This window comes from Actinomadura syzygii (assembly GCF_008085905.1).
GTDB classification, from domain to species: domain Bacteria; phylum Actinomycetota; class Actinomycetes; order Streptosporangiales; family Streptosporangiaceae; genus Spirillospora; species Spirillospora syzygii.
In genome coordinates this window covers 168,178-224,830 of record NZ_VSFF01000013.1, presented here as the reverse complement: position 1 = coordinate 224,830, position 56,653 = coordinate 168,178, and the positions used below count along the sequence as shown (strand labels likewise).

The 56,653-nt window shown below is 71.2% G+C and carries 53 protein-coding genes (2 of these 53 running past the window's edge); 25 read left to right on the top strand and 28 right to left on the bottom strand.

Annotated features, from left to right (window positions below; all coding sequences use genetic code 11):
* The 6 genes from FXF65_RS33000 to FXF65_RS32975 form a co-directional block, all read right to left on the bottom strand.
* A protein-coding gene (locus tag FXF65_RS33000) for a sensor histidine kinase (RefSeq protein ID WP_148353981.1) crosses the window boundary here: on the bottom strand, positions 1–459 show its 5' portion. 846 nt of this gene lie to the left of the window's left edge; only the first 459 of its 1,305 coding nucleotides appear in the window; the start codon lies at positions 457–459; the stop codon falls past the left edge of the window.
* A gap of 58 nt (positions 460–517) precedes the next feature.
* The gene (locus FXF65_RS32995) at positions 518–1,528 is read right to left on the bottom strand and encodes an alpha/beta hydrolase (RefSeq protein ID WP_148353980.1); all 1,011 of its coding nucleotides are present in this window, start codon (positions 1,526–1,528) and stop codon (positions 518–520) included.
* Positions 1,529–1,538: 10 nt separating this feature from the next.
* On the bottom strand, positions 1,539–2,684 hold the full coding sequence (locus tag FXF65_RS32990) for an alpha/beta hydrolase (protein WP_148353979.1): 1,146 nt from the start codon (positions 2,682–2,684) through the stop codon (positions 1,539–1,541).
* 33 nt (positions 2,685–2,717) lie between these two features.
* Entirely contained in the window at positions 2,718–3,671 is a 954-nt protein-coding gene (locus FXF65_RS32985) for a cytochrome P450 (RefSeq protein WP_148353978.1), read from the bottom strand.
* Between the two features lie 88 nt (positions 3,672–3,759).
* Positions 3,760–4,407 (bottom strand): response regulator transcription factor, encoded by a 648-nt coding sequence (locus FXF65_RS32980; RefSeq protein ID WP_148353977.1) that lies wholly within the window; start codon positions 4,405–4,407, stop codon positions 3,760–3,762.
* Positions 4,404–5,291, bottom strand: coding sequence for a sensor histidine kinase (locus FXF65_RS32975; RefSeq protein WP_187412626.1), 888 nt, complete (start codon positions 5,289–5,291; stop codon positions 4,404–4,406). Before FXF65_RS32975 ends, FXF65_RS32980 begins: the two co-directional genes overlap by 4 nt.
* Positions 5,292–5,554: 263 nt before the next feature.
* Between FXF65_RS32975 and FXF65_RS32970 the strand changes: the two genes are divergently transcribed.
* Complete coding sequence (locus tag FXF65_RS32970) at positions 5,555–7,120, top strand: Rieske 2Fe-2S domain-containing protein (protein WP_222868855.1); 1,566 nt, start codon at positions 5,555–5,557, stop codon at positions 7,118–7,120.
* 137 nt (positions 7,121–7,257) lie between these two features.
* A complete protein-coding gene (locus tag FXF65_RS44075) occupies positions 7,258–7,407 on the top strand; it encodes a hypothetical protein (protein WP_187412625.1) in 150 nt (49 codons plus the stop codon).
* A gap of 9 nt (positions 7,408–7,416) precedes the next feature.
* On the opposite strand, the gene FXF65_RS32965 is transcribed toward FXF65_RS44075, so the two are convergent.
* From FXF65_RS32965 to FXF65_RS32930, 8 genes are all read right to left on the bottom strand, one after another.
* Positions 7,417–8,334, bottom strand: coding sequence for a hypothetical protein (locus FXF65_RS32965; protein ID WP_148353975.1), 918 nt, complete (start codon positions 8,332–8,334; stop codon positions 7,417–7,419).
* A 22-nt stretch (positions 8,335–8,356) separates the two neighbouring features.
* Positions 8,357–9,112, bottom strand: a complete 756-nt coding sequence (locus tag FXF65_RS32960) for a sugar transferase (protein ID WP_148353974.1) — start codon at positions 9,110–9,112, stop codon at positions 8,357–8,359.
* Between the two features lie 4 nt (positions 9,113–9,116).
* A complete protein-coding gene (locus FXF65_RS32955) occupies positions 9,117–11,867 on the bottom strand; it encodes a lipopolysaccharide biosynthesis protein (protein WP_148353973.1) in 2,751 nt (916 codons plus the stop codon).
* Positions 11,864–13,120 (bottom strand): glycosyltransferase, encoded by a 1,257-nt coding sequence (locus FXF65_RS32950; RefSeq protein ID WP_148353972.1) that lies wholly within the window; start codon positions 13,118–13,120, stop codon positions 11,864–11,866. The genes FXF65_RS32955 and FXF65_RS32950 overlap by 4 nt, the downstream gene beginning before the upstream one ends.
* Positions 13,121–13,127: 7 nt before the next feature.
* The gene (locus FXF65_RS32945) at positions 13,128–14,321 is read right to left on the bottom strand and encodes a polysaccharide biosynthesis protein (RefSeq protein WP_148353971.1); all 1,194 of its coding nucleotides are present in this window, start codon (positions 14,319–14,321) and stop codon (positions 13,128–13,130) included.
* 10 nt (positions 14,322–14,331) lie between these two features.
* A complete protein-coding gene (locus FXF65_RS32940) occupies positions 14,332–15,477 on the bottom strand; it encodes a DegT/DnrJ/EryC1/StrS family aminotransferase (RefSeq protein WP_148353970.1) in 1,146 nt (381 codons plus the stop codon).
* 83 nt (positions 15,478–15,560) lie between these two features.
* Positions 15,561–16,958 (bottom strand): YveK family protein, encoded by a 1,398-nt coding sequence (locus FXF65_RS32935; RefSeq protein WP_148353969.1) that lies wholly within the window; start codon positions 16,956–16,958, stop codon positions 15,561–15,563.
* Between the two features lie 126 nt (positions 16,959–17,084).
* Positions 17,085–17,747, bottom strand: coding sequence for a response regulator (locus tag FXF65_RS32930; RefSeq protein WP_148353968.1), 663 nt, complete (start codon positions 17,745–17,747; stop codon positions 17,085–17,087).
* A gap of 283 nt (positions 17,748–18,030) precedes the next feature.
* On the opposite strand from FXF65_RS32930, the gene galE reads away from it, so the two are divergent.
* The gene (galE, locus tag FXF65_RS32925; protein ID WP_148353967.1) at positions 18,031–19,035 is read left to right on the top strand and encodes a UDP-glucose 4-epimerase GalE; all 1,005 of its coding nucleotides are present in this window, start codon (positions 18,031–18,033) and stop codon (positions 19,033–19,035) included.
* A gap of 636 nt (positions 19,036–19,671) precedes the next feature.
* Here galE and FXF65_RS32920 read toward each other — a convergent pair.
* Positions 19,672–20,070, bottom strand: a complete 399-nt coding sequence (locus FXF65_RS32920; RefSeq protein ID WP_148353966.1) for an ATP-binding protein — start codon at positions 20,068–20,070, stop codon at positions 19,672–19,674.
* Between the two features lie 203 nt (positions 20,071–20,273).
* On the opposite strand from FXF65_RS32920, the gene FXF65_RS32915 reads away from it, so the two are divergent.
* From FXF65_RS32915 to FXF65_RS32895, 4 genes are all read left to right on the top strand, one after another.
* Entirely contained in the window at positions 20,274–21,077 is an 804-nt protein-coding gene (locus FXF65_RS32915; RefSeq protein ID WP_148353965.1) for a helix-turn-helix domain-containing protein, read from the top strand.
* Positions 21,068–21,253 (top strand): DUF397 domain-containing protein, encoded by a 186-nt coding sequence (locus tag FXF65_RS32910; RefSeq protein ID WP_148353964.1) that lies wholly within the window; start codon positions 21,068–21,070, stop codon positions 21,251–21,253. Before FXF65_RS32915 ends, FXF65_RS32910 begins: the two co-directional genes overlap by 10 nt.
* A gap of 247 nt (positions 21,254–21,500) precedes the next feature.
* On the top strand, positions 21,501–22,133 hold the full coding sequence (locus FXF65_RS32900) for a histidine phosphatase family protein (RefSeq protein WP_222868854.1): 633 nt from the start codon (positions 21,501–21,503) through the stop codon (positions 22,131–22,133).
* A gap of 46 nt (positions 22,134–22,179) precedes the next feature.
* Positions 22,180–23,037 (top strand): SDR family oxidoreductase, encoded by an 858-nt coding sequence (locus FXF65_RS32895; protein WP_148354134.1) that lies wholly within the window; start codon positions 22,180–22,182, stop codon positions 23,035–23,037.
* A 14-nt stretch (positions 23,038–23,051) separates the two neighbouring features.
* On the opposite strand, the gene FXF65_RS32890 is transcribed toward FXF65_RS32895, so the two are convergent.
* Complete coding sequence (locus tag FXF65_RS32890) at positions 23,052–23,792, bottom strand: TetR/AcrR family transcriptional regulator (protein ID WP_148353963.1); 741 nt, start codon at positions 23,790–23,792, stop codon at positions 23,052–23,054.
* Positions 23,793–23,916: 124 nt separating this feature from the next.
* Between FXF65_RS32890 and FXF65_RS32885 the strand changes: the two genes are divergently transcribed.
* From FXF65_RS32885 to FXF65_RS32875, 3 genes are all read left to right on the top strand, one after another.
* Positions 23,917–25,596 (top strand): carboxylesterase/lipase family protein, encoded by a 1,680-nt coding sequence (locus FXF65_RS32885; RefSeq protein ID WP_148353962.1) that lies wholly within the window; start codon positions 23,917–23,919, stop codon positions 25,594–25,596.
* Between the two features lie 178 nt (positions 25,597–25,774).
* Complete coding sequence (locus FXF65_RS32880) at positions 25,775–26,233, top strand: hypothetical protein (protein ID WP_148353961.1); 459 nt, start codon at positions 25,775–25,777, stop codon at positions 26,231–26,233.
* A gap of 483 nt (positions 26,234–26,716) precedes the next feature.
* A complete protein-coding gene (locus FXF65_RS32875; RefSeq protein WP_148353960.1) occupies positions 26,717–27,367 on the top strand; it encodes a DUF4360 domain-containing protein in 651 nt (216 codons plus the stop codon).
* A 172-nt stretch (positions 27,368–27,539) separates the two neighbouring features.
* Here the strand turns inward: FXF65_RS32875 and FXF65_RS32870 are convergent, their stop codons facing one another.
* Entirely contained in the window at positions 27,540–28,607 is a 1,068-nt protein-coding gene (locus FXF65_RS32870) for an LLM class flavin-dependent oxidoreductase (protein ID WP_148353959.1), read from the bottom strand.
* Positions 28,608–28,780: 173 nt separating this feature from the next.
* Positions 28,781–29,521, bottom strand: coding sequence for a GNAT family N-acetyltransferase (locus tag FXF65_RS32865; RefSeq protein ID WP_148353958.1), 741 nt, complete (start codon positions 29,519–29,521; stop codon positions 28,781–28,783).
* A 170-nt stretch (positions 29,522–29,691) separates the two neighbouring features.
* Here FXF65_RS32865 and FXF65_RS32860 point away from each other — a divergent pair, with 170 nt between their 5' ends.
* The 3 genes from FXF65_RS32860 (at position 29,692) to FXF65_RS32850 (ending at position 34,819) form a co-directional block, all read left to right on the top strand.
* Positions 29,692–30,069 carry a PAS domain-containing protein gene (locus tag FXF65_RS32860; RefSeq protein ID WP_187412623.1) on the top strand — a complete coding sequence of 126 codons (378 nt, stop codon included), beginning with the start codon at positions 29,692–29,694 and terminating at the stop codon, positions 30,067–30,069.
* A 119-nt stretch (positions 30,070–30,188) separates the two neighbouring features.
* Positions 30,189–30,512: a CU044_2847 family protein gene (locus tag FXF65_RS32855; RefSeq protein ID WP_148353956.1), complete on the top strand. Its 324-nt coding sequence runs from the start codon at positions 30,189–30,191 to the stop codon at positions 30,510–30,512.
* Positions 30,509–34,819, top strand: coding sequence for a trypsin-like peptidase domain-containing protein (locus FXF65_RS32850; RefSeq protein ID WP_148353955.1), 4,311 nt, complete (start codon positions 30,509–30,511; stop codon positions 34,817–34,819). Before FXF65_RS32855 ends, FXF65_RS32850 begins: the two co-directional genes overlap by 4 nt.
* Here the strand turns inward: FXF65_RS32850 and FXF65_RS32845 are convergent.
* Positions 34,800–37,355, bottom strand: coding sequence for a P-loop NTPase family protein (locus FXF65_RS32845; protein WP_148353954.1), 2,556 nt, complete (start codon positions 37,353–37,355; stop codon positions 34,800–34,802). The two genes, FXF65_RS32850 and FXF65_RS32845, sit on opposite strands and share 20 nt — an antisense overlap.
* 553 nt (positions 37,356–37,908) lie before the next feature.
* Here FXF65_RS32845 and FXF65_RS32840 point away from each other — a divergent pair.
* Both FXF65_RS32840 and FXF65_RS32835 read left to right on the top strand, forming a co-directional pair.
* Positions 37,909–38,445 (top strand): peptidoglycan-binding domain-containing protein, encoded by a 537-nt coding sequence (locus FXF65_RS32840; protein ID WP_148353953.1) that lies wholly within the window; start codon positions 37,909–37,911, stop codon positions 38,443–38,445.
* 175 nt (positions 38,446–38,620) lie between these two features.
* A complete protein-coding gene (locus tag FXF65_RS32835) occupies positions 38,621–39,238 on the top strand; it encodes a TetR/AcrR family transcriptional regulator (protein WP_246199282.1) in 618 nt (205 codons plus the stop codon).
* 4 nt (positions 39,239–39,242) lie between these two features.
* Here the strand turns inward: FXF65_RS32835 and FXF65_RS32830 are convergent, their stop codons facing one another.
* On the bottom strand, positions 39,243–39,950 hold the full coding sequence (locus FXF65_RS32830) for an MBL fold metallo-hydrolase (protein WP_148353952.1): 708 nt from the start codon (positions 39,948–39,950) through the stop codon (positions 39,243–39,245).
* 97 nt (positions 39,951–40,047) lie between these two features.
* Between FXF65_RS32830 and FXF65_RS32825 the strand changes: the two genes are divergently transcribed.
* The 5 genes from FXF65_RS32825 (at position 40,048) to FXF65_RS32805 (ending at position 44,718) form a co-directional block, all read left to right on the top strand.
* Positions 40,048–40,584 carry a TetR/AcrR family transcriptional regulator gene (locus FXF65_RS32825; RefSeq protein ID WP_148353951.1) on the top strand — a complete coding sequence of 179 codons (537 nt, stop codon included), beginning with the start codon at positions 40,048–40,050 and terminating at the stop codon, positions 40,582–40,584.
* Between the two features lie 68 nt (positions 40,585–40,652).
* A complete protein-coding gene (locus tag FXF65_RS32820) occupies positions 40,653–41,282 on the top strand; it encodes a LysE family translocator (RefSeq protein WP_148353950.1) in 630 nt (209 codons plus the stop codon).
* A 52-nt stretch (positions 41,283–41,334) separates the two neighbouring features.
* Positions 41,335–41,943, top strand: a complete 609-nt coding sequence (locus FXF65_RS32815; protein ID WP_148353949.1) for a TetR/AcrR family transcriptional regulator — start codon at positions 41,335–41,337, stop codon at positions 41,941–41,943.
* Positions 41,940–43,304: an MFS transporter gene (locus FXF65_RS32810; protein WP_148353948.1), complete on the top strand. Its 1,365-nt coding sequence runs from the start codon at positions 41,940–41,942 to the stop codon at positions 43,302–43,304. The genes FXF65_RS32815 and FXF65_RS32810 overlap by 4 nt, the downstream gene beginning before the upstream one ends.
* Positions 43,294–44,718, top strand: a complete 1,425-nt coding sequence (locus FXF65_RS32805; RefSeq protein ID WP_148353947.1) for a pyridoxal phosphate-dependent decarboxylase family protein — start codon at positions 43,294–43,296, stop codon at positions 44,716–44,718. Before FXF65_RS32810 ends, FXF65_RS32805 begins: the two co-directional genes overlap by 11 nt.
* Positions 44,719–44,733: 15 nt before the next feature.
* Here the strand turns inward: FXF65_RS32805 and FXF65_RS32800 are convergent, their stop codons facing one another.
* A complete protein-coding gene (locus tag FXF65_RS32800) occupies positions 44,734–46,572 on the bottom strand; it encodes a D-alanyl-D-alanine carboxypeptidase family protein (protein WP_246199280.1) in 1,839 nt (612 codons plus the stop codon).
* 264 nt (positions 46,573–46,836) lie between these two features.
* On the opposite strand from FXF65_RS32800, the gene FXF65_RS32795 reads away from it, so the two are divergent.
* Positions 46,837–47,247 carry a CBS domain-containing protein gene (locus FXF65_RS32795; protein WP_148353946.1) on the top strand — a complete coding sequence of 137 codons (411 nt, stop codon included), beginning with the start codon at positions 46,837–46,839 and terminating at the stop codon, positions 47,245–47,247.
* On the opposite strand, the gene FXF65_RS32790 is transcribed toward FXF65_RS32795, so the two are convergent.
* A complete protein-coding gene (locus tag FXF65_RS32790; RefSeq protein ID WP_148353945.1) occupies positions 47,199–48,356 on the bottom strand; it encodes an aminotransferase class V-fold PLP-dependent enzyme in 1,158 nt (385 codons plus the stop codon). The genes FXF65_RS32795 and FXF65_RS32790 overlap by 49 nt on opposite strands.
* A gap of 179 nt (positions 48,357–48,535) precedes the next feature.
* Here FXF65_RS32790 and FXF65_RS32785 point away from each other — a divergent pair, with 179 nt between their 5' ends.
* Positions 48,536–50,416 (top strand): ABC transporter ATP-binding protein, encoded by a 1,881-nt coding sequence (locus tag FXF65_RS32785; RefSeq protein WP_148353944.1) that lies wholly within the window; start codon positions 48,536–48,538, stop codon positions 50,414–50,416.
* Positions 50,417–50,505: 89 nt separating this feature from the next.
* Entirely contained in the window at positions 50,506–50,955 is a 450-nt protein-coding gene (locus FXF65_RS32780) for a VOC family protein (protein ID WP_148353943.1), read from the top strand.
* A gap of 87 nt (positions 50,956–51,042) precedes the next feature.
* On the opposite strand, the gene FXF65_RS32775 is transcribed toward FXF65_RS32780, so the two are convergent.
* Genes FXF65_RS32775 through FXF65_RS32755 form a run of 6 tightly spaced genes read right to left on the bottom strand, consistent with a single transcriptional unit; the run spans position 51,043 to position 52,844 of the window.
* Positions 51,043–51,477: an SRPBCC family protein gene (locus tag FXF65_RS32775; RefSeq protein ID WP_148353942.1), complete on the bottom strand. Its 435-nt coding sequence runs from the start codon at positions 51,475–51,477 to the stop codon at positions 51,043–51,045.
* A 29-nt stretch (positions 51,478–51,506) separates the two neighbouring features.
* Positions 51,507–51,647: a hypothetical protein gene (locus FXF65_RS44070; RefSeq protein ID WP_187412622.1), complete on the bottom strand. Its 141-nt coding sequence runs from the start codon at positions 51,645–51,647 to the stop codon at positions 51,507–51,509.
* Positions 51,644–51,829 carry an ATP-binding cassette domain-containing protein gene (locus FXF65_RS32770; protein WP_148353941.1) on the bottom strand — a complete coding sequence of 62 codons (186 nt, stop codon included), beginning with the start codon at positions 51,827–51,829 and terminating at the stop codon, positions 51,644–51,646. The genes FXF65_RS44070 and FXF65_RS32770 overlap by 4 nt, the downstream gene beginning before the upstream one ends.
* Positions 51,826–52,143 (bottom strand): ArsR/SmtB family transcription factor, encoded by a 318-nt coding sequence (locus tag FXF65_RS32765; RefSeq protein ID WP_148353940.1) that lies wholly within the window; start codon positions 52,141–52,143, stop codon positions 51,826–51,828. Before FXF65_RS32765 ends, FXF65_RS32770 begins: the two co-directional genes overlap by 4 nt.
* Positions 52,140–52,499, bottom strand: coding sequence for a VOC family protein (locus FXF65_RS32760; protein ID WP_148353939.1), 360 nt, complete (start codon positions 52,497–52,499; stop codon positions 52,140–52,142). Before FXF65_RS32760 ends, FXF65_RS32765 begins: the two co-directional genes overlap by 4 nt.
* Positions 52,500–52,550: 51 nt before the next feature.
* Entirely contained in the window at positions 52,551–52,844 is a 294-nt protein-coding gene (locus tag FXF65_RS32755) for a hypothetical protein (RefSeq protein ID WP_148353938.1), read from the bottom strand.
* A gap of 416 nt (positions 52,845–53,260) precedes the next feature.
* On the opposite strand from FXF65_RS32755, the gene FXF65_RS32750 reads away from it, so the two are divergent.
* Complete coding sequence (locus tag FXF65_RS32750) at positions 53,261–55,570, top strand: ATP-binding protein (RefSeq protein ID WP_246199279.1); 2,310 nt, start codon at positions 53,261–53,263, stop codon at positions 55,568–55,570.
* Between the two features lie 65 nt (positions 55,571–55,635).
* Positions 55,636–56,653, top strand: partial view of a hypothetical protein gene (locus FXF65_RS32745; RefSeq protein ID WP_148353937.1) — the 5' portion only. Its footprint extends 176 nt past the window's final position; the window shows 1,018 of its 1,194 coding nt (coding positions 1–1,018); its start codon is at positions 55,636–55,638; the stop codon falls past the right edge of the window.

Below are 56,653 nucleotides of genomic sequence, written 5' to 3'. Positions count from 1 at the left end.
GCCGCCGATCAGCGCGGTGAGCCCGAGGTAGGCGGCGAGGCCGACGCCGGTGCCCGCCCAGGCGGCGAGCCGGTGCCCGGCGACGACGGCCGCCATCAGCGCGACGGCGAGGGAGAACGGCGCGGGCCCGTAGGTGTAGGCGCGCAGCAGGTAGAGGGCCGTCACGGCGGCGACCGCGCCGAGCGTGAACACCGGCCGGCGGCGGCGCAGCAGCAGCAGCGCCGGTCCGGCGAGCAGCAGGGCGAGGCCGAGCGGCCCGAGCTCCCGGTGGCCGACGTCGAGCCCGCCGGACCCGCCGTCCGCCCAGGGCGGGCCGGACGACCCGGGCCCGTGCCGCGGCCCCCCGTGCTCCGCGCCCAGCGACCCGACGACCTGCACGAACGCGAGCAGCGCCGGCACGACCCACACCGGCCACGCGGACGGGCGCGGCCAGTGCGGACGGACCGGTGAGGTGCTCATGCCTGCACGTTAGGACATCGGCGCCCGGACCCGCGTCGGCCGCCGGGAGACGGCGCCCCTACTCCCTGGGAGGTAGCAGGAGCCGGTCCCCGAGCCGCCGCAGGACGTCCGTCAGCTCCCCGCCGGAATGCGCGAGGAGGAGCGTCTCGGCGCGCATCGGCGGCCGGACGAGCGAGACGAACCGCCGCGCCTGCCCGGCGTCGGGGCCGTCCCGGTCGGCGGCGGCCAGCAGCCACACCGGCGGCGGCGGGACGTTCCGCAGCCGCCACGGCAGGTCGTCGCTCCGCCGGATCGCCTCGCTGCCGCCGTACGGCGCCGCGTCGCCGCGCGGCTCGTCGAAGCGGGCGTCGAGGGTCGCGACGGCGGCGAACCGGTCGGAGTGCAGCATGGCGAGCCGGGCCGCGCACCGCCCGGCGGCGGGGCCGTCCCCGGCGACGCCCCACCCGTCGCGGGTCGGCGGCACGTGGTAGGCGTCGGCGAGCGCGGCGGGCAGGTCGGCGGCGAGGAACGTCTCGGCCAGCGGGCCCCCGGTGCGCCCCGGCACGTCCTGGCAGCGGCCGCCCGGGAGCGGCACGGCCACGTAGATCGTCTGCCGGGCGTCCGCCGGGATCGTCGGCTCGCCGTCGCCCGCCGTCAGGACGACGGCCACCGGCAGCGGCTGCGCGCCCGGATCGAAGTACCGTTTCGGCAGGTAGACGCGCGCCTTGGCGTCGATCCCGCTGCGCGCGCCGCGGACGTCCAGGACGTCGACCCGGCCGCCGCCGGACCGCGCCTCGGTGCCGGTGCGCTTCGCGGGCGCGGCCCGCGGCCCCTGCACCTGGACGTGCGCCACCCGCGCGCCCTCGGGGGTGTTGCCGAGCAGGTCGTCCCAGGTCGGGTAGAACACGAAGTACCGGTTGGCGAGCAGGACGACCGACGCGGTCAGCGCGCACTGCGCGGCGAGCAGCAGCCCGCTCCGGGCGAGCACCGCGCGCGGTCCGGGCCCGGCGGCCCGCCGCCACAGCACGAGCGCGGCGACGACGGCGCCGAGCGCCAGCAGGCTGACCGGGCCGATGAAGGCGACGCTCACGGGTTCCACGTCACTCGCCCCGCAGACGCGCGCTCAGCCATCTGATCGACGGCGGGATGTACTTCCGGAACGTCTTGAAGTTGTGGCCGCCGGACGGCAGGAGCAGTTCGTCGACCATCAGCGGCGGACGCGCGGCCTTCATGAACGTCCGCGCCGACGGGAACGTCTTCTCGCCGACGTCCGCCGACGCGACCAGCAGCGACACCGGCGGCGGGGGGAGGTTCCGCACCCGCCAGATCAGGTTGCTGTTCCGCCGGAGGGCCGGGCTGCCGCCGTACAGGTCGCGGGTCGTCGTGTCGAGCAGCGCGTGGAAGTGCCCGGCCATGCTGACCCCGGCGGAGAACCGGTCCGAGTGGAGCATGGCGAGCTTCGCGGCGCAGAAGCCGCCCGTCGAGTATCCGGCGACGCCCCAGCCGCTCCGGCCGCGCGCCGTCCGGTACGTCGCGGCGACCGCCTCCGGGACGTCCTGCGCGAAGAACGTCTCGACCTGCGGGCCGCCGGGCACGTCGGCGCACTCGGTGTCCCAGCCGGCGACCACGGTCGGCCGCGCCATCACGTAGATCATCGGCTGGATGCGGTGCGCGGCCTGGGCCTGCGCCACGTCCTCGGGGATGTGCCCGCGCCTGATCCAGACGAGCCGGTCGGCGGCCGGGTATCCGGCGAGGAACAGCACGACGGGGAACCGGCGGGTCGCGTACGCCGCCTGGAAGTACTGCGGCGGCAGGTACACGTACTCCTCCGCCGACAGCCCGGTGCGGACGCCCTGGATGACGACGCGCTCGACCTGGCCGTCCCGCGCGGGCGCGTGCTTCCCGCCCGCGCCGGGGGAGAGGTCGGGACGCGCCGTCCGGACCACGATCCGCGAGCCGCCGCCGGTGGCGCTCGCCTTGAGCGCCGGGTTGCCCGGCGGCCCGACGCCGCCGCCCGCCGCGCTGACCAGGTCCGTCCAGGACCCGTAGAACAGGTAGTGCGCGTTCAGGGCCGTGACCAGCGCCAGCAGCACGACGAGCTGGCATCCGGCGAGCATCGCCGCCCGCGCCGCCACCGCCCGTCTCCGCTTCGCGGCCGCCTTCGGCCAGATGGCCACGACCGCGGCCATGCATCCGACCGCGGCTAAGGCCAGCAGGCCGAACGTCCCCCAGCTCGTCAGTCCCACTCGAAGACCTACGGTGCTCGGGCCGGACGGGGTTCAGGCCGTCCAGCGGATGGGCAGATGCTCGAACCCGTGCCGCGCGCTCGACCGCACCGGCACCGGCTCGCCCGCGAGCTGCGGCAGCCCCGGGCGTTCCAGCACCGCGTCGAGCAGGGCGCGCAGGTGCACCCGCGCCAGCCGCGCGCCGAGGCACGCGCGCTGCCCGAACCCGAAGCAGAGATGCGACCGGACGTCCCGCAGGAACCGCTCGGGGAGGAACTGCCGAGGCTCGGCGAACACCTCGTCGTCGTGGTTCGCGGACACAAGCCAAAGCGTAACCCGCTCTCCGGCGAGCAGCGGCACACCCCCGATCACGGTGCCGCGCTGCACGACCCGCCACACCTGGAGGACGGGCGTCCACCAGCGCAGCATCTCCTCGACGGCGCTGTCGACGAGCCCCTCGTCGTAGCGCTCCTCGCGGAGCCGCGCGAACTGCGCCGGATGGCGGAGCAGGGCGTACAGGCCCCCGGCGAGAGTGTTCCGCAGCGTCTCGGGAAGGTCGCCGACGACCTCGCCGACGAAGTCCACCGGCTCCTTGGACGGGACGCGCGCCAGCAGCGCCCGCGCGGGAGGATCCATGTCGATGAGCGCTGCGTCGTGCGCGTCGCCGGGCCCGCCGTCCGGGGAGTGCCCGCCGGGGTCGGGGCCGAAGCCGAGGCCGGGGCCCCTGTCGCCGCCGAGGTCGGTCGCCGGGCCGTGCACGACGCCGTCGCCCTGCGGCGCGAACAGCTCCGGGTGGACGAGCGCGTGCTGGACGTCCGCGTAGCGCAGCACCGCCCACGAGCCGGGGCGTCCGGCGGCGCGCCCGTCCAGCCACACCACCGGCGTCTTGGCGCGGAGGCGCTCCAGCCGGTCGTGCGGGATGCCGCGGGCGTAGGTGTCCGCGCGGTCGAGCGCGCCCGCGTCGGTGATGGGCAGAGCGGTCGGCAGGACACCTCGCCGGTGAGGCATGGGCACCTCCTCTTCAAGGCGGACGCTAACGCGTCACGGCCGAACCCTGAAGGGCCGGATTCGGCCGTCCCATACCTGCGGGACTACGTCAACCGGCGAGCCACTCGCCCGTCTCCACGCTGACCAGCCCGTGCCTGGCCGCCTCGATCACCGCCTCGCGCTGCGAGTGCACGCCGAGCTTGCTCAGCACGCTCTGCACGTGGCTGCGCGCCGTGCTGCGCGTCACCCCCATCGCCTTCGCGAGCGCCTGCGTCGACTCGCCGCGCGCGAGCCGGGTGAGGACCTCGCGCTCGCGCGGGGTGAGGAACCGCGCGACCTGCTCCGCCTGGCTGCGCGGGCGGCCGCCGCCGCGCCGGGCCGCCTGGTCGACGACGACCTCGCCGTCCTCGACGCGGCGCAGCACGGTGAGGATGTCGCGGGCCTGCTGGCCCTTGTGCGCGAACCCGCGCACGCCCGCCGCGATCCCGGCGTCCAGCACCGGCTGCTCCAGGAACCCGGTGAGGACGACGAACCGCGTGCCCGGCGCCGCGGCGCGCAGCCGCGGCATCCAGTCGAGCGCGGTGCCGGACGGGAACTGCAGGTCGATCAGGCAGACGTCCGGCCGCCGCGCGCGCAGCACCGGCAGCGCCTCCGCGGGCGAGTAGGTCACCGCGAGGACGCTGTGCCCGGCGTCGGCGAGGACGAGGGACAGCGACTCGGCGAAGACCGCGTGGTCGTCGCAGATGATCATTTTCATGGATGGCGCCGCCAGTCGTCGCCGTGCGGGTCGGCGGGGGTCCCCGCGGCGCTGAGGGAGCCGGGCACGTTCGGTGAGCCGGGCACGGTCGGCGGGCCGACCGGGTTCTCGGGCGGCGGCGCGGCGGGCAGCAGCATGCGGACGCGCGCCCCGCCCATCTCGCAGGTGCGGATCTCCAGGCTGCCGCCGTAGCCGGAGATCAGGTCGTGCACGATGCCGAGGCCGAGCGAGGCGAGCCCCCGCCGCGCCCGCCCGCGCGGAGGCTCGGCGCCGCGGGACTCCGCGCCGGTGGCGCCGAAGCCGGGCCCGTCGTCGTCGACCTGGATCGCGATCCAGCCCTGGTCGGCCTCGACCCGCACGTCGACGCGCCCCTCCGCGACGCGGCACGCGTTGTCGAGGACGTTGCGGACCGCCCGCCACAGCGCGACCGGGTCCATGTGGGCCCACGCCTCGCCACCCGCGAAGCACACCTCGTGCGTGGTGGAGAGCCGCATCCCGGTCACGACCTCGGCCGTCAGGTCGTCCACCCGGATGCGCTCCGGGCTCGGCAGCGGCCTGCCGCCGCCGTACTCCTCCGCGTCGTCCTCGTCGAGCCGCCGCAGCAGGTGGTCGAGCCACCTGGTCTCGCCGAGGAGCTGCTCGATGCGGGCCCGGCTGGTCTCGCCGACGTCCTCCGCGACGACGACGGCCGACGCCAGCATGATGATCGTGCCGAGCTCGTGGCGGATGTCGTGCCTGAGCCTGCGCCGCCAGAGCAGGTGACCGCCGCCGCCGGCCGGCGGCGGCCCGTCGTGCGGCCTGTCGTGGCCCCCGGGCCCCGGCCCGGCCGGGAGCGTCCCCACGCCCACCCGTCCGTCCGCCGGGGACGACCGTGACCGCCCCATGTCCATGAGGAACCCCCGTCCGCTATTCCAGCACGTCTATGACGGTCGCCCGGCACCGCCGCCTATGTCCAGTCAATTGACCGCAACAGACCAGTGGCTGACCAGAAGTGGACATGCAGATCAGAGGGTGAACCATTCTGTTTGACGGTGCGTCGCGACGGGATTGTCAGTTCACTTGTCGGCCTTTCTTTCATGCCTACGGCGTAGCCGCTTTGCGTATTACTGCGGGTGCGCCCGCGGGCCCGTCGGCGCACAATCTGCACATGCCGAAGGTCACATTTCTCGGACATGCGGGGGTTGCGGTGGACGCGGCCGCGTTCCACCTGCTAGCGGACCCGTGGCTCGCTCCAACGGGGGCCTTTCTCGGAGCCTGGCACCAGTATCCGAGAAACGATCACCTGGATCTCGGCCCGCTGCTGGACGCGGACTGGGTCGCGGTGTCGCACGAACACCTAGATCATTTCGACCCATGGGTCATCGACCGGCTTCCGGCGCGGACCCGAATCCTCATTCCGCGCTATCCGGGACCGGCCTTCCGGGAGCGGATGACGGCGGCCGCGGCCGGCCGCCAGGTAATCGAGTTGGCGGACTGGGAGAAATTCCCGCTCGACAATCAGGGATCCTGGATCACCGCGATTCCGGAACTCTCCCCGATGTGCCATGACGCGGCCTTTCTCGTGGTGGCCGACGGGCGCGGGATCCTGCACTGCAACGACGCCCGGCTGACCGCCGCGCAGGCGCGCCGCGCCAAACACCTCGCGGGCGGCCGACTGGACCTGATGGCGTTGCAGACGTCCGGCGCTTCGTGGCATCCGATCTGCTACGAGTACCCGGCCGCCGAAATGGCCAAGATTTCGATGGACAAGCGGGTGTCGAAACTGCGCGCGGCGCAGCGGCTCGTCCGGCAGACGGCGCCGGAGCTGGCCGTCCCGTTCGCCGGGCCGCCCTGTTTCCTGGACGACGAGGTCGCCGCCCTCAACCGGGTGCTCGGTCAGAAGGACGGCGCGTTCTGCGACCCGGAGGTGTCGACCGACTGGCTGCGCGAGCACCTGCCGGGGCAGCGCTGGGACTACTTCAAGCCCGGCGACGTCCTCGACCTGGACACGGGCGACGTCGTCCGCGACCCGGTGTCGGCGGAGTTCTCGTTCGCGGACGCCGACCGTCCCGCGTACTTGGAGCGGTACGCCGCCGACCGCGCGGGCGCCATCGCCGAGGTGCTGGCGGAGAACCCCGAACCGGGCCCCGGCCTGTTCGACCGGTTCGCCGCGCACTTCCACCGGCTCGGCGGGCTCAGCGACTACTTCCTCCGGCAGATCGCGATGGTCGTCCGGTTCGAGATCACCGGCCCGAACGGCGGGGTCTGGGACGTCGACTTCGGGCCGGACGGGCTCACCGTCGCCGAGGCGTCCCCGGACGTCCGCCCGCACTACCGGATCACCACCGCCGGACGCTGGCTGGACGGCGTCCTCACCGGCCGGATGGCCTGGGAGGACCTGCTGATCTCGTTCCGCCTCAGCCTCTACCGCGACCCCGACGTCTACAACGACTACCTCGTCGGCCTCCTCAAGCACGCCAACGCGCCCGCGCTGATGGCCGTCGAGGCGTACGAGACGGGACGCGACGAGTCCGAGCGGATCACCGTCGACTGCGACGGCGGCCGCTACGACATCCCCCGCTACTGCCCGCACGCGGGCGAGGACCTGTCGGTCGGGGCCGTCCTGCGGGACGGCCGGATCCACTGCCTGGCGCACAACTTCGCCTTCGACCTCGCGACCGGCGAGTGCGTCAACGCACGCGCCGCCAACCTCACCAGCCGCAGGATCGGTTGAAAGAGGGCGACACGTCCCCCGGTCCCGGGCGCACCGGGGCCGGGGGGTGCCGCATTTTGGCGTGTCCGGCATATGACCATGCTTACGGCGTGTTAGGTTTCTTGCCTGTTCGTGTGGGGGGTAAAGGGTTGCGCGGGTTGAACCGCACGAAGCTCGGCCTGATGGCCGTCGCCTTCGTGTTGATTGTCGGTGTGATGGAAATCCTGGCGTTGAAGCTCGGATCAATGGACTTCCCGGTGCCGTCCGGCGGTGAACACCCGGCGATCGCCGACAACGTCGGCGACTGATTTACCAGGTCACTGGCTGTTTCGGGCCTTCATGATGCTTTGCAGGTCCGGATGGGCGCCGCCGGAGGCGTCGGCGAGGGTGGGGCAGGCCCATTCGTGCTGGCGTCCCCAGGAGTAGGAGATCTCCAGCGGCGGACGGGGCGTGAGCCGGTCCCAGCGGGCGAGGATCTGCTTGAACTGGTCCTGGGTCGGCATCCAGTACTTCTTGTCGCCGTTCGAGCAGCTCTGCCCGAACGTCTGGAGCACCGGCGCGACCTTGGCGCGGGGGATGCCCGCGTCGTCCGCCATCCGGACCATCCGGTCGATCGCCCCGATGTCGCAGCGGTCCTCGGCCTTCGTCGAGCCCTTGCACGGGTACGGGTCGAGCCCGATCAGGTCGACGCCGACGCGGCCCGGCGCGAGCGGTTTCATCGGCCAGTCGGTGAGGGAGATGAACGTGATCTGGCCGGGCGCGTGCCGCCGGACGTACTCGGCGCGCCGCCGGATCTCCTTCGCGACGTCGGGGCATCCGCCGGGGTTCGGCTCGTCCGACAGGTACCAGCCGTAGACCTTCGGGTCGTGCCCGAACCGCTGGACGGCCTTCTGGAAGTCCTCGAAGCCCAGCTCGAAGTCGCCGCAGGTGAAGTTGCCGACCCACAGCAGCGCCCGCATGCCCGCGGGGACGCCCGCGAGGAGGGAGGCGTCCGGCTTCACGTCCACGAGGTCGTAGCCGAGCGCCTGGAGCCGGGGATAGTCGGACGGCTGCGTGTTCAGCGCGATCCGCCGCGTCTCGCCGGGCTTCGCGGCGGGTGTGCCGGGCGTGGCGAGCGGCCCGTCGTACGGCTCGTAGCCGGACGACCTGTGCTGCGCGTAGAGCAGGACGCCGGCCGCGAGCAGCAGCGTGCCCGCGACGGCCCAGACCTTGACGGGCACGTCCCGGATGTCCATGGCGTCCTCCCGAGAACGGTGGTCAGGCGGCGGAGCCGGGCTCCTTCGCGGCGGCGGCGTGCGCCGCCGTCTCCTGGACGGCCCCCGTCCCGGGCCCGGCCCCGCCCACCTGGAGCGGCGGGACGGTGAAGCCGAGGATGTGCTTGACGGTGTCCCAGATCGCGCCGATCGTGGCGCGCATCGACGGGTCGGTCAGGTAGACGGCGTCCACCGCGACCCGCGCCGGGACGATCCGCTCGATGTAGTTGACGAGGTCGACCTCCTCGCCCGGCCCGAGCACGTCGAAGTCGCGGAACCGGACCTCCGACACCCCGGTCAGCCCCGGCCGGTGGTCGAAGATCCAGCGGCAGTCCGGCGGGTAGTGGACGGCGAGGTCGTAGGTCTCCGGACGCGGCCCGACCAGCGTCATCTGCCCGCGCAGGACGTTCACGAGCTGCGGCAGCTCGTCCAGCGACCACTGCCGCAGCAGCTTGCCGATCCGGGTGAGCCGCGGGTCGCAGTTGGCGGTGACGGTGAGGCCGCCGACGCCCTGCCGCATCGTCCGGAACTTGTACATGACGAACGGCCGCCCGCCCTGCCCGACGCGCGTCTGCCGGAACACGCCCGGCCCCCGGCTGGACAGTTTCACCAGCGCGAACACGACCAGCAGCGGGACGCTGAGCAGCAGCAGCCCGGCGACCGCGCCGACGACGTCCAGCACGCGGCGCGCCCTGGACGGCGGGACGCCGTCGGACGGGTCGACGGGACGGCTCGGCAGCGCGGCGTGGTCCTCGGACATGGGGTCACCCCTTGCCTGTAGAAGACGTGGTTTTCACGGACGTGGTCTTCACGGACGCGGTCTTCGGAGTCGTGTTCTTGACGCGCTGGAACCAGACCAGCAGCGCCGCCGTCGTCGCGACGAACGACAGGGACGTGGCGACCGCCGCGCCGGTCGCGCCGTGCGTCGGGATCAGCACGGCGCCGAGCACCACGACGACCACGAGGCCGATGCCCTGCCCGGTGGACGCGGCGCCGGGCCGTCCGACCCCGTACAGGTAGGCCATGATCAGTCCGGTGACGCCGAACGTGACGACCCCGGCCAGCCTGATGTAGGTGGGCACGACCGCGTCGTCGAACACGTCCCCGAAGATCCAGGGCAGCGCGGTCCCGGCGACGAGCGCGAGCGGCAGCGCGGCGAGCACCGAGACGCCGAGCGCGGGCAGGATCAGCCGGGACGTGCGTTTCGTCGCGGTCTCCCGGTCTTCCTTCGCGAAGTCCGGATAGAGCACGTAGTTGACCGCGAGTCCGGGGAGTTGCACGAGTTCCGCGAACTTGCTGGCGACCGTGTACACGCCGAGCACCTTCGGCCCGGCGAGCGCGCCGAGCAGCGCCATGTCGAACCGGAGTTGCAGCAGGTCGATGAGCTGGCCGAGGTAGCCGCGGAACCCGTACCCGGCGATCGACCGGCCGAGCTTCGGGTCGGGGCGTCCCCATCCGGCGAAGAAGCCGCGCCGCGCGAGCCGCCGCGCGATCCACGCCGCGGCCGCTATGTCGGCGAGCACCAGCCCGGCGATCAGCGCGCCCGGCCCGTACCAGCCGGTGAGGAGGACGAGGTAGATCGGCAGGAACACGAACTCCTCGACGGCGATGGCGAGGCTCGCGCCCGGCTGGTCGTCCGTCCCCTGGAGGAGGCCCTTGCCGACGGACACGAACCCCTGCGTGAACGACGGGACGGCCGCCGCGACCGTCACCCAGAACCCGAACGACTTGAAGAACACGAGGAAGACCAGCGGGCTCAGCGCGAGCCACCCGACCCCGGAGATCGTCGCGCCGATCACCGTCAGCCAGGCGAGCGTCGGCCGCACCCGGCTCTGGTCGTAGCCGTCGCGCGCGAGGAAGAACGGCGCGGCGCCCGGCAGGCCCGCGCTGGACAACTGGCACAGCAGCCCCGGCAGGATCCTGACCAGTGTGAACGCGCCGACGAGCTTCGGCCCGCCGATCCGCGCGACCATGATCGTCGCGATGCCGAGCGAGGCGAGCGCGCCGATCCGCCCGGCCATGTTCCCGGCGACGAGCCCGATCAGCCGCCGCTTGAGCTTGGCCGCACTCGCCTCCTCGGGCTCCTTTTCCGGGGCGGGCTCCTTTTCGAGGACGGGCTTCGCGACGGGCTTCACCGGCGGCGGCGCGGTCTGCCGAGAAGCGACGCGGATCCCGCTGCGCCTTCTTTGCGTAGTGACCGCCTCGGGCGCGGCCTCTCTCCGTCCGAACAGATCGAGCGCCGCGATCAGCCCGAAGAACGCCCACCCATGTCGGTAATGCAATGTCTCGTAGAAAAGCCCAGAGATGAGGAAGACCGCGACCAGCGCGCCGAACAGCTCCGGACGCGGAACCAGCCGCGCATACTCTCGCGTCAGCGCGTTCCGCCGCGCGATCCGCACGCACTTCAACAGCAGAACGAAAACCAGCAGGATCAGCGCGACGCCACCCAGGAACCCGCGTTCCAGCACGGAGGCGACGTAGTCGTTGTGCGCCTCCCGGACGTACGTCTCCTGCCGGATCAGCATCTCCGCCTCGGTCCGGCCCGGCCCGATGCCCCACGGATGCGTCTGGTCCTCGATCATCTGGACGGTGGTGGCGAGGACCGTGCTGCGCGAGTTGGTGCTCTCCCCGGTCGTCCGTCCGATGGAGTCGCGCAGGATCGGGGACGCCTCGCTCGCCCGGTCCAGCAGCGGCTGGATGTCCACCTGCGTGACGACCGCGATGCCGCCGCCCCCGACGAACACGGCGAGCGCGCCGACCGCTATCGCGTGGTGCGCCTTCCCCTCGCGAAACAGCCGGAACAGGTACCCGAGCAGGATCGCGGCGACCAGCGCGAGGAGCCCGCCGTTCGAGCCGGTGAGCACCTCGGCGGCGAGCAGGACGCCGCAGACCGTCCAGCGCCGCCACGGCGTGGCCGGGAACCGCGTCGCCCGCGCGATGAAGTAGACGCAGATGAACCAGTTGGACGCGTAGTTCGCGTCGCCGAACGTGAACATCGCGCGCTCGCCGTCGAGCTGCTTGCCCGACAGCGCCTCGATCCCCAGCACGAAACCGGTGATCATCACGAGCGCGTAGCACGTGCCGATCCACACGAACGCGCGCAGCGCGACCTTGAGCAGCGCCGGGTCGCGTCCGAGGTTCGCGATGCTCACCGCCCAGAGCAGCACGAACAGGTCCTTGACGAGGGTGAGCGCGCCCGCGTCGTTGACGACGGCGGCGATCCCGCCCGCGATGATCGTCAGCAGGGTGGGGAGCAGGAACGGCCACCGGACCGGCAGCCGCCGCGTCCCCGCCCACAGCAGCATGGTCGCGGTGACGCCGACGAGCGCGACGTCCGGCAGCCCCGTGTTCCCCGGGCCGGGCGGCAGCCCGGCGGGCATCAGCAGCGGCAGCGAGGCGATGCCCGCGACCAGCACCACGGACGTCGCCCGCAGCCGCCGCTTCAAGGGCGGTGCGCCCTCCGCGAAGGGGCGGGCCGGGGCGTCGATCGTCGCGGTCATGGGCGGCGCGGTCATGGGCGGTGCGAGCTCCCTCGGTAGGTCTCGTCCAGGACGACGCCGAGGTGCGCGGGCGAGAACCAGTCGCCGACCCGCTCACGAGCCCGCTCCGCCATCCGCGCGGCGGCGGACGGGTCGTCCAGCAGCGCGGAGATCGCCCCGGCGAGCCCCGCCGGGTCCTCGGGCCGGACGAGCATCCCCGTCTCGCCCGCGAGCACCAGGTCCTGGTTGGACGGGACGGCCGTCGCGACCAGCGGGATCCCCGCCCCGATCGCCTCGACCAGCACGCACGGCAGGCCCTCCCACCGGCTGGCCATCGCCATCACGTCGAACGCGGGCAGCACGTCGGCGACGTCGTCGCGGTGCCCGAGCCAGCGCATCCGGTCGCCGATGCCGAGCTTCGCGGTCAGCTCCGCCAGCTCGTCCGCCATCGGGCCGCCGCCGACCCACAGGCCGAACACGTCGTCCGGCAGCCGCGCGATCGCCTTCGCGAAGACCTCCGGGCCCTTCTGGAACGTCAGCCGCCCGACCGACCCGACGACCTTCACGCCGAGCGGCAGGTCGAGGCGGCGGCGCGCCTGCGCGCGGGACCCGGGCGCGGTCGCGTACGCGGCGACGTCCACGGCGGGCCACGACAGCCGCACCCGCTCCGGCGTCGTCAGGCCGAGGCGCAGCGCGGTCGTCACCGTCTCCGACCCGATCGCGAGGAACGCGTCGGTGCGCTTCGCCGCGATCCGTTCGAGGCGTATGTATAGGCGTCGGCGCGGCCACGACTGGAACTCGTTGAACGGGAACCCGTGCCACGTGTGGACGATGCGCGGGACGCCCGCCCGCGCCGCCGCGACCCGTCCGATCACGCCGCCCTTCGCGCTGTGCGTGTGGACGACGTCGTACCGCCCCTCCGCGAGCACGCGGGTCAGCGTCTTCAGCGCGGCCATGTCGTCGCGCGGCGAGATCTGCGGGACCAGCGGCCCCACCTGCACGATCTCCATCCCCGCGGCGTGCGCCCGCGGGGTGAGGTCACCGGCGGCGGCGTTCGCGACGGCCTCGTCCCCGTAGAGGACGCCGTTTCGCGCGGACGAGTCGGCGGTTTCCGGGGAGGCCGGACCGGAACCGCGCGCCTTGCTGTCCATGCCGACGCCGCCGGTGACGATCGCGCGCTCGTAGCCGCCCTCCGGCAGGGCCAGCGCGCCGTTCAGCGCGACCTGCCCGGCGCCCCCGTTGAACCGGGTGATCACCGTGGCGACTCTGAGCTTCCTGGTTGAACTCACGGGCACCTCACAGGCGGGGAGGATCGGGGCTGCACCCGGCGTCGCAGAGCCGGGACGGCGCGGGCGGCCGCGGGTCGCCGGCGGGCGCCGGACGCCGGACGGGGTGGTACTCGGGGAGCAGGCGGCGCAGCAGCAGCCGGACGGCGTCGTCGTCGCCCGCCCCGGCGGCGTCCTCCAGCTCGTCCAGGAGCTGGGGCAGCCGGGCGGGCGGCGCGGCGGGCCGGGTCGCCCAGATCTTCGGGTGCGCGGTGCGCAGCCGCCGCTCGGAGTCGGCGAACGCCTTCTCCGCGAGCTTCTCGCCGGGGCCGAGGCCGCTGAACCGGATCGTCACCTCCGGCAGCCTGAGCTGTTCGGCGTACCGGTGGACGAGGTCGACCACCGGGACGGGCCGCCCCATGTCCAGGACGAACGTCTCCGCCTCCTCCGCCATCGCCGCCGCCTCGATCAGCAGCCCGGCGGCCTCCGTCACCGTCATGAAGTGGCGCGCCACCTCGGGGTGGGTGATGGTGACGGTCTCGCCGGAGGAGATCCGGTGCGCGAGCAGGCTGAGCAGCGGCTCCGCCTCGCCGATCACGTTCCCGACGCGGACGGCGGCGAAGCAGGTCGGGCCGCCGGTCGCGGTCCGCAGCAGCAGCTCGCCGAGCCGCATCGTCGCGCCGAGCACCGACGTCGGGTCGGCGGCCTTGTCCGACGACACGAACACGAGCCGCCGCACGTCGTGCCGCACCGCGCAGTCGATGACGTGCCGGGTGCCGAGGACGTTCGCGGCGACGCCGCCGCACGGGTCCCGCTCGACGTCGGTGAGGTCGCTCCGCCCGGCGGTGTGGAACACCAGCTCGGGACGGGCGTCCCGGACGAGTCCGGCGACGCCGTCCCCGTCCCGGACGTCCACCTCGGCGAGCGTCACCGGGCCGCACGCCGGGTCCGCGAGGCAGGCCGCGCCGAGCCGTTCCAGGGCCTCGCCGTCCTTGTCGGCGAGGCACAGCGACGCCGGTTCCAGCCGTCCGACCTGGCGGCACAGGGCGCGGCCGATCGTGCCGCACGCCCCGGTCACGAGCACCCGCCGGCCGCGCACGAGCCGCCGGCCGCGGTCGCCCGCGAGGACGACCTCGTCCCGTCCCATCAGCAGCGCCAGCGGGCTGACCGGGACGGGCCCCGGCGGCGGCGGAACCGCGGCGCGGCGCGGCAGGAACCTGCGCACGGTCGGCTCCTCAGCCCCGGGTCCGCAGCGCCTCGGTGAGCGCGGCGACGACCCGGTCCTGCCCGTCCGCCGACAGCCCCGGATACAGCGGCAGCGACAGCAGTTCCTCACCGACCCGGTCGGTCACCGGCACCGACGCGCACTCCTCCGCGCCGAGGATCGCCTGGTAGGCGGTCATCTGGTTGGCCGGGATGAAGTGCACGGACGTCGCGACGCCCGCCGCTTCGAGCTCCGCGCTGATCGCGTCCCGGTCCTGGACGCGGACCTGGTAGAGGTGCCAGGCGTGCGTGACGCCGTCCAGGTTCCGCTGCGGCAGGACGAGCCCCGGCAGGTCTCGCAGCATCGCGTCGTAGCGGGCGACGAGGTCGGCGCGGTCCTTCTGCCAGCCGGGCAGCGCGGCGAGCTGCGCCCGCCCGATCGCGGACTGGACGTCCGTCATGTTCGCCTTCAGCCCGACCGTCTTCACGTCGTACCGCCAGCTCCCGCCGGGCAGGTAGCGCTTCCAGGAGTCCTTGCTCATCCCGTGCATGCGCATCGCGCGGACCCGGTCGGCGAACTCCTGGTCGGCGGACGCCACCGCGCCGCCCTCGCCGATCGGCATGTTCTTCGTCGCGTAGAAGGAGAAGCACGCGGCCTGCGACTCCGACCCGACCGGCTTGCCGTCCCGCTGCGCGCCGGGGCCGTGCGCCGCGTCCTCGACGACCCGGCTCCGGTCGAGGCCCGCCGCCTCGGCCAGCGCGGCGACGTCCACCGGATATCCGCCCTGGTTCTGGACGATCATCGCCGCCGGCCGGGACCGTTCCGCCGCCGCCGCGACGGTCGCCGGGCTCGGGACGAGCGTGTCCTCGTCGATGTCCACCAGCACGGGCCGGTGCCCCGCGTGCAGGATCGCGTTGATCGCGCCGCAGAACGTCAGGCTGGGGGTCAGCACGACCGAGCCGGGCGGCAGGTCGAGGGCGCGGAGGCACAGTTCGATCGCCGTCGTGCAGGACGCGACCATCACCACGTGCGCGGCGCCGAGGTAGTCGGCGAACTCCTGCTCGAACGCGGCCGTCTGCGGCCCCGTCGTGATCCACCCCGAGTCGAGCACCTTGACGACGGCGTCTGAGACCTCGCCGGCCACCGACGGAACCGTGAACGGAACGGACGAACTCATGGACCACCCCTTGATCTAGCGGAACGAGAAGGCTCTGCGGACGCGGTGCTTTTAGGGGAGCGGCTCCTACGGGACGCGGGCTCTTACGGGACGCGGCCTTTCCTCGGCGCCGCGGTCTTGCGGGACGTGCCGACGACCCCGAGCAGCGGCCACCCGGACGCGGCGACCAGATCCCGAACCGTCTCCAGCCCGGCGACCGTCGTCACCGGGCCGACCGCGACCACCACGCCGACCTCGTCGTCGGCGCCGGGGTCGATGTCCTCGAAGGCGTGCACGTGGCACAGCTGCCGGACCGGGACGGGCTGCGTGGTCTCCGTCGACGTCACGGCGGCGGGCTTCTTCGCCAGCACCGCCGTCCCCGGCCGCGCCCGCACCACCGACGTGCTCTTCCCGGTGGACCCGCTGCTGTTGAGCGACGGCCCGTCCCCGCCCTTCCCGGACGGCCCGTCGTCGTCATCGTCGTCTTCGTCGCGTCCCGGCTGGGCGGTGGTGGTGGTGACGACCTTCGTCGCGTCCCCGTACACGGCCGCCGCCACCGACGACACCAGCTCGGCGGGCAGCGGGCCGGGCGCGCCGACCAGCGTGACCCGTCCGACGCCCTCCTTCTTCGCGGCGAGCCGGACGCGGCGGCCGAGGTCGGCGAGCTGCGCGGGCCCCTGGTCGGCCCAGCCGAGCAGCGGCACCCCGAGCCGCCGCGCGACCCGCCGCTGCCCCGGGATCGTCGGCCGGACCATCTCCGCCACCACCGCGATCAGGATTCCGCCGATCAGCCCGACGAGGCCCGCGATGGCGGACATCATCACCACCGGGTCCGACTTCGGCGCGAGCACCGCGGGCTGGACGACCGACGCCGTCCCCGCCGACATGAGCTGCGTCTGCAGGTCGGAGCGGTTCGAGCGCAGGTCGGTCAGCTCCGCCTGGACGCGCTCCCGCTCGTTCGCCGCGCCGATGTCCGGGTTCGGCTGCGCGCCCGCCCGCCGCGACAGCGGGCCGAGCCGCCGCTCCAGCGTCCGGACCCGCGCGTCGATCTCGTCGATCTGCTGCTTGATCGACCCCTGGTTCGACTGGTTGATCTCCCGGACGACCTCCGTGCCGATCGCGTCGGTCAGCTTCCGCGCGACGGCGGGATCGGCGTCCTTCACCGACAGCTCGACGACCGTGGACGTGCCGAGACCGGTCACGCCGATCGCCTTCGCGACCTTCGTCGTCGAACGGTCCACACGCTGCGCGCGCACCACCCTGGACAGCAGGTTCTCGCTGGTCGCGAACGCCTTCACCTGGCTGACCACGATGCTCACGCCCGCGTCCCCGGGCGCCGCGTCCGTCGCCTTGCTGCTCGCCTGCAGCCGCGACTTGGCCACCGACGGCGGCTCCTGCCCGCTCATCAGCAGCGCCACCAGCGTCAACGGGAGAACCGTCATGACCAGCAGCAGCGCCCAGTAGGTGCGGACCACCCGTGCCGCGACTTCGTCGATCTCCACGATCATTCCTCCGGCTTCGTCACGGCGAGCGTAGGAACGCGGCTATTCGCCGCAATCGCCCAAAAGACGACCCCCGCCTACGCTGTTTGCACCAGGGGCCGGCGGTTCGGGCCCACCGGTTCGGGCCTACCGGTGCGACGGGCGCATGCCGGCGCGCATCGCGAGCGTGATCGCCTCCAGCGCGGAATGCAGGTCGAGCTTCGCCAGCAGGTTCTGCGTGTGCGTCCGGACGGTGTTCGCCGACAGCCCGAGCCGGTCCGCGATCTCGGCGCGGCCGAGGCCGTCCACCATGCACTGGAGCACCTCGCGCTCGCGCGGCGTCAGCTCCGCCAGCAGTTGCGCCCCGGCGTCCGGCGCGGCCTCCTCGGTGCGGAGCCGCCGCAGGACCTCGCCCAGCACGTCCGGCGGGATCCACCCGCCCTTGCGCGCCGCGGACCTGATCACCCGGGCGACCATGTCGGCGCCCTCGGTCTTCTCCAGCCAGCCCACCGCGCCGCCCCGGACGGCCTGCACCAGGACGTCCAGCCCGCTCGTCGCGGTCAGCACCACGACCCGGACGTCCGGATGCGTCTCGCGGACCTGTTCCAGCACGTCGAGGCCGCTCTCCGCGCCCAGCGTCAGGTCGAGGACGAGCACCCGCGGGCGCTCGGTGGCGACGAGCGCGAGGGCGCGCCGCACGTCGGCGGCGATCGGCAGGATCACCAGGTCTGGCTCGCGTCCGAGCCGGGCGGCGAGCGCCTCGGCGAAGAGCGCGTGATCGTCCACGATGAGGACGCGGATCGGTTCCATCCACCGACCATGAAGGCTGCGGACGCCCGGCGGATCCTGCAAATGCTGTACTGCGTCCGTCCTGTTCCGGCGGGGTTCGGGTCGTTTCGCGCACCTCCGTTCCGCGCGGGCGACGCGCGCGGAGGTCGCGTGCGCGGACGCCGCCCCGCGCCGCCGGGTTCACCCCCGTCCGGTCCCGGTCACCTGGAGTTCCGGCCGTTGACCGACCGCGATCGCCTGCTGATCCTGGCCGTGACCGTTCAGGGGACGTACTGGCCGTATCAGCCGTATCAGGGGAACTGAAATGAAAGTCCTGATCACCGGGGGAGCCGGATTCATCGGCAGCACCATCGCCTCCGCCTTCGCCGAACGCGGCGTCACACCCGTGGTGCTCGACAGCCTCGTCACGGGCCGCTCCGAGTTCGCCGACGGGAAGATCTTCTACCGGGGCGACATCGGCGACGGCGACCTCGTCGACGAGATCTTCCGCGACCATCCCGACATCGCCGCGACCGTCCACTGCGCCGCGCTGATCGTGGTGCCCGACTCGATGACGGACCCGCTGCGCTACTACCGGGTCAACCTGTCCAAGACCCTCGACCTCGCCGGGCACCTCGTCCGCAACGGCTGCGACCGGATGATCTTCGCGTCCACCGCCGGGATGTACCGTCCCGAGCCCGACCTGTCGGTCACCGAGACGTCCGAGCTCGAACCGCAGAACCCCTACACCCGCTCGAAGATGATGGCGGAGCTGCTGTTGCAGGACTTCTGCAAGGCCTACGACCTGCGCGTGATCTCCCTCCGCTACCTGAACCCGATCGGCGCCGACCCGCGGCTGCGCACCGGCCTGCAGAACAGCAAGCCCACCCACGCGCTCGGCAAGATGATCGAATGCCACACCAACGGCGTCCCGTTCACGATCACCGGGGTGGACTGGGAGACCCGCGACGGCACCGCGATCCGCGACTACATCCACGTCTGGGACATCGCCCGAGCCTTCTACGAGTCGGTCAACCGCTTCGACGCGATCGTCCCGCCGCTCGGCGACACGCCCCGCTACCAGGTGATCAACCTGGGCACCGGCGACGGAACGACGGTCCGCGAATTGGTGGCCGCATTCCGGGAGGTCGTCGGCGACGGCTTCCAGGCGGTGGACGCCCCGGCCCGTCCCGGCGACGTCGTCGGCGCCTTCGTGAACCCGGCGAAGGCCCTGGAACTGCTCGGCTGGAAGCCCGAATACACCATCGAGGACGCCATCCGCCATTCCCTCCAATGGGCCGAAAGGCGCCGCGACCTAGACGTGGCCTGAGACCCGCCCGCACGGGCCTGTTCGGTCCTTCCACGGAGCGGATGGACCGAACAGGCCGGCGGCGCGCTCATTTCCGCCGCCGGACGGGTCTCCTGGCCCAGGTCCCATCCGGCCGCCGCGCGTCATGGGAAAGGGCGTCACAAAGTCGTTCGGCAAGCTGAGCCGCAGTCCGAGCATCAACACGCCGGTCGGGAACGAACGCCCATAACGGGACGCTGCATTCGCCGTCCCAAAGGCGCGCCCAGGGACCAGAGACACGGGACATCATCGCTCCCCGCCCCTACCAGGTGGACGGAAACATTCGGTGTTTCAGGAGAGCGTCCACCCGCTCGGCGGCGTATTGAGCATCACCGCACGGGCATAGATACCCGTACTCGCCATGCCCGGCCTCGTAATAGGCCCAGGTCCCACTGTCCGTGGCGCGAACGGTAACGGCGACTCGCACGTGGCCCTCCACGCCGAATACGAACACCCACAAAAGCAGCGGGCGCCCCGGGAGTTCGGCGGCCTGATAGAGCTTGATATGCCGGTATCCCTTGGACGCGAGAGCGACCGCGAGCCCGTCGAGATGCCCGACGACAGCGCCACGTCCCGGCCCCCCTCGCCACCGCAGCAACCGCCGACGGCTTTCGACGCTCATCGAGCGCAACGAGCCCATACGACCTTGCCCTCCCCGCCGATCCGCCGGACACCCCAGTCGTGGACGAGTTGCGCCATCAGCAACAACCCGCGCCCGTCCTCCGCGTCGTCGTTCTCGCCCCGGACGACGGGCAGGGCGATCCCCTCGTCCCACACCTCGATGACCGCGAGGTTGAGGCGGACATCCGGCAGGACGCGCACAATGATGCGCCCGATCCCGACGTGCTTGTATGCGTTGGTGACCAGCTCGGTGACGACGACGCGTCCCACGAAGTCGTCGCCAAGCCCGAGCTCGGCGAATCGCTCCGTCAGGTAGCGCCGCGCTTTCGCGGGCGCGTACTCGGACGGCTCCAGAACAAGCGCCGGTGACTCCGGCGCGACCAGTACCGCTGGCATCGGTGACCCCTCCAGCCTGGACGACGGCTGATCCCGAACGGGCCCAACACCCCAAACCAGAAGTACCCGCCGCAATCACCCTCTGTTACTGAACGAGCACCATGAAGCCACAAGAAGGCGTACGTTACTGATGACTGCGGCAGCACCCGCATTCCGGTTGCATTTGTTAGCGACGGAGTTGCGCCCTAGGACGGGAGATCAAGATGGCCGAGAGCAGCCACAACAGCAAAGACAGCCCCGAACTCCGGACCTTCGGCCTGGAAGTCAGGCGGTTGCGCGAGGCGGCGGGACTCAACCAGACGGAGCTGGCCACACTGGTACGAGTCTCGCGCGCCTACATCAGCCATGTCGAACGCGGCAAGACCCGGTGCCGCCTCGACTTCGCCAAGCGGTTGGACGGTGCGCTGCACGCGAACGGTGAGATCGTGGAGGCATGGAACGACCTGGTCGAGGCGATCAAGTCGATCAAGTATGCCACCCACTTCGTTGACTTCCCGAAGGCGGAGTCGACGGCCAATCTGATCCGCGTGTACGAGACGCACATAGTCAATGGGCTGTTTCAGACCGAAGCCTACGCGAGCGCAATCCTCAAGAACCCCGAAGACGTCGCCACCCGGATGAAGAGGCAGAAGCACGTCCTGAGCGACCCGGCACCCAAGATCTTCGTGGTCTTGGAGGAGAGCATCCTGCTTAGGCAGGTCGGCACAGTGGACGTCATGCGGAAGCAACTTGAGTACCTCGTTGAACTGTCGTATCGAGACGGCATCCGACTCCAGATCCTCCCGACCGTCTACGTAGAGGAGGCACGCGCGGCCTTCGCGATCGCAACCCAGGCGGACCGCCGCGAGGCCACGTACATCGTCACCGCGACGAAAGGTGTGACCAGCGCAGACCCGGCAGACCTAGCCACTCTGAACGAAACCTTCGCTAGTCTTCAGGCGGAGGCCCTCAACGTGAGGGAGAGCCGAGCGTTGATTAGAAAGGTGCTTGACGAGAGATGGACCTGACCAAAGCCGCATGGCGCAAAGCTTCACGCAGCACAGTCCAGAACGACAATTGTGTCGAGGTTGCTGGTGCCTCGAACATCGTAGCGCTCCGTGACAGCAAGGACCCCGACGGGCCCAAACTCGTCCTCAGCACCGGCGACTTCCGGAACCTTGCTAACGCCCTCAAGAACCTCTAACGGAGACAGCGATCTTCACCTATGAGTTCGGCACTATTGAGTGGTTGTGGGACCAGGAGACCATCCAGGTCAACCTTCCCGGGGACTATGAGGAGATGTATCACGGCAACCACAAGGAGATAGTGACCCTACTCTCCGATCTCGGCAGTCAGGGCTGGGACGTGGCGTCCTGCTCCAGCACCGGGAACTGGCTTTTCTGGACGCTCCGCCGCCACCGCTCTTAAAGCCCGTCCGAGGAACAAGCCGCATGAGCGATCGCCTTCGCATCTGGTGCCTGCGCCACGCCGAATCGGCGAATGTCATCACCGGCACTGCTGGAGTCGTTCCGGCCGCGCCATTGACCGAGCACGGCCGCCACCAGGCCCTCGCGGCGGCCCGGCTACTCGCAGACGAGCCGATCACGCGGATCTACTCCAGCACGGCGGTCCGGGCACGGCAGACCGCAGAGCACCTTGCGGCCCTTCCGGAACTCACCGTCACGGCGATGCCAGAGCTGAACGAGGTCGGCATCGGCGAGCACGAGGGAACCAACGATCCGGCGGTCCGCGCACGGACAGCAGAGGTCCTTCACGCCTGGATCGTCAAGCAGGACCTAGACCAACGGGTCTCAGACGGCGAGACGGGACACGACGTCCTCGCCCGCATGACGGCGACCTTCGCGACGATCGCCACGGCCCACCCCGGGGAGACCGTTGCCGTAGTCGGCCACGTCGCCAGCCTCACCGTCACCCTCGCACGACTATGCGCCCTCGGCTCCAAGGTCTGGGGCACACCTCTGCCTCACGCGCGCCCCTTCCTCGTCGAGTGGGACGGCCACGCCTGGCACTGCCCAGCATGGCCTGACGGGCATTGCGCGCCCTTGGCGCCGGGGGTGAAATAGGTTCGACCGTCCCGGGGCGTTCGGGCTTGGAGACCGCGTGGCGACGATGTCGGGTAAGACCTGCCTGGTGACCGGTGCGACCAGCGGCATCGGGAAGGAGACCGCCGTCCGGCTGGCGGGAGAGGGCGCGACTTTGATCGTCCCCGCCCGGACGGCGGCCCGCGGTGAGGCGGCCGCCGATGAGATCCGTCGCCGGGTGCCGGGGGCGCGGGTGGAGACCCTGGCCGCCGACCTGTCGAGCATGGCCGAGGTGCGGCTGCTGGCCGAGCAGGTCCAGGCCCGGTATGACCGGCTCGACGTCCTGGTCAACAACGCGGGCGTGATCATGATGCGGCGGCGGACGACCGCAGACGGCTGGGAGAGCACCCTCGCGATCAACCATCTGACGCCGTTCCTGCTGACCAACCTGCTGCGCGGACTGCTGGAGCGCAGCGCTCCCGCGCGGGTCGTCACGGTCGCGTCGGCCGCCCACAAACAGGTCCGGACGATGCCCTGGGACGAGCTTTCCGCCGGTATGCCCACCGATCAGCGGCAGGCGTATCCACTTTCGAAACTGCTGAACATCCTGTTCACCTTCGAGTTGGCCAGGCGCCTGGACGGCACCGGCGTCACCGCCAACTGCCTGCATCCGGGTTCCGTGCGTTCAGGGCTTGGCCGCGACGTCACGGGCGTACTCGGCGCGCTGTTGCAGGTCGCACTGCGTGTGCAGCGCGGCCCCTCGTCCGGTGCCCGGACCTCGGTGTATCTCGCATCCTCACCGGACGTCGCGGACGTGACCGGTGGCTATTTCGTCAAAAGCAGACTGGTCGAGCCGAGCGCCCTGGCACGAGACGAAAAGGCCGCCGCCCGGCTGTGGACGCTCAGCGAAGAACTCACCGGCCTCAACCAGAATGGTGACGGCTAGCACTCCAGCCGCACTCAGACAGCACGTTTTGCTGTGACCCGTGCGCCGACTCCGTCCAGGATCAGGTCGAGTCCGAAGGTCACGTCATCGTCGACGACGTCGTCGGTGTAGTCGTTGCCGTCCATCATGGACGCCAGGACCGAGTGACCGCGTTCGCGCAGCCGGGGTAGGAGGAACCTGGTCACGGTGTCCGACTGCGTCGGAGTCGCCGTGCTGTAGCGCAGGTCGCGGCGCATGCCGCCGATCTGCCGCGCGTAGCCGTCCAGCACGAACGCGCATCCCAGGGCCTCGGCGGGGGGCAGCCCGGCGCCGGTCAGCACTTTCAGGATCGCCTCGGTCCAGTCCAGCAGGTTCGGCGTCACCGGGGCCCCGCGGACGGGGAGATCGCACAGCCAGGGGTGGACGTCGAACCGGTCGATCATCGCCCGCGTCCACACGTCCGCCGCGTCGCGCCAGTCTCCCGTCCCGGACGCCAGGTCCGGCGCCGGACCCCAGGCGGCCTCGGCGACCAGGACCAGCAACTCGTCCCGGGACCTCACATACCGGTAGATCGCGTTGGCGGTCAGCCCGAGCCGCTGGGCGATCTTGGGCATCGACAGGGCGCCGAATCCGTCCGCGTCGGCCAGTTCGACGGCCGCGCCGACGATCTGCTCGACGCTCTGCGACGGCTTGCGCCCGAGCTTGGTCGTCTTCGCGGGGAGGCCCCAGGCCAAGGCCAGTCCCGGCGGCAGGTCGGAGTCCTGCGGGCTCGGCATCCGGTGGCCTCCTCCGCTCGACCGGGGATCCCTGTCCGGCCGACTCTACCTTGACTTCGTGTATGCCTCACACTTAAGTTCGTGTGACCCACACACGAATGATGATCGTCAGGGGGAGTGCGACATGGAACTGCTGCATCGACACCACGCGCCGGGCGGGCGCACCCGACGGCGGCCCGGCAGGGTGGTGGTGCTGCTGACCGCGGCGTTGCTCTCGGGCTCGATCGCCGGTGCAGGGGCGGCCGACGCGCTGTCACCGGGTCGCGGTGACGACGGCCCTGCCGCCTCTGCCGTGGTTCGGACCGATGCCGGCGCCGTCCGCGGCAGGGTCGATTCGACGGCCAGGGTGTTCCAGGGGATTCGGTACGCCGCGCCGCCGGTGGGCGACCTGCGCTGGGCCTCGCCGCAACCGGCCACGCCGTGGCGGGGCGTGCGGGACGCCACCAAGCCCGGCAACCGCTGCGCCCAGGCCGCCGGAGTGATCGATGAGGCCAGCACGACAGAGGACTGCTTGTTCCTCAACGTCACCACGCCGCGCAACACCGGGAAACGCAAACTGCCGGTGATGGTGTGGATCCACGGCAACGGGTTCATCAGCGGCGCCGCCAGCCTGTACGGCGCGCGGCGGCTGGCCGCCGAAGGCGACGTGATCGTGGTCAGCCCGAACTACCGGCTCGGGATCTTCGGATTCCTGGACCACCCGGCACTCGACCACGGCAAGGCCCGCAACCTGTCCGGGAACTTCGGCCTCGAAGACCAGCAGGCCGCACTGCGCTGGGTGCAGCGCAACGCCGCGGCGTTCGGCGGCGACCCCGGCAACGTCACGATCTTCGGCGAGTCCGCGGGCGGGACCAGCGTCTGCGCCCAACTCGCCGCGCCGACATCGGCGGGGCTGTTCCACCGGGCGATCGTGCAGAGCGCGCAGTGCACCGGTGACAAATGGTCGCCGGGGCCGCCGACCTGGTTCCCGCTGCCCCGCGCCGACCGCCAGAAGAACGGTCTGGAGGTGGCGGCCAAGGTCGGCTGCCCCGACCCGGTGACCGCGGCAGCCTGCCTGCGCGGCAAGCGCGACAAGCGCGACATCAGTGAACTGGCCAAGTGGTCCGACGTCGGTGTCGGGTCAGGGCCCACAGTCGGCGGGGGCTTCCTGCCACTCAGCCCCGAGCGCGCCTTCGCGACCGGCCGCTTCAACCGTGTCCCCGTCATGCAGGGAACCACTCGGGACGAACACCGCCTGTTCACCGCGGCGATCGAGGTCGCCACCAAACAGGTCACCACTCCCGACAGCTACCGCGAGCAACTCGCCGCCTTGTTCAGCCCGGCCGACCTGCGGCGAGTTCTGGCCCGGTATCCGGTCGCCAAGTTCCACTCCGCAGGCGAGGCACTGTCGGCGGTCGTGACCGACTGGGCCTGGGGATGCCCCGCCCAGGACCGCGACCGCGCACTCGCCGCGCACACTCCGGTCTACGCCTACGAGTTCGCGGACGAGACGGCGCCGTGGTTCAGCACCCTGCCCAAGCCCAACTTCCCCACCGGCGCGTTCCACGGAGCCGAATTGCAGTACCTGTTCGACGACGAGCAGCTCCCCGGCCCGCAGACACCCGCCCAGCGACAGCTCTCCACGACCATGATCGGCTACTGGGCCCGGTTCGCCGCCACCGGAAACCCCAACGGCAGCGGACAACCCCGCTGGATGCCCTTCCAGGACGGCGGTCGGGTGCAATCACTCGCCACCACCACGATCGGCCAGACCGACCGCAACGCAGAACACCAGTGCGCCTTCTGGAAGACCATCAATTCGTAACCCGGCGAGCCCCTGGCGAGCCCCTGGCGGGGCTCGCCATCGTAGACGCTCGCCCACCTAGTGATGTCGGCCCGCACGTCATCCGCACGTCATCCGCTCGCTGATCTCGCGCGAACTACGACCGGCGGTTCACGTTTCCGCCGCTCGACCCGCCCGTGACCAGCGAAAAGGGAAGCCCATGAACCGAAGAACCGTCCTCGCGCCCGCGACCCTCCTGGCGGCGGTGCTCCTCGCGCTCGTCGCGATGGTCGGGGCCTACGCTCCCCAGTCCCACGCAGCGGGGCCGACCGCGCGCATCGGGCAGAGCACCACGACGCTCGGCACGACGAGCCAGGCCGCGGCCGCCTCCGACTTCGTCATCAAGTCCTTCGCGTGTTCGTCGAAAGTCCAAGAGGGCAAGAACATAATCTTCTGCAAGGCGGAGTGGACCGGAGGAAAGGGGCCGTTCACTCCGAAGTTCAAGGTCAACCTCACGTTCTTCGACCCGGTATTGAGATTCTGGAATGAAACCCGGACCGCGGAATACACCTTCAGGTGCCTCGGCGGAATGGAGTACGTCGTGACCTTGAGCATCGGCGACATTGACGGCAGTGAAACCCCGAAGCAGGGACGTTACGTCGTTTGCGGCAACCAGTAACTCGGCTGGAGTGACCGGCGAGGTGGCCGGTGGCGAGTGATGGACGCCGGTCCCCCTCGCGCCGGGTGGGGGGCGAGTCGGGACCCCTCGCCCGGCAATGCGGAAACCTCGGCCGCATCGACCTCCGTCCGTGAAAGGGCGGCATGGGAGCGTTCCAAGAGAGGCGATGCGGCCGCTTCCGGCCGTTCGTGCATATGTGAACTTCCTGGTCATCGCCCGATCGTGATCTTGAAACGACGATTGGAACGATTCTTTGTCAAAGAGTCGGCATTGACGTTCGATAATCGATGATCAAGGCGAGATGGGACCTGACTTCACCTGGCAATTGCCGCGTGCCGGAAAGTTGAAAAGCTCTGATTGACGGTAATTGACCATAAAAGTTACCATTCAAGCAGATCCCGGATCTGTCTTCATCGGCGCCGGTCTCCGGTCAATCCGGAGACCGTCGCCGTCTCCCACGGCTCCCCCCGAGTAAGGAATAGCATGCGCAAAGGGATCGCCTTATCCACGGCTGCCGCAGCGTTAGCCATGACCGCCGCGTCGGTCACGCCCGCCGCTGCGTCCGAGCATCTGCTGGCTCACGGCCCGACCGGAATCACCATCGATGTCGTGAGCTACAACGGCAGTGGTTGTCCGAAGGACAGCGCCGAGCCCGCCATAGCGCCCACCGCCGACTCGTTCACGGTCACCTACGCCAAGTACATCGCCCAGGCGGGCGGCACGGTCTCGCCCGTCGAATCCCGCAAGAGCTGCCAGCTCATCCTGAACGTCCACGTCCCGCACGGGTTCAGCTACGCCGTCTCGACGACGGAACACCGGGGCTATGCCTCCCTGCAACCCGGGGCGAGCGGCGCACAAGTCGCCAACTACTACTTCCAAGGCCAGCCGGAGACCGCGCAGACCTCACATCCCCTCGCCGGCCCTATCAAGAGGAACTGGCAGTTCAACGACAGCGTGACGTTCACGCAGCTCGTATGGTCGCCATGCGGCGAGGAGCGGTTCTTCAACATCAAGACCGAAGTGCGGGTAGACCAGGGGACCTCCGACAAGACGAAGATCAGCTTCGTCGGTGTGGACTCCCTCGACAACACCGTCAAGACGACCTACCGCTACACCTGGAAGACCTGCCCGTAATCGGGCGGCCCGCCTCCAAGCAACTTCCTACGGAAGGGACAAGGGTCCATGCGTGAGGGAGTGGTCTGCCTCTCCGCTCTCGCGTTGACCGCGGGCATTTCCCCCGCGGTGTCGGCGGCGGCGGCGTCGAACGCCCCGCCGCCCCCAGGGTCCGAAGGCGGTTCAGAGCCCCTCAGCTGAGAAGTTCGGCTAGCTGGGCCATCTCGCTCGGGGGATCGATCACCGGCTGGATGAGCAGTTCGTCCACACCGGCCTGTCGCAGAGTGGCGACGCGCGCGCGAAGGTCGTCGTGGGTGCCGACCAAGGCAAGGTTGTTCATCAGCGAGGGCAGGATCAGATCGCGGTCTTGTGGCGCGATGCGTCCGAGATAGTTGGGATAGAGCTTGGTGTGCCGGTCAGGTGCATCCGCAGTGGTGCCGCGTCGGTCCAGCAGTCGCCGCACCGCCTCGCGTTCGGCGGGGCCGAGCTGGTCGGCGAAGGCGGGCGTGTCGGCGGCGGTGTCGGCGGCGAAGGCCAGCAGCGACAGGACGAGATGACCGGTCGCCTCCCGGGCCGCGTCGCTGTCGGCTGCCTCGTCACCGTCGAGGACGTGCAGCGCGGTGACCAGATAGGAGTCCGCCCGAGGTTGTGTGCGGCGGGAGCCGAGATCCCGGGCGGCGTTATGGCGGACATTGAGTAGCGCGCGCCAGGCGGCGGGGTCCAGCAGGCCGAACGAGATCAGGCCGGTGCCGCGACGACCGGCGACAGCGGCGGCCTTCGGCCCCAGCGCGGCCACGACGAACTCGATCGGATCGGCCGTGTTCGCCTGCGCCCCGGCGTGCAGGAAACGGACGTCGCGCACCAGGTCACCTTCGCGGTACTCAACGCTGCGTCCGGCGCACAGGCCCTGCAATTGGGCGAGGAAGGTCTCCACCGTGGCCGCCGTGGTAGGCCGCATGCCAAGCGTGCGCCGCGCGGTGTTTCCCGTCCCGACTCCGCAGATGACCCGTCCCGGCGCCAATGCATTGAGACTGGCGAACCCACTCGCGGCGGCCGGGGCCGAGCGCAGCGCCGGTGAGGTCACGCCAATACCGAGCCTGATGCGCTTGGTGGCCTTCGCACACAGGCTTAAAGCGACGAAAGGATCGCCGTGGACCATCGGTGTGTCGTTGACCCAGAAACTGTGCAGTCCCAACTTCTCGGCATGTACGGCGAGATCCTCCACTCCGGACTGTGCGGTAACCACGACCCCTGCACGCATCGAAACCTCCAGGGCACGATCGCTGCACATTCACCCGTACTCAGCTCTACACTTCCAGGAGTACGCCCACAGCAGTGATTTCCAAGATTTCACGAACGGTCCGACCTCGTGATGAGTCGCCGCGACTTCCGCGTCGTCGGCACGCTCGTGGGCGTCCGCTGTTGTGGGCTTCTTCAGAAGGAGCTGGGCTCATCGCCTCTCGGGTCGGGCAGTTCGGCGGCGGGGAGGAGCGGTAGGCCACCGGGAGCGCGGCACGCCTCCAGCAGCCGATTCAGCTGGAGGTCGTCGGTGGTCGGCGGCCCTTCGCAGACCTCGAAGTACTCGGCCAGGAACTCCTCGACGTGGGCGCCGTGCACCGTGCCGTCGTGCCAGGGCATCGCCGTACCGCCGAAGACCATGAGCATCAGGTCGGGCACCCGGCGTCCGGCCTTGCCCAGCGCCGGCTGGAAGTAGGGGATCGGAAGGAACCGCGCGTCGAGCCGCTCGTAGAAGCGCAAGCGCGCCCGTGGATCGCCGTAGGTCGTGGCGTGGTGGTGCCGCGGATCCTCGATCTCGGCGACCTGCAGTCGGGGGTTCCAGCGCGCGGTCCACGCGTCGGTGGCCGCGGCCATCAACTGCGTGCCGACACCACCACTGCGCACACCTGGCAGCACCGCCAAATAGGACAGCAACGTCACCTGGCTGCCGCCGAACCAGTCGCCGACGGCACCGCCGAGGATGTCGCCCGCGGGCGTGCGCGCGGCGAGGACGTGGGTGCCGCCCGAACGCACGCCGTCGACGAAGGTGCTCTTGGCCTCCAGCTCGTCCGGGGGGAAGTTCGGCACCAACACGCTTTCGTAGAAATCGGTCAGGCCGGAATCATCGTCGGCGGCCATTGGTTCGACGTGAAACGCCGGTGGAGCCGATGCGGCCATGGGCTGCTCCTCGGTAAGGGGACTCATACCAAAATCGCACTGAATCGCGAGCGGGAAAGCCAGGTTTCGGTATGTTCGTGTGTGCGCGGAGGTAAGGTCGCAAACTGCTCTGGCGTTAGTGCATGATACGCCCCGCACCCTGCGGCGGCCTAGTGTAAGAAGGGGTGGGCGTGAAAGATTCGTATGCAGTTGTGGTAGCCGACACCGATGGCCTGATCCGGTCATGGGATTCCGGCGCCGAAAGGCTGCTCGGCCATCAGGCCGGTGCCGTTGTCGGCCAACGCCTTGATGTGATCGTGCCGGACGAGTACAAGGAAGCGCATTGGACCGCTTTCCACGCGCTCATGGCCACTCCCGCGACGTCCACCGACACCGCACTCGACCGCGGCGCCGTGCGCCTTCCGGTTCACTGTCAGGACGGCTCGGTGCGGCCGCTCGCCGTCCGGCTGATACTGCTCCGTGATCCCTGGGGAAGCCCGGCCGGGGCCGTCGCGCTCTTCTCGGCGGCGGAAGCGCCCGCGGGCGCCGACGCGCTGCCCGAACTCTGATTTCGACCCGCCCGCAAATTGGTCCCGTTTCCGCGGCGAGCGTGTTTGCGATACAGCACACCCTCGGGGATTTGTCATGCCCGGCGACGGGGTAGGACGACGGAGAAGAAGGCAGAGTCATGACTGAATTCGTGCGCTATACCTTGGAAGATGGATCCGAGGTGCTTTTCGAGGCGGACAGTACCGCCCTGTTCGACGACCAGGGCGGTGCGGATGAGATCGCCGACCACGGCCGTCTGCGAACACGGTTCGCGCTTATCGCGGGCACCGCGCAGGAACTGGCCGCCTCCACCCGCGCCACGGTCACCGGGGTCGACGAGGTGACGATGAAGTTCGGCGTCAAAGTGTCCGGGAAGGTCGGCTGGTACTTCGTCAAGGCGCAGGGTGAGAGCGTCATCGAGGTGACGCTCACCTGGAGGCGTGGGAGGACGGCCGAGGAATGAGCGGTCCGCTCGACCGCGTGGTCGCGGCGGCGCCCATCGTCTGCCGGCGGCTGAGGGAGGGCGACGTAGGCGATGGGGAGAAGGGGGTGCCCCTCGGCTCTGGAGTTCTGGTCGGCCCCAATCATGTACTGACCGCGGCGCATGTTCTGGAGGGCTGCGCCGGGTTGAGGATCGGGCTGCGGTTCGACGGGTTCCCGATGGTCGAGGCGAAGCGTGTCGAGCTCGGGCGCGAGGCCGATCCGCAGAACCTGGACGTGGCGCTGCTGGAACTGGACCGTGCGCCGACGGGGTTGGCGCCGGTGGCGCTGTGGCCGGTACGGCGCCTCCCCGACAAGGTGCACCTCTTCGGCTACCCGGAGGAGGACCCGAAGGCCGAGGGCGCGTGGCGGGACTTCACCAATCCGACAGAGATCGCCAAGGGGTTCGTGCAGGTCGACTGGCCTGAGAAGGCCCGCGGCTCGCTGAAGGGCCAGAGCGGCGGTCCGGTCATCGCCTTCGCCGGGGAGCGCCCTTGCCTGGTCGGCCTGCTGCGGGGGGCGAGCGCGCCCCTGCGGATCTCTCGCTTCGTCCCGATCAGCGCGGTGAGGAAGGTGTGGCAGGGCCTGCCCCGCCCGTGGTTCTTCGTCGGTGCGGGAGCGGCGGCGCATTTCACGTGCCGGGCCTATGCCCGGCAGGCCGGCGACCCGGACGCGGACCTGTTCCGTGGCCGCGGAGAGGCCGTCGACCGCGTCGTCGAGCATCTGAGGGCGGCGGCGCCCGGGGGGCGGGCCCTGGTGATCACCGGCAGACCCGGCACGGGGAAGTCCTCGGTGCTGGCCCGGGCGATCATCGACCAGCCCGAGGCGAGCGCGGGTGGGAGCCTGGCGTTCCATGCCCGTGACGCCACGGTGGGCGCTCTGCTGGACGCGGTGGCCGATCTTTCCGGCCTGCCCCGGTCGGCCTCGCCTGACACGCTGGTCGAAGCACTCAGATCGCTGGACGGGGCGGCCGCTCCCGTCCAGATCGCGGTCGACGCGCTGGACGAGGCGGCCGACGGCGAGGCGAGGAAGATGGCCGAGGTGCTGTCGGCGCTGGCGCGGGTACCCGGGTTGCGTGTGGCGGTGGCCTGCCGGCTGAACCGCGATGTCGACGGCGACGACCTGCTGGCGCCTCTCCGGCCGCCCGGCGGAGACTGCGATCTTGTCGACCTCGATGGCGAGTACCAGGACCTTCCAGGGCTGGAGAGCGCCGCGGCCGCCGTACTGGCCCGGGTGGACGTGCACGAACCGTCTGGTGCGGCATGGCGTGCGTATCGGAGCGACCCGGACCTGCGTGCCAGGCTGGCGCGGGTGATCGGCGACCGCGCCGAGGGCAACCACCTGGTCGCGGCGCTGGCGGCCATCGCGCTCGCCCGCGCGGACGCGCCGGTCGATCCGGCCGCGCCCGGTTTCGACGCGCGGGAGATGATCCCCTCCGGCGTCGGCGAGGCGCTCAACAGCTACCTGAACCGCTTTCCCGAGGCCGAGCGGACCGCCCTGCGCAGCCTGCTGACCGCCCTCGCCTACGCCCGGGGCGCCGGGCTCACCGACGACCAGTGGCTCCTGTTCGTCCGCGCCCTGGATCCCAGGAGGATGCAGCACCTCGGCCCGGAGTGGATGCACTCCGGGGCCATGAACGACTATCTGCTCACCACGGGAAGCGGCGCGGACGGGGTCACAAGAAGGCTCTTCCACCGCGCGCTGGACGAGGAGCTTCTGCCGTCCGGGCCGAAGCGGGCCCGCGACCAACAGGCGATCGTGGAAACGCTGGTGGAGGTCCATGGGGGCGCGGGGAACGGCGCCGGATGGGACACGGCGCCCGCCTACGTGATCGCCCACCTTGCCGAACACGCGGCCGAGGCGGTGCCCGGCGTGCTCGACCGGCTGATCGGCGATGCCGAGTTCCTGGTGCACGCCGACCCGGCGTCGCTGCTGCGAGCGCTCAACCGGACCACGACACCGGAAGGGACGCCGGAGGGCGGGGCGGTCCGCGACGTCTATCGCACCTCGGCCCACCACTACCGGGGTATCGACCTCGGGACCGGGCCGGAGCCGGACGACCGCCGCCTGCTGTTGGAGGAGCGCCGGGAGCTGCTCGCCGTCGACGCCGCCCGATTCCGGGCCACGGCGCTGCTCCGCGGGCTCAGCGGCCCGTTACGGGTGCGGCCTCGCTGGGCCAGCGGCGCCCAGGCGAGCCGTGCGCTGCTGTGGAGCCTGCGCGGCCATGACGCCGGGGTGAGCGCCATCGCCGCGACACGCCTTCCCGACGGCCGCCAGGTAGCCGTCACGGGTGGGTTGGACGGCTACCTCTGTTTCTGGGACGTACGCGACGGTTCCCAGGTGCGCTGCCCGCTGCCCGACGGCGCCGACATAGTGCAGGCCGTCGCCTGCGCTGACCTCGGTGGCCGGCCCGTGGCGTTCACCAGCGGTGACGACGGCGCGGTAAGGGCGTGGGACCTGCGGACCCGGGCCCCGTCCGAACGCCTGACCGTTTCGGGGCACGGTGCCCACGCCCTGGCCGGTGCCGTGGTCGACGACGGGCCGGTTCTGGTCTGCGGCAGCGCGGCCGGGCCCGACGGATCCGCCGCATGCCTGCGTCCGTCGCCTCCCTTCGCCTGGCTCCCCCTGGCCGGGTTCCCCGGTTCGCCGGACCTGGTCGTCGCCTGCCTCCAGACCGGGGCGACGGAGGCGCTGGCGGTCCTGGCCGGTCGCACGGGCGGAGCCCAGGTGTGGGACCTGCGGTCCGGGGTGCGGCGCCCGACCTCGATCGACGGTGTGAGCGAGGTGCAGGCCGTGGCCTGTGCCGAGCTCAACGGCGCCCCGGTGGCCGTCACCTGCCATCGGGATCGGCCGATGCAACTCTGGAATCTGGACACCGGCAAGCCTCTGGGACAGCTGGGCATGGACGGCGAGCGTGCACTCGCCGTGGCCTGTACCCGTGTGGGCCGTGCCGTGATCGCTCTCAGCGCGCACGCGGACGGGACGATCGGCGTCTGGAATCTCGAGGTCCGGCGGCGGGTGGAGACTCTCGTGGGGCACACCAGCGCGGTACGCCAGATCGCGTGCGCGGCAGGGGACACGGCCCGTTCGGCCGACGGCGGAACCGATCAGCCGTTCGCGATCAGCGGGGACGACGACGGGACTGTCAGAGCCTGGGATCTGTCGGCCGTGTGCGGCACCGCCGGACGTCCGGGCGGCTCGCGCGCCGCACGCGCCACGGGCAGGTCGCGGGCGACGAGCGCCTCGCGGGCCACGGGCGCCGCACGTGCCACCGGCGGCTCGCGCCGTCAGCGGCGCACGTCGTACGGCGGGTCCGGGACCGCGGCGCCGGCTCCGCGCCCCGGCCACTCGGCCGAGGTGTCGGCGGTCGCGTGCGTCCCGGGCGAGCCGGTGGTGCTGAGCGTGGCCGCCGACGCCGTCCGGTGCTGGGATCTGGCGTCGGGTGAGCCGCAGCAGCCGTTCACGAACCTCGGGGCCCCGGTCACCTCGGTCGGCTGTGGCGTGCTGGGCGATGAGCCCGTGGTGGTCTTCGGCGGCGCCGAGGGGCGGGTGAGCGTCCGGCACCTGGACGGCGGCGCGCAGCCGATGGTGCTCGACGTGCCCTTCGGACCGATCTCGGCCGTGACCTGCCGCGGCACGGCGTCGATGATCGACGGTGCGGCCCCGGCGCTGCGGGTGGCCGCGGCCGATGGCCGGGGCGGTCTGTGGGCCTGGGACGTGCCGGGCACCGGACCGCCCGGCGCACCGGCTCCCCGGCACCTGCGGCCCGACCCGCAGCGCCGCGGCGCCATCACCGCGCTGGCCTGCGGTGAGCTCGACGGCCACCCTGTGCTGGTCGGCGCCCGCACCGATGAGCGGGCCCAGGTCTGGTGGCTGGACACGCTGCAGACCCGCAACTACCTGCGAGGCCATACCGGGGCGGTCAACGCGGTCGACTGCGCCGATTCGGGCGGAGGACCGCTCGTCGTCACCGGTGGCGAGGACGCCCACGTCCGCCTCTGGGATCTGCGAAACGTCGAGCTGCTCGCGACCCTCTCCCATGACGGTGAGGTGCTCGCGGTGCTGGCCACGTCACTCGACGACCATCCCGTGGTGATCAGTGGGGGAATGGATCGTTACGTCATGATCTGGAGCGTGCAGGACCCGTCCGATCCCCGTCTTCTCTACCGGATCGCCTGTCCCTATCCCGTCACGGCGCTCGACAGCGCGCCCGGAGTGCTGGCCGTGGGGTCGGGACGCGAGGTGATCCTTTTCGAGCTTCCCCCGTCGGTCAGGGAAGCGGAGCGGTGATCGACCGGTCGTCCAACTCGCGCCGGCGGACCCGCAGGAAATGTCGGACGGCGTCGGCGAACGCGCTGGACCGGGTGTCGAGGTCCGCGCTCGTGGGAGGCGGAGGGAAGATCCCGTCCAGCGTGTCGCCGCCCGCCGTCCGCCGGTCGGACGCCGTGGCCCCTCCGGTCTGCCGGATGTGGGCCCAGTACGGGCGAAAGAGCCGTTCCATCCGGACCAGGGCGGCCTCGTACTCGCGCCGGGCGACCGCCCGCAGCTCAGCGGGCCGCGAGGCGTCCTCACTGATCAGCTCCAGGTCGCGCATGCGCGCGCGGGCATGGTCCATCCGCGACTCGTACAGCACCCTGGTGTATTCACTGGGCGCCTGGTCGGGCATCTCCTGGCGGGTGTTGAAGGCGTAGGCGTGCATGACCGCGCGGGCATGGGCGTCAAGGGCCGCGCGCAGGCGCCCCGCGGCCTCGGCTGGCGACGCCTCCAACGCACGCCGCCAGTTGATCTCCCCGAACGTCTCGGCCAGCAGGACGCGCAGCTCGTATTCGGCCTGCTCGGAGATCCTCGCCTCCAGGGGACGGATCTGCCGCTCGGCCTCGTCAAGGTGCCCCGGGTACTGCGGAGCGCACAGGACGTCGGTGCTCAGGTAGTCGACCCACAGCAGGCACCATTCCTCCTCCAGGTAGTCGAAGGCGATTCTGGCCTCGTGGTAGGCGGCCAGCACCTCTTCGAGCGGGCGCTCCAGGCGAGTGCCCACCTCACCGAGGTACGTGTTGATCAGGCCCCTGACCTGCATGACGTCGTCGTCTTCTGGAGAGTCCTGCCGGACGCCGTGTGCCGCCTGGTCGAGCAGGGCGCTCATCCCCTGGAGCGCCTCCCAGGAGCTTTCCCACTGCCCGGCCTCGGCGTACTCGGGCCGTAGCGCACTGGGGAAGGAACTGCGGAACCTCCTCAGATGCCCGATCCATTCACGGCTCGCGAGCGACCCGTCCGCATTGGGCATGTTCTCGAACCTGTCGAGGATCTCATCGCAGAGCGGAGAGGGCACCGCCTCACCGAACCACCAGAAGGCGTCGAAGAAGACCCGTGCGAAAGCGAGGTCGACCGTTCGCGGTTCCGCGTCCGAGCGGGCCAGGTGAAAGAGCCAGTCGGTCTGTAACGCGTGCCATTCGGGGTGTTCGTAGCGATGCCACGTACGGTACAGCGCATCGTCCTCGTCGGTTTCGAACGCGTTGAGCAGTCTTTCCCAATGCCGGGCGGCATGGCCGTGCATCCGGTGGTAGAAGGCGGGGTCCTGGGCGAGCAGCGCCCGTTCGCGGCGGCCACGCACGGCCTCGTGCAGCCGCAGTCCCTGCTCGAGGTCGTCGTCGAACCCGACGACGAAGGACTGATGCCGCAGGACGGTTTGCAGCGCGGACACCTCGGCCGCCACCGCGCCGGTGTCCTGGAGGAGCGCGGCCAGCAGCGGCTCGTCGAACCGCCGTACCACGCTCAGCCTGTCCAGCAGGCGCAAACGGCCCCGGTCGCGCGTCCAGGAGGCCGGTCTCCACAGATCGTCGAGCAGCCCGTCCAACGCCGCGCCGATCGCCTCCAGCCGCGAGGACGTTTCGGTGCCCTCCTGCGGGGGCCCCGTCTTCCCCGTTGCGCCGAACGCCCGTCGCAGGTCGAACTCGTCGCCGTAGGCGGCGTGCAGGTCGGTGGCTATGCCGACCGCGAGGGCGTGTCCCTGGGTCACCTCCACCGTCTGGGCGATGAGACGATCGAGGTCCCCGGAGGACGGCAGCCGGACCCGCTGGTAGCTCGCGACGTCCGAGCGGCTGAGCGGGGGCAGGTGGTGCACGACGCCCTCGGGTGTCGGGCCGCCAGGCCGGCGCGCCACGATCCTCACGCTGGACGGCAGCCGGACCAGCAGGTCGAGCAGCCACTCGGCGGTCGGGGTCCCCTCGACACGGTCGAACTCGTCGATGAGAACGGCCAAGCCCGCGTGGTCGCCGGTCGGTGCCTCGCAACCCGCCAGTGCGTCCCTGACCTCATCGAACAGAAGCCGGATGAGGTCGCCGGGCCGGGCGGCCACCGCGTCCTGCCGGCCGACGCGCGCGTCCGGCCCGGGGCCATCCGCACCGCAGTGCTTTGGATCGGACATGCGCTCGACACGCCAGACCGCGTCGATGATCCGGTTCGCGGCGTCCTGGACGCTCCTCTGGCGGGCGGCATCGAACATGTGGGCACCGTCGAGATCGGCCGCGATGAGCCGGGCCGCGGTACGACACCAGTCGAGCGTGGTGCGCGCCTGCGCGTCCGGGGTTCCCGCGGGGGCCGCCGCGACCGCGGCGATCCGGCTGGCGCTGATGTAACCCACGGCCAGTCCACTCGCGGCGAGTCTGCGGCTCGCTTGGAAGAGAAGTGACGACTTGCCCGTGCCCGTACCACCGACGACCTGGTGCATCCGCTGCCGCCCGGTCGTCGTGGTGAGCTCGGCCAGTAAGTCCTCACGTCCCACGAACCAGGCATCGGGCATCCAGTAGAAGTCGACCAGTTCAGTCATTTGTCCGCTCTCCGTACCGCGAAGATCCGAGCGCTCACGATGCTTTCAAAGCCGCCTCTAGATCACAATGAAAATGCCTCGTCGACTCCATTTGCGCGCCAATCGAAGCGCGGCCCAGAGCGTTGACGCCGACTGGTCTCATCCCCGGCTGTCATCCGCCTCCGGTGGCCCTGGTGAATGTGCCGGTGTAGCGCTGAGGACCCGGCCGACATTCGCTCCCATCGCATCGCCTGACATTCTTTTCGGACCTTTGATACCGGGCGGACGTTCCGATGCGTTCGCGGCGCGAGATGGACGTGCGGGCGCGACGGCAAGCTCATCCCCAATGTCCGGCTGAGCGATTCTCGCGCATAAGTCGTCCGGCACCGGCCGACGTGGCGGGCCCGGACGACCTTTGCCAGGCAGGCCCTAGTCCCACTGGGCGTACGGACGCTCCGCACTCGTCGAAATGTTCGCGAGTGACCGTGACCGGACAGCGGGGTGCCGTCCCCGAACCACCGCTGTCCGGTGGGCCTCTCACCAGGCGTAACCCACCACACACCGGGGAGACAGGATGAATCTCAAGCGGATCGCGGTCGCCGGGCTCGCCGCCGGGAGCATGGTGCTGGGGGGCGTGGTTCTCGCCTCGCCCGCCTCGGCCGACCCCGAGCCCACCTACAAGGGGCTCACCTGGCCGGTTCTCCGGCAGGGTCAGACGAGCGAGAACGTCCGGGCCCTGCAGTGGCTGCTCAACTGCCACGGCGACAAGGTGGCCGTGCCCTCGCACTTCGGGCCCAAGACCTACGCCGCGGTGCGCAGCTTCCAGTACAAGAACGGCAACAAGGTCGACGGCATCGTGGGCGCCTCCACCTGGCTCAGCCTCACCGGCAAGGGCGGGTTCTCCTACGGCGAGCGCAACGACTGCGTCAAGGGACTGCAGGTGGCGCTCAACAAGTGGCGTTACAACGACGACCTGCCCATCACCGGCTACTTCGGCCCGCGCACCAAGACCAAGCTGAACAAGTTCCAGAGCGCCCACGGGCTTCCCGTCCACGCCTACGCCGACCCCAAGGACTGGAACAAGCTGGTCTCCACTCCCGCCGGCAAGTGACCCCGCCAGGGCCTTGCGGCCCGATGCGGTGACGGCCCCGTGGAAGGACGACCTGCTGCTCCGTCTGGAACTGGAGCCTCCTGGACGAGGGGCAGCAGGTCGGTTGTAGCGCGGTTTGGGGAGAATAGGCGGAAGAATGGGGGTTGTTGACTGGCCGGGCGGTGCGGAAGGCAGGGTGGCTTTGAGCGGTGAGATGCGGTTCACCGTCACACGGACGCTGAGCAAGGATCAGCAGGCGCGGCGGGAGCGGCTGATCGAGTCCGCGCGGGAGCTGGCGCTGGAGGGCGGGTATCCGGCGGTCACCATGCACGACGTCGCGGATCGCGCGGGGGTCGCGCGCGCGACGGTCTACCGCTACTTCGCCACCAAGGACCACCTGCTCACCGAGGTCGCCGCGACCTGGGCGCACCGGGTGACGAGCGACGTCGACGCGCTCGCGGTCGGGGACACGCCCCTCGAACGGCTCACCGCGCTGCTGGAGCGGATCGTCCGCGTCGCGGCGGCGGAGCCGACCCTCACGTCCGCCATCATCCAGGCCGTGACCTCGGACGACTCCAGCGTGGACGAACCCCGCAACGTCCTGTTCCTGTTCCTGCGGGAGCGGCTCTCGACGGCGATCGGGGAGCCGGTGCCGGAGCGGGACGACGTCGAGGTCGTCCTCGGGCACGTGCTGCTCGCCGCGCTGATCAGCCTCGCGTCGCTGCGGCAGCCGGTGGAGGAGGTCGCGGCGATGGTCCGGACGGCCGGACGCCTGGTGCTCGCCGGAGCTCTCGCCGCACCCGCCGCGTCCTAGATCTTCAGGCGTTCCTGACCGCTTCGCCCACCTTGGCCGGGGAGGTGCGCCAGGGGGCGCCGTGGCCCGGCAGGACCCAGGACGCCGGCAGCCCGGCGATCCGGTCGAGGGAGTCGAGCGCCTGGGACGGGTCGTCGGTGAACGGCGCGGGTTGCGGGCCGCCGCGTCCGGTGAGGACGTGCCGCGTGGTCAGGGCGTCCCCGACGAAGAGCGCTTCGGCGATCGGGACGTGCACCGCCACGCTTCCCGGCGAGTGACCGGGCATGCCCACGATCACGGGGCTTCCCGGCAGGTCCAGGACGTCGCCGTCGCTGATCTCGGTGACCTCGCTGACGTAGCGGGGACGCAGGCCGTTCTTGCGGATGGAATAGCCGAAGAAGCCGAGCGTCGGGCCGAGCCGCATGGGGCCGAACGCGACCTTGGGCTTCTCGCCCGTGCGCGTGCGGTCGGCGTCGGCGGCATGCACGAACACCGGGACGCCGTGTTCGCTCCGGAGGCGTTCGGCGAAGCCGATGTGGTCGGAGTCGCCGTGGGTCAGGACGAGCCCGCGGATGTCGTCGGCGGACTTGCCCAGGGAGCGGAGTTCGTCCTGTAGATCCCGCCAGTGGCCGGGCAGTCCCGCGTCGATGAGCGTGATGCCCTCGGGGGTGTCGATGAAGTAGCACGCCACGATGTCGTTGCCGAGGCGGTGCAGATGCGGTGCGAGCTTCATTGGGTTTCCTGCCTTCGACCTTGGCGGAGATGGTGATAGCTAAGATAATTAGCTATGATGGCTACGTCAAATAGCCTTCGTTGTGAGAGGACGAGCGATGCCGACCCCTGAGAAGACCTCGCTCGACCGGATCGTCGCCGCGGGACGCGATCTGCTGGAGGCGGGCGGCCAGCGGCGGCTGACGATGCAGGCCGTCGCCGAGAAGGTGGGAGTGCGCGCCCCGTCCCTGTACAAGCACGTCGAGAACCGCGCGGCCCTGCTGACCGCCGTCGCCGAGGCGACGGTCGACGACCTGGGCGTCCGGCTGGCGGCGACCGACGGGTCGCTGGAGGGGCTGGTGCGCGCCTACCGGGAGTTCGCACGGTCCTGGCCGGAGGGGTTTCGGCTGATGCTCTCCGCGGACGCGCCGTCCGAGGCCCTGGCTCGCGCCTCCGACCCGGTGTTGCGCGCCTCAAGGGAGCTCGTCGGCGACGGGGAGGCGCTTGAGGCCGCGCGCCTGGTGACGGCCTGGGCCACCGGTTTCATCGAGATGGAGTCCATCGGCGCCTTTCGGCTCGGAGGCGATGTCGAGCGCGCCTTCGAGTACGGCCTGTCCGGCATACGCCGAGCCCTGACGGAAGGGCGCTCGTCTTAGATTGGTCCACGGTGGAGTGGAGTGATTGGACCTGGTGGGTGGGCCATTGCGGCTCTAGTGTCCGGGCCGTGACTAATCCTCTGCTGTTCTTGCTGGCCGCGTTGACACTGGTCGCCATACCCGGACCGAACCATCTGTACATCACCACCCGCAGCATCGGGGAAGGGCGGCGTGCCGGGGTCGCGTCGGCGCTCGGCGTCGAGACGGGGACGCTGGTCCACATCGCCGCGGCGGCGGCCGGGTTGTCGGCGGTCGTCGCCGCGTCCGCCACCGCGTTCGGCGTGCTGCGTTATGCGGGCGCCGCCTACCTGGTGTTCCTCGCCTACCGGACGCTGCGCGGTCGTGACGAGTTCGACGGGCCCGAACTCAAGCCGCAACCGTTGCGGCGTGTGTACCTGGACGGCGTGCTGGTGAACGTCCTGAATCCCAAGGTCGTGCTGTTCTTCCTGGCGTTCCTGCCGCAGTTCGTCGACCGGGACGCGGGCGCCGTCCCGTTGCAGATCGCCGTGATGGGCGTCGTCCTCGCGCTGATCGGCCTGGTCAGCGACATCGTGTACGCCGTCGCGGCCGGGTCGATCGGGGCGTGGCTGCGGGCGCGTCCCGTGTTCCAGCGGCGGCAGCGGTACGCGACGGGGCTCGTCTACCTGGGGCTCGGCGCCGCCGCCGTGTTCGCCGGGCCCGCCGCCCGCCGAACCTAGTCTCTCCATCAATCGTTTGACCGGGATTTGGTCGAGCGCCTAGCGTGGAGGAATGACCAGCAGCGACAACGGCCGGGAGCGCATCCTGGACGCGGCCACCAGGCTGTTCGCCGCGCTCGGCTACGACGGGACGTCCACCCGCATGATCGCGGAGGCGGCGGGGCTCAACGTCGCCACCGTCGCCTACCACGCGGGCGGCAAGCGCGACCTGTACCTCGCCGTCATGGAACGCGCCCACCAGGCCGAACGGGCGGCGCTCGAAGGCGCGCTCGCCCAGGTGCCGCGCGACGCGGAGGGGATGGTCGCGCTCGCCGACCGCTACATCGACTTCTGCGTCGAGCACCCGGAGATCCCCGCGCTGTGGATGCACCGCTGGCTGTCGGACGCCTCGGACGTCGCCCATCTTGAGGAGCAGTACGTCCGGCCCCTGATGGACATGGTCGTGTCCGCCGCCCGCAAGGTCGTGCCCGACGGCGTCGACATCGAGTACGTCGTGTGGACGATCGTCTGGTGCACCCACGGGTTCGGCGCCGGAGGCGTGCTGGACGGCGACGGGCGCCGCCGCGGCATGAACGACCCGCGTGAGCTGGCCAGGTTCCGCGCGCACATCCGCCGCCTCGTCGCGACCGCAGTCGGGCTGCCCGGCCAGGCCGCCGGATGACGTCGACGGCGGCGCTGCCGCGGCGGAGACTTCTCGGCTACGGCGTCGGCTCGATCGGGACGGGCGTGTTCTCCGCCGTCCCCGGCCTGCTGCTCCTCTACTACCTGACGGACGTGCTCGGCGTGTCCGCGGCCGTCGCGGGCGCCGCGCTCGTCGTGCCGAAGGCGTGGGACGTCCTGCTCAACCCGATCGTCGGCGCGGCCAGCGACCGGGAGGCCGTCCGCACCGGCCGCCGCACCCGCCTCCTGCTGCTCGGCGCGGTGACCGTGCCGGTGCTGTTCGCCGCGATGTTCGCCGTCCCGGGCGGCTCGCCGGGGTTCGCCGCCGCCTGGGCCGGGGTCGCGTTCCTGCTGGCGGCGAGCGCGTTCGCCTGCTTCCAGGTGCCGTACGTGGCGCTGCCCGCCGAGGTGTCGGACGACCCCGCCGAGCGCGGCCGGGCGATGGCCTGGCGGGTCGTGTGCCTGACGGTCGGGCTCCTGCTGGCGGGCGGCATCGCCCCCGCCCTCGCCGGCGTCGGCGGCGGCGGGCGCGCCGGATACGCGCTGATGGGCGTCGTGACCGGGCTCCTCATGGGCGCGGCGATGGTCGGGAGCGCGCTGGCGACGCGGTGGGTGCCGTCCCGGCCGGGGCCGCGCCCGCTGGGCCTCGCCGCCGCGCTGCGCACCGCGCGCGGGAACCGTCCGTTCTTCCTGCTGCTCAGCGCCAACGTCGGGCACACCGTCGCCGTCGCGGTCCAACTGGCGGGCGCGCCCTATGTGGCGACCTACCGGCTGGACGACTACGGGCTCACGTCCGCGATGTTCGTGTGCATGGTCGGGCCGACCGCGTTCGCCGTCCCGGTGTGGCGGTGGCTGTCCCGCAGGTACGGATACATCGACTGCTACGTGGCGGCGCTCGTGATCTTCGCGGTGACGGCCGTCGCCGTGTACCCGCTGATCGGGTCGGTGCCCGGGGTGCTGGCGCTCAGCGCGCTGACCGGCTTCTGCTTCGCGGCCGTGCAACTGCTGCCGCTGTCGCTGCTGCCGGAGACCGTCCGCGCCGACGCCGGACGCACCGGACACGCCCAGGCCGGCGCGTTCACCGGGTTGTGGACGGCCGCCGAGACCGGCGCGTTCGCCGTCGGGCCCGGGATCTACGCGCTGATCCTGACCGTGTCGTCGTTCCGGTCGTCCGACCTCGACGAGCCCGTCGTGCAGCCGGGGTCGGCGTTGACCGGGCTCAGCGTCGGGTTCTCGATCGTCCCCGCGTTGCTGCTGTCGCTGAGCGTGCCGCTGGCGTTGGCGTACCGGCGGGCCGCCGCCGTCCATCGCCGCGCGGGCGGGGCTGGAAAACTGGAGGAAGAGCAGGGACATGCCGTCTGACCGTCTCCCCGAAACCGGCCGTCCCGCCGGGGAACTGCTCGCCGAGCTGGCCCGGCTGCGGGACGCCGACCTGCCCGTTCGCGGTGGCCAGGTCACCGCCTACGTCTACGACACCGGGCGCGAGGCCGTGCACGCCCTCGCCGCGTCCGCCTTCCAGGAGATGCTGGAGGTCAACTGCCTGGACCCGACCGCCTTCCCCAGCATCGTCGCGCTGGAACGCCAGGTCGTCGGCGCGGTCGCGGACCGGCTCGGCGGCGGCTCCGGGATCTTCACCAGCGGCGGCACCGAGTCGATCATGCTGGCGGTCAAGGCGGCGCGGGATGTCCGTTCGGTGGACGGACGGCCCGAGATCGTGGTGCCGGCCACCGCGCATCCCGCCTTTCACAAGGCGGCGCATTATCTGGGCGCGAAGGTCGTGCAGGTTCCCGTCGACTCGTCATTCCGAGTTGATCCCGTTGCTGTCGCCGGTGCGATTACGGCGCGGACGGTATTGGTCGTCGCGTCGGCTCCGTCCTATCCGCAAGGGGTCATGGATCCGGTTCCCGAGATCGCGGCGGTCGCGGCGTCCGCCGGGGTTCCGTGCCATGTGGACGCGTGCGTGGGCGGCTGGGTCCTGCCCTGGCTGCGGGAGGCGGGACGCGACGTGCCGCCGTTCGACCTGTCCGTGCCCGGCGTGACGTCCCTTTCCTGCGACCTGCACAAGTACGGATATGCGCCGAAGGGGGCGTCGGTCGTCCTTTTCGCGGACGAGTCGCTGCGTCGGTGCGCCTATTTCGCGTCCGCGGAATGGCCCGGATACACCGTCATCAACGCGGGTGTGCAGAGCAGCAAGAGCGCCGGGCCGCTGGGTGCCGCCTGGGCGACTCTGAACGCGGTCGGTGCGCGCGGGTATCGCGAACTCGCCGAGACTTCGATGAAGGCGGCGGAACGGCTCATCGAGGGCGTCGCCGAAATTCCTGGGTTGCGGGTGCTCGGGCAGCCGGTCGTTCCGCTCGTCGCCGTCGCGTCGGACGACCCGGAACTCGATGTCTTCGTCATCGCCGACGAGGCGCGGGCGCGCGGCTGGTTCTTCCAGCCTCAGCTCTCCTACCAGGGAATTCCGCCGAACCTGCATTTCACGCTGACCGGCGTCAGCGACGTGGAGGCCCTTCTCGGGGCGCTTTCCGACGCCGTCAAGGCGGCGCGGGCTGCTGGACCGCCGGACGTTCCGGCTGGTCTCGCGGACGCGCTCGCCGGTCTTGACCTGGACGGTCTCGACGACGCCGGGTTCGGGGAACTGCTCGCGTCGGTCGGCGTCGATCCTGCGGAGAGCGGCGGCGCGATGGCGACGGTCAACGCCATTCTGGACGTCCTGCCGCCCGCGACGCGCGAGGCGCTTCTGATCCGTTTCCTGTCCGTACTTTATGCGCGGTAGGCCCCGGCGTCGCGGTTAGTTGAAGCGAATGAGGCGTTTGACGATGGACGGCTTCTCCAGCGGCTGCCCGAGTTGCAGGGGGACAACCGCCGCTCCGGCCTTGACGGTGCCGACCTTCTTGCCGGTGGGCGCCGCGTGCGGCGGGTTTCCCTTGACGGCGACCCGCACGGTGAGCCCGGGCCAGCCGACGACCGTCACCGGGGACGCGGCGCGCAGCGGCGTCGTCCCGCCGAGCCCGTCGTCGACCCGCGCGACCCGCGCGCCCTTCGGCGCGAGCGTCGCCGGGACCAGCGCCGCCTCCGCCGCGAAGACCAGCCGCTCCGCCGCGCTGACCGCGCCCGCCGCCGTCGGGGAGTGCTGGCCCATCACCGCGCCCACGAGCAGGACGTTCACGCCCCCGACGTTCTTGCGCGCGGCGAACACGAAGTTGCCTCCGGCCGCGTCCGTGTAGCCGGTCTTGCCGCCGACGACGCCGTACTGGCCGAGCAGGAAGTTCCCGCCCTCGCGGGGCGGCGTGCCGTCGTCCGGGACGTAGGCGCGGTTGTTCACGATCTCGGTGAACGCTGGGATGGACATCGCCGCGCGCAGCAACTTCACCTGATCGGCGGCGGTGCTGACCGTCCCGGAGTCGTATCCGCTCGGGTCGGTGTAGCGGGTGCCGGTCATCCCGAGGGATTTCGCGGCCTCGTTCATCTTGGCCACGAACGCCTGCTCGTTTCCGGAATCCCAGCGCGCCAGCTCATGCGCGATGTCGTTCGCGGAGATGACGAGCAGTGCTTCCAGGGCCTTCCGCTGAGTGAGCCTCTGGTTCGCGGTCACGCCGAGCAGCGACTCCCCGCGCTTCTTGCGCGCTGGGATCTGCGCGGCCGCCTGCGGCGAGACCGTTAGGACCGGGCCTGGCTGCGCCTGCTTCAACGGGTGCTCGCGGAGGTAGACGTAGGCGGTCATGACCTTCGCGACACTCGCCGTGGGGATCGACGTCGCCCCACCGGACGTGCCCATCGTCCCCAGGCCCTCCACATGGACCACCGCTTGTCCCACGGTCGGCCACGGCAGTGCCGGAGCCTGTCCGGGGAAGGCGTGGCTGGACGCGATGAGCTGCTTGACCGTCGGGTCTGGGACTGGACGGACGAGCTGGCCCGCGACGACCCCGACTATCAACACCAGGGCGGCGACGAGGACGACGAGTCCGCGCCGTCCGCGCTTGGGCTTGCCTTCGGGTGCGGGCTGCGGGAGCGGCGGTGTGGGTGGCGCGGGCGGCGCGGCTACGGGTGGCGCGGCTACGGATGGCGCGGCTACGGGTGGCGCGGCTACAGGCGGCGCGGCCACGGGTGGCGCCGCTACGGGTGGCGCGGACACGGGCGGCGGGGGAGGGGCGGGAGTGGAGGCGGCTGGGGCCTGCCCCCCGTCCCAGGGGACGACCCACTGGCCGGATGATCGGACGGCCGGAGAATCCTCCGGCGTATGGCCGGGAGTGGGGAGGTCGGGCAGACGTTCGACACGCGTGGGCCCTGCCCCACTCGGTGGGGGGACGTCCTGTGCGGTCTCAGGCTCGTCCTGCACGGGCTCGGGAAGTTGGACGAACCAGGGCCCCTGCGACGGAGCGGGCGCGGGCTCCTCGTCTTGCTCCTCGTCGTGCTCGTCCTCGGGCTCGTCCGGCTCGGGCTCCGGCTCCGGCGTCGGTTCGGGCTTCGGAGTCGTGGGGCGTTGGATCGAGATGTCGGGTCTGGTCAGCGACACGTTCTTCGGGACGGCGAACTCGGCGGTCGCCGTCCGCGCCGACTCGCGCTCGTCGTCCTTCGGTTCGTTCTCCTCGGAACCGGACGTCACCGGTTCCTGCTTGGCGTCGTCCACGGCCCCGACCTCCTCGGCTGGCGCATACCAGGCAGACGGAGCCGTCTTTCCCCCGACAACCCCCGTGCATATGTGAGGATGCGAAGTTTATCGAGAAGGTTCGGCAGACTTCGCACAGGCCGCGCCGATGTCGCGCCATGCACACGTCCGCGCCCCCGCCTGATCGGCCCGGATCCTAAGGAATGAGCCGGTTTCTGTCGGGTAGGGCCCGGCTCGTCCCCGGGCCGCGGAGGCGGACCCCACGAGGCTCTAGAGGAGTGTGCGATGGCAGCGAAGGTCCGCGACATCATGACCGGATCCCCCACCTCGGTGTCCCCGGAACTCGACCTCGTGACGGTGGCGCGGGCGATGCGCGACGAGGAGATCGGCGCCGTGCTGGTGGCCGACGGCGACGAGCTGATGGGGCTCGTCACCGACCGCGACCTGGTGATACGCGGGCTCGCCGCCGGCGGGGACCCGAAGGAGGCGCCGGTCGGCCGGATCGCCAGCAGCGCGACGGTGACCGTCGGCCCGGACGACACCCTCGACCGGGCCGCGCAGATCATGCGGGAGCGGTCGGTGCGCCGCCTGCCCGTCATCGAGGACGGACGTCCCGTTGGCATCGTCACGCTGGGCGACCTCGCGCGTCAGGGGAGGACGGACAGCAGCCGGTCCAACTCGTCCTCGGTGTTGTAGTAGTGCAGGGAGGCCCGTACCGAGTGGGGCACGGCGCCCGCGTCATATCCGTGGTCGAGCGGATCGGTGACCTTGACGTTGACCCCGCGTTCCCTGGCGGCCTGCTTGATGGCGCCAGGCTCCATCCCGTCCACGGTGAACGTGACGATGCCGCACTGCAACGCGCCCTTGTCGTGGAGGGTGACCCCAGGCCGGGCGGACAATTCTTCCCGCAACCTCGACCCGAGCCAGATCACCCGCTCTTCGATGGCCCGCATCCCTAGGTCGGCCGCATAGTCGGCGGCGACACCAAGCCCTATCTGCCCGGCGACATATCGCTCCCACGTCTCGAAGCGCTGCGCGGTCTCACGGATCTCATAGCCGCTGGACGGCGACCAGGAGGCGGCCTGCAGATCGAGGAAGGGCGGCTCCAGCGTCTGGACGATTTCGCGCCGCACGTAGAGGAAACCCGTTCCGCGCGGGCCGCGCAGGAACTTCCGTCCGGTCGCGGAGAGCATGTCACAGCCGATTTCGGTGACGTCCACTACGAGCTGCCCCACCGACTGGCAGGCGTCCAACAGGAACAGGACACCGTGCTCCCGGCAGAGGCGTCCGACCTCCGCTGCCGGGTTGACGAGCCCGTTGTGCGTCGGGATGTGGTTCAGCGACACCAAACGGACATTGCCCTTGGCCAGCTCTGCTTCGAGGGCGTCCAGTGAGAGCGTTCCGTCCGAGTCGTCTGGGACGACCTCCACGCTGACACCCCTGGCCGAGGCCACCTGGTGGTAGGCGATGGCGTTGCTGGAGTACTCGCTGGTCGTGGTGAGGATGCGGTCGCCTTCGGTGAAGGGGATGGCGTAGAAGGCCAGGTCCCACGCCCGGGTCGCGTTCTCCACATAGGCGATCTCGTCCGCGCGCGCGCCGATCAGCTCCGCGATCGCGCCGTAGAACCGGGCGATGGCCGTCTGGTTCTGCTCGGCGGCCTCGTAGCCGCCGATCGTCGACTCCAGCTCGAAATGGTCCGTGACGGCGTCGATCACTGGACGCGGCGGCAGCGCCGCGCCGGCGTTGTTGAGGTGGGCGACCTTCGCGCAGCCGGGGGTGTCGGCTCGGAGACCGTCGATGTCCACATGCGCCCTTTCGTCGGAGGAGGCGTCCCGGAGCCGCGCGGGGGCGGGAGCGTCCGGGAGGCCCCGGCGAGAATGTCGTACCCATGCGCGACCCTGAGTCGACTGGCGGCGACTTGACCTCAACCATCGTTGAGGTCGCAGGCTGGCTCTCACCAGACTAACGATCGACGGGGTTCGTCATGGACATGGAAGTCACCGCGTGGATGTCACTGCACCACGCGATGCACGCGCGCGACAGCAGGCCGTTCTCGAAGGCGACCCTGCGCCGGATCGCCGGTTTCGCCCGCCCGCACAAGCGCACGCTGGCCGCGTTCCTCACGCTCAGCGTGCTGATGGCGGTGCTCGCGGTCGCGACGCCCGTGCTGGCCGGGCAGGTCGTCGACGCCATCGTCGACAAGTCCGACTCGTCCACGGTCGTCTGGCTCGCCATCCTGATCGCGTGCCTGGCGTTCGCGGAGGGCGGCCTCGGGCTGGCGAACCGGTGGCTGTCCGCGCGCATCGGTGAAGGTCTGATCCTCGACCTGCGCACGTCGGTGTTCGACCACGTCCAGCGCATGCCGGTCGCGTTCTTCACCCGCACCCGGACGGGCGCGCTCGTCAGCCGTCTCAACAACGACGTCATCGGGGCGCAGCGCGCGTTCAGCGACACCCTCTCCGGAGTGGTCAGCAACCTGGTGACCGTGCTGCTCACCTTCGCCGTGATGGTGCGCATCTCGTGGCAGATCACCTTGCTCGCCCTGGTTCTGCTGCCCGTCTTCGTCCTGCCCGCCAGGCGGATGGGGAGCCGCCTGGCCCGGCTCGAACGCGAGGCGGCCGGGCACGACGCCGCGATGAGCACGCAGATGACCGAGCGCTTCTCCGCGCCCGGCGCGACGCTGGTCAAGCTGTTCGGCCGTCCGGCCCGGGAGTCCGCCGAGTTCGCCGCGCGGGCCCGGCGCGTCCGCGACATCGGCGTCCGGACCGCGATGGTGCAGCACGTCTTCATCACCGCGCTGACCATGGTGTCGGCGCTGGCGCTCGCGCTCGTCTACGGGCTCGGCGGCGTGCTGTCGCTGCGCGGCCACCTCGACGCGGGCGCCGTCGTCGCCCTCGCCCTCCTGCTCACCCGCCTCTACGCGCCGCTGACCGCGCTCGCCAGCGCCCGCGTCGAGGTGATGAGCGCGCTGGTCAGCTTCGAGCGGGTCTTCGAGGTGCTCGACATGAAGCCGCTCGTCGCGGAGAAGGCCGAGACGCGCACCGTCCCGGACGGGCCCGTCTCCGTCGAGTTCGACGGCGTGACGTTCGCCTACCCGTCCGCCGACAAGGTCTCGCTGGCCTCGCTCGAAGAGGTCGCCACCCTCGACACGCGCGGCGGCGTCGACGTCCTGCACGACGTGTCGTTCCGCGCCGAACCCGGGCAGATGATCGCGCTCGTCGGGTCGTCCGGCGCGGGCAAGTCGACGATCGCGCAGCTCCTGCCGCGCCTCTACGACGTCGACTCGGGCGCCGTCCGGCTCGGCGGCGTCGACGTCCGCGACCTGTCCTTCCAGCACATCCGCGACACGCTCGGCATGGTCACGCAGGACGGCCACCTCTTCCACGAGACGATCCGCGAGAACCTGATGCTCGCCCGTCCCGAGGCCGCGGAGGACGAGCTGTGGGACGTCCTGCGCCGCTCCCGCCTCGACGCCCTCATCGCGGGACTGCCCGACGGGCTCGACACCGTCGTCGGCGAACGCGGCTACCGGCTGTCCGGCGGCGAGCGGCAGCGGCTCACGATCGCCCGGCTGCTGCTCGCCCACCCGCGCGTCGTCATCCTGGACGAGGCCACCGCCCACCTCGACTCGACGTCCGAGGCCGCCGTCCAGGAGGCGCTGACCGAGGCGCTCGACGGGCGCACCGCCGTGGTCATCGCGCACCGGCTCAGCACCGTCCGCGCCGCCGACCAGATCCTCGTCGTGGAGGACGGCCGCATCGTCGAACGCGGCACCCACGACGCGCTCCTCGCCGCTGAGGGCCGCTACGCCGAGCTCTACCGCACCCAGTTCAGCGAACGCCCGCCCCTCGAACCCGCCGTCTGACGTGCGGTTGGAGAAGGGGCCGGAGGGGAGGAGTACGCCGTGACGTGATCGAGAGCCGACGCGCGGAAGGACGCGGAAAGGACGCGGAAATGGTCGATCGGAGCCAACTGCCCGCACCCGAGCAAGGGCTGGTGCTGACGCACTTCCTGACCGTGCGGGACGTGGCCCGTTCCCGCGCGTTCTACGCGGACGTCCTCGGCGGCGAGGTCGTGCTGGACGAGAACCCCGCCATCGTCAAGGTCGCGAACACCTGGATCATCATGAACCCGGGCGGCGGGCCCACTCCCGACAAGCCGGGCGTCGTCCTCAGGGCCCCCGAGCCGGGCGACCCGGTCTCGGCGTTCATGAACGTCCGCGTGGCCGACATCGCCGCGTTCTACGAACGCGCCCGCTCCCTCGGCGCCGAGTTCCTGACCGAGCCGCTCGACCGCAAGGCCGAGATCCGCTGCTACATGCGCGACCCGGACGGCCACCTCATCGAAGTGGGCGAGGCGACCGGCATGCTCAAGGGCATCTACGCCAACCCCACCCCCACCTAACCCTCACCACCGGGGCGTCCCGGTCGGGGGCGGTTGCAGGGCGCCCCTGACCGGCGGCCGTTGTCCGTCAAGGCGTCCCGGGGGCCTTCATGGGAGGTTGGTGAGGGTTCGGTGGAGGGCTCGGAGGACGTGGGAGCGCCAGCCGCTGCCCATGCCGCGGAAGGCGAAGGCGTGGACGGGGTCGTCCAGGTCGAAGCCCGTGTGCCGGATGAACATGCGGGTGCCGCGCCCCTCCGGGACGAGCCGCCACGTCACCGTCGTGTCGAGCCCGCCGCCGCCCCAGGCGATCCGCAGCAGCCGCGGCTCGTCCAGCTCCAGGACCCGGCAGGCGATGATCCCGTCGAAGCCGATGTTCGGGATCGGCCGGGTGGTGAACGCGAAACGGTGCCCGACCACGGGCTTGAAGTCGTTCGGCATCAGCCAGCGGGCCAGCAGGTCGGGGTCGGTGAGCGCCCGCCAGACCTTGGCGGGCGGGTGCGGCAGGAACTCGTCCACCTCGATGGACGCGGGTTCGTCGCGCATGCCGTCCTCCTTCGCGTTCGTCTTCCTCATCAGATCCGGCGGAACCGGGCGACCGCGACGGCGGCGGAGACGACGATGATCCCGGCCGTCCACGCGAGTGCGATGGCCACGTCGCGGGCGCCGCCGTTCAGCGCGTCGGCCTGCGTCAACGACCTGACGGCGTTCATCATGGCGGTGACTGGTCGGGGCGGACGAGCGTCGCCACCGACCGCACGAACGTCGTCTTCCCCGCGCCGTTCGGCCCGAGCAGCGCGACGACCTGGCCGGACTCGGCGACGAGGTCGAGCCCGGCGAGGGCCTCCACGGAGCCGTACCGCTTGGCGAGCCCGGCCGCCTCCAGCACTGGCGTCATGTCTCGCCCTCCTCCTCGTCGAGGAGTTTGCGCAGGTCGGAAAGCTTTTCGCGCCAGAACCGCTCGTACGGGTGCAGCCATTCGGACAGTTCGCGCAGCGGCCCCGGCTCCAGCCGGTAGATGCGCTGGCGGCCGTTGCGCTGCTCGGTGACGAGCCCGGCGTCCCGCAGCACCTTCAGATGCTCGGAGACGCTCGGCCGGCTCATCGTGAAGTGGGACGCGAGGTCGTTCACGGGACGCGGCCCGTCCAGCAGGAGCCCGGTCAACTCCCGCCGGACGGGACTCGCGAGCGCCGCGAAGACGTCCGCGGTCACGCTTCGGCCAGGACGAGGCCGTTCCCGTCCGGGTCGGTGAGCGCGGCCTGCCGCCCCCACGGGAGGTCCTGCGGGCCGTCGACGTCCACCCCGGCCTGCCGGAGCCGCTCGCAGTCGGCGTCCAGGTCGGACGTCTCCAAGATCAGGCCGTGCAGGCTCCCCGGCGTGTGTCCGGGCACGTGGGCGGCGAGGACGACGTTCGTCTGCGCGCCCTTGGGGGCGAGTTGGAGCCAGCGCACCGGTCCCGTGGACTGGTCGGCCACGACCTCGAAGCCGAGCGTGTCCGCGTAGAAGGACTTGGCGGCGTCCTGGTCGGACACCGGAACGGTCAGCAGCCGCACATGCGTGATGTTCATGTGCCAGACGATACGTAGGTGATTCCCTACCTGTCAAACGTAGGGAATTACCTACGCATAGGCGGGCGTGGGCGCCTCGACGGTGACCGCGCCGGACGTCGGGTCGCAGAAACCCTTGGCTATCAGCCCGTCGTAGCAGTACTCGGGATGGCGTCCGGGCTTCAGCCGGACCGCCCACACCGCGCCGGACGCGCCGCCCCGCTCGGCCGACAGCGCCTCGGCGAGGGCCGCCACCGCGCGCCGCCGGTCGGCGCTGATCCCGCCCGGGCCCGCGCGCCGCGAATCATGGCAGCGCACGTCCCAGCTGTACAGGCTCGCGTTCGTCCGCGTCTGCACCGTCTTCATCGGACCCCTTCGTCCAGCCCAGCCCGTCCACCCGCGCGGGGCCCCGCCCCCGCCGGTCGGGGTCCGGCGGCCGGGGCCTCCCGCAGCCGCCCCCGGCCGCCGGTCTCGGCGGACCGCGCGGGAACGCCGGGTGGACGACCGTCCGAAGGCGCGCGCCACGCCCCATCCCCCAACCCGAGGACAGGCCCCACCCCCGTCCGGCCGGTACCCATCCTCGCGGGGCCACGGCGGCGGCACATCGGTAGTTACACCGATCGTCCGTACCGAAACCGCTCGGCGGGGCGCGTGCGACCCGTCCGGGAGTGGACACCTCCCTACCCGGGGCGGACGATCAAGGTCGCTGTCCGTGGCGGCATGATTACAATCCTGACGTCCCCTCGTAGCCGGGCTTCCGGCGGACTGACTCGGAGGCAGCCGTGGTGCGGAACGCGACGCTGGAGCGACAGACGGGAAGACTGCCCGCGGAGTTCACGAGCTTCGTCGGCCGGGACGCGGAACTCGTCCGGCTGCGGCGCCTCGTCGGCGAGCACCGCCTCGTGACGCTGACCGGGCCCGCGGGCGTCGGGAAGACGAGGCTCGCCGTCCGGACCGCCGCGCTCTCCGAGGAGGCGTTCGACGAGGGCGTCTACTTCGTCGGCCTGTCCGGGCTGACCGAGCCGTCGCTGCTGGCGCAGGCGATCTGCGACGCGCTCGGGCTGGCCGAGCAGGCGGGCGAGTCCGCGGTCGGATGCCTCGTCGACCATCTCGCCGACCGGCGGCTGCTGCTCGTCCTCGACACGTGCGAGCACCTGCTGGACGAGTGCGCGATGCTGACGGAGGCGATGCTGCGGACGGCCCCCGGCCTGCGCGTCCTCGCGACGAGCCGGCAGGCGCTCGACGTCATGGGCGAGCACACCGTGGTCGTCGCGCCGCTCGGACGGTCGGATGACGGCGACGGCGACGGGGACGGCGCGGTCGACGGCGAGTGCGACGCGGTCAGGCTGTTCGCCGAGCGCGCCGCCGCCGCCGTCCAGGGGTGGACGCTCACCCGCGGCAACCGCGACGCCGCCGTCCAGCTCTGCGACCGGCTCGACGGCATCCCGCTCGCGATCGAGCTCGCGGCCGTCCAGCTCCGCGCGTTCTCGCTCGACCAGGTGCTCGGACGCCTCGGCACCCACCTGTTCCAGGTGCGCGGCAGGCGCACCAGCGTGCGGCGCCACCAGACGCTGCGCGCCGCGGTCGACTGGAGCCACGAGCTGTGCTCGCCCGAGGAACGGCTGCTCTGGGCGCGGCTCTCGGTGTTCGCCGACGGCTTCGACCTCGACGCCGCGGAGAACGTCTGCGGCGGCGACGGGCTCCCCGCCGACCACGTCGCGGACGTCCTGACCGGCCTGGTCGAGAAGTCGATCGTGCAGCGCGCCGACCGCGGCGGCGAGGCCCGCTACCGGATGCTCGACACCCTCCGCGAGTACGGCGCCGAGCGCCTCGCCGGGCTCGGCGGCCGGGACCGCCTCCGGCACGCTTGTTTCGCCTGGTACGTCGGGCAGTTGCGGCGCGCCCGCGCGGAGCTGCCCAGCGCGGCGCAGATCCACTGGCTCGAATGGTTCGACTGCGAACGCGGCAACATCCGCGCGCTGCTCGGGCACGTCGTCGCAACGGCCGAACCGGACATGCTCCGCGACGCCGTGGAGACCCTCGGCCGCTTCTGCGCGCTGCGCGGGACGGTCGGCGAGGGCCGCCACTGGGTCGACCGCGTCCTCGAAACGCGCGACACGACCGGGCCGGGCTGGGCGGGCCTGCTCGCGGTGGCCGCCCTGACGATGACGCTCCAGGACGACCTGGCCAGGGCGAGCGAACTGCTGGACCGCGCGGAGGCGCAGGGCCGGGCCGAGGACGATCTGCGCGGCATCGCGCTCGCCGTCGGGGGGAAGGGCATCGTGGCGCTGTTCGAGGGCGACTTCGACCTCGTGCTGCGACTGCTCGGCTCGGCCGGCGAGGTGGCCCGCGACAGCGGCGAGGACGACCTGCTGTTCCTGCTCATCGACGTGTTCCGCGGTGTTGCGTACCTGTTCAAGAACGAGTTCACGGCGTCCGTCGCGCACGCGGACGCGGCCGCCCAGGCCGGTGCGGAGCGCGGCGAGCTGTGGGTCCGCTCATACGGCATGCTCGTCTGCGGACTCGCGCTGTGGCTGGCGGACGACCTCGACGCCTCGATGGAGCAGCTCCGCCGGGCCCTGCGGATCAAGCGCGACCTGGACGACGAGCTCGGCACGACGCTGGCGCTGGAGTCGATCGCCGCGTGCCTGTCCAGCCGGGGCGAGGCGGCGCGCGCCGTCCGGCTGCTGGGGGCCGCCGACCGGCTGCGCGAGTTCACGCAGACGTCCTGGTTCGGCCCGCATCACGCGCTGCTCCGCGAGATCCACATCGATCGGGCGCAGCAGGCCCTCGGCGAGGAGGCGTTCCGCGCGGCGCTCGAGGAGGGCGGCCGGCTCCCGCTCGCGGACGCCGTCGAGGACGCCCTCGGCGAGGGACCCGAGGGGGAGGGGGCGCGGACCGGCGGCCCGCTCACCAACCGGGAACTGCAGGTAGCGGCGCTGGTCGCGGAGGGCCTGTCGAACCGCGCGATCGCCGAACGGCTGACGATCGCCAAGCGCACCGCCGACTCGCATGTGGAGCACATCCTCGCCAAGCTCGGCTACTCGTCGCGCGCGCAGATCGCCACCTGGATCACCGCGCAGAAGAGCTGACCCTCCGTCCAGGTCCGGCCTGCGGGTTGTGCGCGCCGACGCGAATTCGTCACGGTGGTGCCACGGTGGGCGACGGCAGGGCGGACGCGATGGGGTTAGAGGCGACCGAGCGCACAGACGACAACGAACACCACGGCGGGGCGCCTCCTCCCGAGGGGCCGGGGGACATTCTCGGGCGGTTGGCCGCCATCGACCGGCGCCGCCTTCCCGACGCGAAGACCGCCGACGACCTGAACCGATTCGCGGACGAGGGCCGCACACGCGTTCTGGTGGTGCTGCTGGCAAGCGCGTTCGCCCGTCTCCTGCCCGGCCGGACGTCCGCGTTGACTGCGACGGCGTCGGTCCTGGTCATGGCGGGTTGGCCGTACGTGCTCGGGCATGCCGTCGGCGGCCTGGCGGAGGACCATCCGCTGCGCGGCGAAACAGGCGAACTGCTCGTCGTGTCGGCGTCGGTCACCACGGTGCTGATGCTGGGTCTCGGCTGGTACGCGTGGCGCTGGACGGCGGTCCTCGCCGAAGGCGTCTCCGACCTCCTCGCGGTGTCGGCGGAACGGCGGGCGTTCCTCGCCTGGCTGCGGACGCGCTACCGTCTCGGTCCGCAGTTCGCGGCAGGAGCGGGCGGCGCGGTCCTGTCGTCCCTTCTCGTCTACGCGATGTCGCACCAGGACACCGGTTCCGTCGCGGTCAGCACGTGGATCTACCTGTGCTGCGTCTGGACGGGTTTCATCGGCGGTGGCGTCGTGTACTGGCTCTACACCCTGGCGGAGGTTCCGCTGCGCCTGCACCGGTGCGGGGACTTGCAGATGGCGTGGCTGGACCCGGCGCACACTCCGGCGATCGTCCAACTGTGCCGGGTGTACGCGCGCGTCGCGATCGCCACGGCGGTGGGCGTCCTGCTGGCCGAGGTGTCGACGGTGAGCGTGACCAGTGACCGTCCGGGCGCGTTGATGGAGGGGTTCTACGTAGGGTTTCCCGTGCTGGCGGTGGTGACGGCCCTGTATGTCGGCGTCCAGCCTTATGTCACCCTTGCGCACCTGGTCCGGCGTCACATCGACACGATCGTCGACCCGCTGATGGCGCAGA

Excerpts from the sequence above, each read along its gene's own strand:
- FXF65_RS32985 (WP_148353978.1), bottom strand. The coding sequence starts at position 3,671 with ATGCCTCACCGGCGAGGTGTCCTGCCGACCGCTCTGCCCATCACCGAC.
- FXF65_RS32980 (WP_148353977.1), bottom strand. The coding sequence starts at position 4,407 with ATGAAAATGATCATCTGCGACGACCACGCGGTCTTCGCCGAGTCGCTG.
- FXF65_RS32975 (WP_187412626.1), bottom strand. The coding sequence starts at position 5,291 with ATGGGGCGGTCACGGTCGTCCCCGGCGGACGGACGGGTGGGCGTGGGG.
- FXF65_RS32970 (WP_222868855.1), top strand. The coding sequence starts at position 5,555 with ATGCCGAAGGTCACATTTCTCGGACATGCGGGGGTTGCGGTGGACGCG.
- FXF65_RS32965 (WP_148353975.1), bottom strand. The coding sequence starts at position 8,334 with ATGGACATCCGGGACGTGCCCGTCAAGGTCTGGGCCGTCGCGGGCACG.
- FXF65_RS32960 (WP_148353974.1), bottom strand. The coding sequence starts at position 9,112 with ATGTCCGAGGACCACGCCGCGCTGCCGAGCCGTCCCGTCGACCCGTCC.
- FXF65_RS32955 (WP_148353973.1), bottom strand. The coding sequence starts at position 11,867 with ATGACCGCGCCGCCCATGACCGCGACGATCGACGCCCCGGCCCGCCCC.
- FXF65_RS32940 (WP_148353970.1), bottom strand. The coding sequence starts at position 15,477 with ATGAGTTCGTCCGTTCCGTTCACGGTTCCGTCGGTGGCCGGCGAGGTC.
- FXF65_RS32930 (WP_148353968.1), bottom strand. The coding sequence starts at position 17,747 with ATGGAACCGATCCGCGTCCTCATCGTGGACGATCACGCGCTCTTCGCC.
- galE (WP_148353967.1), top strand. The coding sequence starts at position 18,031 with ATGAAAGTCCTGATCACCGGGGGAGCCGGATTCATCGGCAGCACCATC.
- FXF65_RS32920 (WP_148353966.1), bottom strand. The coding sequence starts at position 20,070 with ATGCCAGCGGTACTGGTCGCGCCGGAGTCACCGGCGCTTGTTCTGGAG.
- FXF65_RS32915 (WP_148353965.1), top strand. The coding sequence starts at position 20,274 with ATGGCCGAGAGCAGCCACAACAGCAAAGACAGCCCCGAACTCCGGACC.
- FXF65_RS32910 (WP_148353964.1), top strand. The coding sequence starts at position 21,068 with ATGGACCTGACCAAAGCCGCATGGCGCAAAGCTTCACGCAGCACAGTC.
- FXF65_RS32900 (WP_222868854.1), top strand. The coding sequence starts at position 21,501 with ATGAGCGATCGCCTTCGCATCTGGTGCCTGCGCCACGCCGAATCGGCG.
- FXF65_RS32895 (WP_148354134.1), top strand. The coding sequence starts at position 22,180 with ATGTCGGGTAAGACCTGCCTGGTGACCGGTGCGACCAGCGGCATCGGG.
- FXF65_RS32890 (WP_148353963.1), bottom strand. The coding sequence starts at position 23,792 with ATGCCGAGCCCGCAGGACTCCGACCTGCCGCCGGGACTGGCCTTGGCC.
- FXF65_RS32885 (WP_148353962.1), top strand. The coding sequence starts at position 23,917 with ATGGAACTGCTGCATCGACACCACGCGCCGGGCGGGCGCACCCGACGG.
- FXF65_RS32880 (WP_148353961.1), top strand. The coding sequence starts at position 25,775 with ATGAACCGAAGAACCGTCCTCGCGCCCGCGACCCTCCTGGCGGCGGTG.
- FXF65_RS32875 (WP_148353960.1), top strand. The coding sequence starts at position 26,717 with ATGCGCAAAGGGATCGCCTTATCCACGGCTGCCGCAGCGTTAGCCATG.
- FXF65_RS32870 (WP_148353959.1), bottom strand. The coding sequence starts at position 28,607 with ATGCGTGCAGGGGTCGTGGTTACCGCACAGTCCGGAGTGGAGGATCTC.
- FXF65_RS32865 (WP_148353958.1), bottom strand. The coding sequence starts at position 29,521 with ATGGCCGCATCGGCTCCACCGGCGTTTCACGTCGAACCAATGGCCGCC.
- FXF65_RS32855 (WP_148353956.1), top strand. The coding sequence starts at position 30,189 with ATGACTGAATTCGTGCGCTATACCTTGGAAGATGGATCCGAGGTGCTT.
- FXF65_RS32850 (WP_148353955.1), top strand. The coding sequence starts at position 30,509 with ATGAGCGGTCCGCTCGACCGCGTGGTCGCGGCGGCGCCCATCGTCTGC.
- FXF65_RS32845 (WP_148353954.1), bottom strand. The coding sequence starts at position 37,355 with ATGACTGAACTGGTCGACTTCTACTGGATGCCCGATGCCTGGTTCGTG.
- FXF65_RS32840 (WP_148353953.1), top strand. The coding sequence starts at position 37,909 with ATGAATCTCAAGCGGATCGCGGTCGCCGGGCTCGCCGCCGGGAGCATG.
- FXF65_RS32830 (WP_148353952.1), bottom strand. The coding sequence starts at position 39,950 with ATGAAGCTCGCACCGCATCTGCACCGCCTCGGCAACGACATCGTGGCG.
- FXF65_RS32825 (WP_148353951.1), top strand. The coding sequence starts at position 40,048 with ATGCCGACCCCTGAGAAGACCTCGCTCGACCGGATCGTCGCCGCGGGA.
- FXF65_RS32815 (WP_148353949.1), top strand. The coding sequence starts at position 41,335 with ATGACCAGCAGCGACAACGGCCGGGAGCGCATCCTGGACGCGGCCACC.
- FXF65_RS32810 (WP_148353948.1), top strand. The coding sequence starts at position 41,940 with ATGACGTCGACGGCGGCGCTGCCGCGGCGGAGACTTCTCGGCTACGGC.
- FXF65_RS32805 (WP_148353947.1), top strand. The coding sequence starts at position 43,294 with ATGCCGTCTGACCGTCTCCCCGAAACCGGCCGTCCCGCCGGGGAACTG.
- FXF65_RS32795 (WP_148353946.1), top strand. The coding sequence starts at position 46,837 with ATGGCAGCGAAGGTCCGCGACATCATGACCGGATCCCCCACCTCGGTG.
- FXF65_RS32785 (WP_148353944.1), top strand. The coding sequence starts at position 48,536 with ATGGACATGGAAGTCACCGCGTGGATGTCACTGCACCACGCGATGCAC.
- FXF65_RS32780 (WP_148353943.1), top strand. The coding sequence starts at position 50,506 with ATGGTCGATCGGAGCCAACTGCCCGCACCCGAGCAAGGGCTGGTGCTG.
- FXF65_RS32775 (WP_148353942.1), bottom strand. The coding sequence starts at position 51,477 with ATGCGCGACGAACCCGCGTCCATCGAGGTGGACGAGTTCCTGCCGCAC.
- FXF65_RS44070 (WP_187412622.1), bottom strand. The coding sequence starts at position 51,647 with ATGATGAACGCCGTCAGGTCGTTGACGCAGGCCGACGCGCTGAACGGC.
- FXF65_RS32770 (WP_148353941.1), bottom strand. The coding sequence starts at position 51,829 with ATGACGCCAGTGCTGGAGGCGGCCGGGCTCGCCAAGCGGTACGGCTCC.
- FXF65_RS32760 (WP_148353939.1), bottom strand. The coding sequence starts at position 52,499 with ATGAACATCACGCATGTGCGGCTGCTGACCGTTCCGGTGTCCGACCAG.
- FXF65_RS32755 (WP_148353938.1), bottom strand. The coding sequence starts at position 52,844 with ATGAAGACGGTGCAGACGCGGACGAACGCGAGCCTGTACAGCTGGGAC.